49 protein-coding genes (1 of these 49 cut by a window edge) are annotated in these 57,671 nt (G+C 63.7%); 22 read left to right on the top strand and 27 right to left on the bottom strand.

Going from position 1 to position 57,671, the window contains the following annotated elements:
* The 5 genes in view from ACNJX8_RS02860 to ACNJX8_RS02840 are tightly spaced (at most 35 nt apart) and all read left to right on the top strand, a layout consistent with a single transcriptional unit that may run on beyond the window.
* A protein-coding gene (locus ACNJX8_RS02860) for an ABC transporter substrate-binding protein (RefSeq protein WP_439359522.1) crosses the window boundary here: on the top strand, positions 1-33 show its final stretch. Its footprint begins 1,566 nt before the window's first position; 33 of the gene's 1,599 nt are visible here — the last part of the coding sequence; the start codon falls outside the window, past its left edge; the stop codon is at positions 31-33.
* Between the two features lie 35 nt (positions 34-68).
* Positions 69-1,016 (top strand): ABC transporter permease, encoded by a 948-nt coding sequence (locus ACNJX8_RS02855; protein WP_128930820.1) that lies wholly within the window; start codon positions 69-71, stop codon positions 1,014-1,016.
* A 9-nt stretch (positions 1,017-1,025) separates the two neighbouring features.
* Positions 1,026-1,919 carry an ABC transporter permease gene (locus ACNJX8_RS02850; RefSeq protein ID WP_091887158.1) on the top strand — a complete coding sequence of 298 codons (894 nt, stop codon included), beginning with the start codon at positions 1,026-1,028 and terminating at the stop codon, positions 1,917-1,919.
* Positions 1,919-2,926 (top strand): ABC transporter ATP-binding protein, encoded by a 1,008-nt coding sequence (locus ACNJX8_RS02845; RefSeq protein ID WP_128943373.1) that lies wholly within the window; start codon positions 1,919-1,921, stop codon positions 2,924-2,926. Before ACNJX8_RS02850 ends, ACNJX8_RS02845 begins: the two co-directional genes overlap by 1 nt.
* A complete protein-coding gene (locus tag ACNJX8_RS02840; RefSeq protein WP_091887154.1) occupies positions 2,923-3,909 on the top strand; it encodes an ABC transporter ATP-binding protein in 987 nt (328 codons plus the stop codon). Before ACNJX8_RS02845 ends, ACNJX8_RS02840 begins: the two co-directional genes overlap by 4 nt.
* Before the next feature lie 129 nt (positions 3,910-4,038).
* On the opposite strand, the gene ACNJX8_RS02835 is transcribed toward ACNJX8_RS02840, so the two are convergent.
* The 7 genes from ACNJX8_RS02835 to ACNJX8_RS02805 all read right to left on the bottom strand — a co-directional run bounded on the left by ACNJX8_RS02835 (position 4,039) and on the right by ACNJX8_RS02805 (position 12,992).
* A complete protein-coding gene (locus tag ACNJX8_RS02835; protein WP_439359519.1) occupies positions 4,039-6,015 on the bottom strand; it encodes an acetyl/propionyl/methylcrotonyl-CoA carboxylase subunit alpha in 1,977 nt (658 codons plus the stop codon).
* Positions 6,012-7,628, bottom strand: a complete 1,617-nt coding sequence (locus tag ACNJX8_RS02830; protein ID WP_128930815.1) for an acyl-CoA carboxylase subunit beta — start codon at positions 7,626-7,628, stop codon at positions 6,012-6,014. Before ACNJX8_RS02830 ends, ACNJX8_RS02835 begins: the two co-directional genes overlap by 4 nt.
* A gap of 113 nt (positions 7,629-7,741) precedes the next feature.
* Positions 7,742-8,608 (bottom strand): 3-keto-5-aminohexanoate cleavage protein, encoded by an 867-nt coding sequence (locus ACNJX8_RS02825; protein ID WP_249759167.1) that lies wholly within the window; start codon positions 8,606-8,608, stop codon positions 7,742-7,744.
* A 223-nt stretch (positions 8,609-8,831) separates the two neighbouring features.
* Positions 8,832-9,632, bottom strand: a complete 801-nt coding sequence (locus ACNJX8_RS02820) for a helix-turn-helix domain-containing protein (protein WP_128930813.1) — start codon at positions 9,630-9,632, stop codon at positions 8,832-8,834.
* A 267-nt stretch (positions 9,633-9,899) separates the two neighbouring features.
* Entirely contained in the window at positions 9,900-10,556 is a 657-nt protein-coding gene (locus ACNJX8_RS02815; protein ID WP_128930812.1) for a glutathione S-transferase family protein, read from the bottom strand.
* Positions 10,556-11,722, bottom strand: a complete 1,167-nt coding sequence (locus tag ACNJX8_RS02810; RefSeq protein WP_439359517.1) for an acyl-CoA dehydrogenase family protein — start codon at positions 11,720-11,722, stop codon at positions 10,556-10,558. Before ACNJX8_RS02810 ends, ACNJX8_RS02815 begins: the two co-directional genes overlap by 1 nt.
* 133 nt (positions 11,723-11,855) lie before the next feature.
* Positions 11,856-12,992 carry an acyl-CoA dehydrogenase family protein gene (locus tag ACNJX8_RS02805; RefSeq protein WP_439359515.1) on the bottom strand — a complete coding sequence of 379 codons (1,137 nt, stop codon included), beginning with the start codon at positions 12,990-12,992 and terminating at the stop codon, positions 11,856-11,858.
* 265 nt (positions 12,993-13,257) lie between these two features.
* On the opposite strand from ACNJX8_RS02805, the gene ACNJX8_RS02800 reads away from it, so the two are divergent.
* Both ACNJX8_RS02800 and ACNJX8_RS02795 read left to right on the top strand, forming a co-directional pair.
* Positions 13,258-14,808, top strand: a complete 1,551-nt coding sequence (locus tag ACNJX8_RS02800; protein WP_439359513.1) for an acyl-CoA synthetase — start codon at positions 13,258-13,260, stop codon at positions 14,806-14,808.
* Between the two features lie 76 nt (positions 14,809-14,884).
* Positions 14,885-16,108 carry an ABC transporter substrate-binding protein gene (locus ACNJX8_RS02795; protein WP_439359512.1) on the top strand — a complete coding sequence of 408 codons (1,224 nt, stop codon included), beginning with the start codon at positions 14,885-14,887 and terminating at the stop codon, positions 16,106-16,108.
* Between the two features lie 82 nt (positions 16,109-16,190).
* On the opposite strand, the gene ACNJX8_RS02790 is transcribed toward ACNJX8_RS02795, so the two are convergent.
* Positions 16,191-16,961: a helix-turn-helix transcriptional regulator gene (locus tag ACNJX8_RS02790; protein ID WP_439359510.1), complete on the bottom strand. Its 771-nt coding sequence runs from the start codon at positions 16,959-16,961 to the stop codon at positions 16,191-16,193.
* A gap of 187 nt (positions 16,962-17,148) precedes the next feature.
* On the opposite strand from ACNJX8_RS02790, the gene ACNJX8_RS02785 reads away from it, so the two are divergent.
* The 4 genes from ACNJX8_RS02785 (at position 17,149) to ACNJX8_RS02770 (ending at position 23,500) form a co-directional block, all read left to right on the top strand.
* Complete coding sequence (locus ACNJX8_RS02785) at positions 17,149-19,410, top strand: marine proteobacterial sortase target protein (protein WP_439359508.1); 2,262 nt, start codon at positions 17,149-17,151, stop codon at positions 19,408-19,410.
* 215 nt (positions 19,411-19,625) lie between these two features.
* Positions 19,626-20,195 carry a class GN sortase gene (locus ACNJX8_RS02780; RefSeq protein WP_439359506.1) on the top strand — a complete coding sequence of 190 codons (570 nt, stop codon included), beginning with the start codon at positions 19,626-19,628 and terminating at the stop codon, positions 20,193-20,195.
* Between the two features lie 114 nt (positions 20,196-20,309).
* Positions 20,310-22,529 (top strand): acetate--CoA ligase family protein, encoded by a 2,220-nt coding sequence (locus ACNJX8_RS02775; RefSeq protein ID WP_439359504.1) that lies wholly within the window; start codon positions 20,310-20,312, stop codon positions 22,527-22,529.
* 152 nt (positions 22,530-22,681) lie between these two features.
* On the top strand, positions 22,682-23,500 hold the full coding sequence (locus ACNJX8_RS02770; RefSeq protein WP_439359502.1) for an MlaD family protein: 819 nt from the start codon (positions 22,682-22,684) through the stop codon (positions 23,498-23,500).
* Positions 23,501-23,682: 182 nt separating this feature from the next.
* On the opposite strand, the gene ACNJX8_RS02765 is transcribed toward ACNJX8_RS02770, so the two are convergent.
* The 9 genes from ACNJX8_RS02765 to urtA all read right to left on the bottom strand — a co-directional run bounded on the left by ACNJX8_RS02765 (position 23,683) and on the right by urtA (position 32,176).
* Positions 23,683-23,910, bottom strand: coding sequence for a hypothetical protein (locus tag ACNJX8_RS02765; protein ID WP_439359501.1), 228 nt, complete (start codon positions 23,908-23,910; stop codon positions 23,683-23,685).
* A gap of 198 nt (positions 23,911-24,108) precedes the next feature.
* The gene (locus tag ACNJX8_RS02760) at positions 24,109-25,149 is read right to left on the bottom strand and encodes an aliphatic amidase (RefSeq protein WP_439359499.1); all 1,041 of its coding nucleotides are present in this window, start codon (positions 25,147-25,149) and stop codon (positions 24,109-24,111) included.
* Between the two features lie 40 nt (positions 25,150-25,189).
* On the bottom strand, positions 25,190-25,552 hold the full coding sequence (locus tag ACNJX8_RS02755; RefSeq protein ID WP_439359497.1) for an FmdB family zinc ribbon protein: 363 nt from the start codon (positions 25,550-25,552) through the stop codon (positions 25,190-25,192).
* Between the two features lie 108 nt (positions 25,553-25,660).
* Entirely contained in the window at positions 25,661-26,890 is a 1,230-nt protein-coding gene (fmdA, locus tag ACNJX8_RS02750) for a formamidase (RefSeq protein ID WP_439359495.1), read from the bottom strand.
* A 27-nt stretch (positions 26,891-26,917) separates the two neighbouring features.
* Entirely contained in the window at positions 26,918-27,607 is a 690-nt protein-coding gene (gene urtE / locus ACNJX8_RS02745) for an urea ABC transporter ATP-binding subunit UrtE (RefSeq protein WP_128940917.1), read from the bottom strand.
* A gap of 272 nt (positions 27,608-27,879) precedes the next feature.
* Positions 27,880-28,635, bottom strand: a complete 756-nt coding sequence (gene urtD, locus ACNJX8_RS02740; protein WP_128940918.1) for an urea ABC transporter ATP-binding protein UrtD — start codon at positions 28,633-28,635, stop codon at positions 27,880-27,882.
* A gap of 64 nt (positions 28,636-28,699) precedes the next feature.
* Entirely contained in the window at positions 28,700-29,842 is a 1,143-nt protein-coding gene (gene urtC / locus ACNJX8_RS02735) for an urea ABC transporter permease subunit UrtC (RefSeq protein ID WP_164939130.1), read from the bottom strand.
* A 17-nt stretch (positions 29,843-29,859) separates the two neighbouring features.
* Positions 29,860-30,786, bottom strand: coding sequence for an urea ABC transporter permease subunit UrtB (gene urtB / locus ACNJX8_RS02730; protein WP_128943392.1), 927 nt, complete (start codon positions 30,784-30,786; stop codon positions 29,860-29,862).
* 130 nt (positions 30,787-30,916) lie between these two features.
* Positions 30,917-32,176 (bottom strand): urea ABC transporter substrate-binding protein, encoded by a 1,260-nt coding sequence (gene urtA / locus ACNJX8_RS02725; RefSeq protein WP_128930796.1) that lies wholly within the window; start codon positions 32,174-32,176, stop codon positions 30,917-30,919.
* Positions 32,177-32,346: 170 nt separating this feature from the next.
* Here urtA and ACNJX8_RS02720 point away from each other — a divergent pair, with 170 nt between their 5' ends.
* Both ACNJX8_RS02720 and ACNJX8_RS02715 read left to right on the top strand, forming a co-directional pair.
* The gene (locus ACNJX8_RS02720; protein WP_439359491.1) at positions 32,347-35,718 is read left to right on the top strand and encodes a hybrid sensor histidine kinase/response regulator; all 3,372 of its coding nucleotides are present in this window, start codon (positions 32,347-32,349) and stop codon (positions 35,716-35,718) included.
* A complete protein-coding gene (locus ACNJX8_RS02715; RefSeq protein ID WP_439359490.1) occupies positions 35,702-36,628 on the top strand; it encodes a response regulator in 927 nt (308 codons plus the stop codon). Before ACNJX8_RS02720 ends, ACNJX8_RS02715 begins: the two co-directional genes overlap by 17 nt.
* A 214-nt stretch (positions 36,629-36,842) precedes the next feature.
* Here ACNJX8_RS02715 and ACNJX8_RS02710 read toward each other — a convergent pair whose 3' ends face one another.
* Positions 36,843-38,345, bottom strand: coding sequence for a flavin-containing monooxygenase (locus ACNJX8_RS02710; protein WP_439359488.1), 1,503 nt, complete (start codon positions 38,343-38,345; stop codon positions 36,843-36,845).
* Positions 38,346-38,470: 125 nt separating this feature from the next.
* The gene (locus ACNJX8_RS02705) at positions 38,471-39,229 is read right to left on the bottom strand and encodes a S1 family peptidase (protein WP_439359486.1); all 759 of its coding nucleotides are present in this window, start codon (positions 39,227-39,229) and stop codon (positions 38,471-38,473) included.
* Positions 39,230-39,348: 119 nt separating this feature from the next.
* On the opposite strand from ACNJX8_RS02705, the gene ACNJX8_RS02700 reads away from it, so the two are divergent.
* A complete protein-coding gene (locus ACNJX8_RS02700) occupies positions 39,349-39,984 on the top strand; it encodes an HAD-IA family hydrolase (protein ID WP_249759149.1) in 636 nt (211 codons plus the stop codon).
* Positions 39,985-40,077: 93 nt separating this feature from the next.
* On the opposite strand, the gene ACNJX8_RS02695 is transcribed toward ACNJX8_RS02700, so the two are convergent.
* From ACNJX8_RS02695 to ACNJX8_RS02680, 4 genes are all read right to left on the bottom strand, one after another.
* Positions 40,078-41,252 (bottom strand): IS3 family transposase gene (locus tag ACNJX8_RS02695; protein WP_439357590.1). Its coding sequence is split into 2 segments (ribosomal slippage): positions 40,078-40,958 and positions 40,958-41,252, totalling 1,176 coding nucleotides; the frame shifts between segments, so codons are not numbered across the junction.
* Between the two features lie 139 nt (positions 41,253-41,391).
* Positions 41,392-42,498 carry an S-methyl-5-thioribose-1-phosphate isomerase gene (mtnA, locus tag ACNJX8_RS02690; RefSeq protein ID WP_439359485.1) on the bottom strand — a complete coding sequence of 369 codons (1,107 nt, stop codon included), beginning with the start codon at positions 42,496-42,498 and terminating at the stop codon, positions 41,392-41,394.
* Between the two features lie 18 nt (positions 42,499-42,516).
* Positions 42,517-43,392, bottom strand: coding sequence for an S-methyl-5'-thioadenosine phosphorylase (locus ACNJX8_RS02685; protein ID WP_439359483.1), 876 nt, complete (start codon positions 43,390-43,392; stop codon positions 42,517-42,519).
* Positions 43,393-43,660: 268 nt separating this feature from the next.
* Positions 43,661-43,933, bottom strand: a complete 273-nt coding sequence (locus ACNJX8_RS02680) for a phosphopantetheine-binding protein (RefSeq protein ID WP_128930790.1) — start codon at positions 43,931-43,933, stop codon at positions 43,661-43,663.
* 357 nt (positions 43,934-44,290) lie between these two features.
* Between ACNJX8_RS02680 and ACNJX8_RS02675 the strand changes: the two genes are divergently transcribed.
* The 7 genes from ACNJX8_RS02675 to ACNJX8_RS02645 all read left to right on the top strand — a co-directional run bounded on the left by ACNJX8_RS02675 (position 44,291) and on the right by ACNJX8_RS02645 (position 53,472).
* The gene (locus ACNJX8_RS02675) at positions 44,291-45,508 is read left to right on the top strand and encodes an acyl-CoA dehydrogenase family protein (protein WP_439359481.1); all 1,218 of its coding nucleotides are present in this window, start codon (positions 44,291-44,293) and stop codon (positions 45,506-45,508) included.
* Positions 45,509-45,547: 39 nt separating this feature from the next.
* A complete protein-coding gene (locus ACNJX8_RS02670; RefSeq protein ID WP_439359479.1) occupies positions 45,548-46,528 on the top strand; it encodes an amino acid--[acyl-carrier-protein] ligase in 981 nt (326 codons plus the stop codon).
* A 41-nt stretch (positions 46,529-46,569) separates the two neighbouring features.
* The gene (locus ACNJX8_RS02665) at positions 46,570-47,445 is read left to right on the top strand and encodes an acyl-CoA acyltransferase (protein WP_128940928.1); all 876 of its coding nucleotides are present in this window, start codon (positions 46,570-46,572) and stop codon (positions 47,443-47,445) included.
* A 203-nt stretch (positions 47,446-47,648) separates the two neighbouring features.
* A complete protein-coding gene (locus tag ACNJX8_RS02660; protein WP_439359478.1) occupies positions 47,649-50,135 on the top strand; it encodes a PAS-domain containing protein in 2,487 nt (828 codons plus the stop codon).
* Between the two features lie 204 nt (positions 50,136-50,339).
* The gene (locus tag ACNJX8_RS02655) at positions 50,340-51,317 is read left to right on the top strand and encodes a tripartite tricarboxylate transporter substrate binding protein (protein WP_128930785.1); all 978 of its coding nucleotides are present in this window, start codon (positions 50,340-50,342) and stop codon (positions 51,315-51,317) included.
* Positions 51,318-51,473: 156 nt separating this feature from the next.
* A complete protein-coding gene (locus tag ACNJX8_RS02650) occupies positions 51,474-51,959 on the top strand; it encodes a tripartite tricarboxylate transporter TctB family protein (protein WP_439359476.1) in 486 nt (161 codons plus the stop codon).
* Between the two features lie 4 nt (positions 51,960-51,963).
* Positions 51,964-53,472: a tripartite tricarboxylate transporter permease gene (locus ACNJX8_RS02645; protein WP_439359474.1), complete on the top strand. Its 1,509-nt coding sequence runs from the start codon at positions 51,964-51,966 to the stop codon at positions 53,470-53,472.
* Between the two features lie 105 nt (positions 53,473-53,577).
* On the opposite strand, the gene ACNJX8_RS02640 is transcribed toward ACNJX8_RS02645, so the two are convergent.
* Positions 53,578-55,272, bottom strand: coding sequence for an EAL domain-containing protein (locus ACNJX8_RS02640; RefSeq protein WP_439359472.1), 1,695 nt, complete (start codon positions 55,270-55,272; stop codon positions 53,578-53,580).
* Between the two features lie 221 nt (positions 55,273-55,493).
* Here ACNJX8_RS02640 and ACNJX8_RS02635 point away from each other — a divergent pair, with 221 nt between their 5' ends.
* Positions 55,494-55,754 carry a hypothetical protein gene (locus ACNJX8_RS02635; RefSeq protein ID WP_164934874.1) on the top strand — a complete coding sequence of 87 codons (261 nt, stop codon included), beginning with the start codon at positions 55,494-55,496 and terminating at the stop codon, positions 55,752-55,754.
* Here ACNJX8_RS02635 and ACNJX8_RS02630 read toward each other — a convergent pair whose 3' ends face one another.
* From ACNJX8_RS02630 to mtgA, 3 genes are all read right to left on the bottom strand, one after another.
* Positions 55,755-56,405, bottom strand: coding sequence for a hypothetical protein (locus ACNJX8_RS02630; RefSeq protein ID WP_439359470.1), 651 nt, complete (start codon positions 56,403-56,405; stop codon positions 55,755-55,757).
* A gap of 142 nt (positions 56,406-56,547) precedes the next feature.
* A complete protein-coding gene (rpmF, locus tag ACNJX8_RS02625; RefSeq protein ID WP_007598106.1) occupies positions 56,548-56,730 on the bottom strand; it encodes a 50S ribosomal protein L32 in 183 nt (60 codons plus the stop codon).
* A gap of 169 nt (positions 56,731-56,899) precedes the next feature.
* Positions 56,900-57,574, bottom strand: a complete 675-nt coding sequence (mtgA, locus tag ACNJX8_RS02620) for a monofunctional biosynthetic peptidoglycan transglycosylase (protein WP_439359467.1) — start codon at positions 57,572-57,574, stop codon at positions 56,900-56,902.
* Positions 57,575-57,671: the final 97 nt, after the last annotated feature.

The following is a 57,671-nucleotide window of genomic DNA, read 5'->3' as shown; positions in this document are numbered from 1 at the left end:
TTTCGCTATGAGGACGTCTGGCTCGACAAGTAACGCGGGCGGCTGAGGCGTTCGACAGGAGGCGGTGCATGTTTGCCTATCTGGTGCGACGCCTGTTCCTGATGCTCGTGACCCTGTTCGGGATCTCGATCGTCATCTTCTTCCTGCTGCGCGTCGTCCCCGGCAACATCGTCGACATCCTGTTCGCCGCGGCCGGCTATGTCGATCCCGCCGACAAGGCCAATCTGGAGAAGGAGCTCGGCATCGATGAGCCGCTGATCGTGCAATATTGGCACTGGATCAGCGGTCTTCTGCGCGGCGACTTTGGTTATTCCTACGTCTCGGAGAAGCCGGCGCTTCAGGAGATCCTGCCGCGGATTCCGATCACGGCGCGGCTTGCTGGCCTCGCGCTATTGTTCTCAGCGTCCATCGGCATCCCGCTCGGCGTCATCAGCGCCGTGAAGCAAGGCACCCGGCTCGACTATGCGCTGCGTGTCGTCAGCCTCAGCGGATTGTCCCTGCCCTCGTTCTGGCTCGGCCTTTTGATCCTCACCGCGTCGGTGGCGATGTTCGGCCAGATGCCGATCTTCAATCCCAATCCGCAAACCTGGCTCGAGGCATTTGCCACCTATGCCGTGCCGGCGGCTGCCGTCGGCTTCCGCAGCGCCGCGCTGACCATGCGCATCACCCGCTCCTCGATGCTCGAGGTGCTGCGGCAGGATTATATCCGCACCGCCCGCGCCAAGGGCGCATCCGACGCCGCCGTGAACTATCACCACGCGCTGAAGAATGCGATCCTGCCCGTCATCACCGTGATCGGCATCGAGGCGGCATTCCTGATCGGCGGTCTGATCGTGACCGAGACCGTGTTCAACATCCCCGGCGTCGCCCGCTTCCTGGTCGAGGCAATCCGCTGGCGCGACTATCCGATCGTGCAGAACCTCGTGATGTTCATCGCGGTCGTGGTCGTGTTCGCGAATTTCACCGTCGACATGCTCTACGCGGTGTTCGACCCGCGCATCAGGTACACGGATTAGGAGATCAGCTTGGCTGCGATCGACTTCGACGTTGAACTGAGACGGGCCGGGGCGCATGCGACCGGTGGCTGGCGGCGCGTGCTGTTCATGGCCCAGCGGCACGTGCTTGGCGCGGCCGGGCTCGTCATCATGACGGTGTTCGTGCTCACCGCAATCTTCGCCGACTTCATCGCGCGCTACGATCCGCTGACGGTCGACTCCGCCCGCGCGCTGGCGCGCCCGAGCCTGGCGCACTGGATGGGCACCGATTCCTTCGGCCGCGACGTGTTTAGCCGTATCATCCACGGTGCACGGATCTCGCTCGCGGTCGGGCTTGGCTCCACGGCGCTCGGCGGCTCGATCGGCGTGATCGTCGGCCTCACCTCCGGTTATCTCTCGGGCTGGGTCGATCTCGTGTTCCAGCGCGTCTCCGACGTTCTCCAGGCGCTGCCGCTCTTGGTGCTGGCGCTGGTGATGACAGCGGCGCTCGGCCCATCACTGCCGAACGTGATCATCGCGATCGCCATTCCGCTGATCCCGACCGTCGCGCGCGTCATCCGCGCCAACACGCTGGCACTGCGCGAACAGCCCTTCGTGGAGGCGGCAAAATCGATCGGTATGAGCGAGATGCGGATAGCGCTGCGCCACGTGCTGCCGAACACGCTGGCGCCGCTGATCGTGCTGGCGACCGCCCAGCTCGGCTCGACCATCCTGACCGAGGCCTCGCTGTCCTTCCTCGGCCTCGGCATTCCCGAACCTTATCCGTCGTGGGGGCGTATGCTCTCGGAATCCGCCGCCGAATATGTCCGCACCGCGCCGTGGCTGGTGATCTTCCCGGGCATCGCCATCAGCCTCGCCGTGTTCGGTGCCAATCTGTTCGGCGACGCCCTGCGTGATATCCTCGATCCCCGGCAGCGCGGCTGATGGCTGACAAATCCGACCTCGTGCTCGACGTGAAGAACCTGAAGACGGTGTTCTTCACCAATTCGGGACTCTTCAAGGCGGTTGACGACGTTTCATTCACCGTGAAGCGCGGCGAGACGCTGGCGATCGTCGGCGAATCCGGGTGCGGCAAGAGCGTCACGGCGCTATCGCTGATGCGGCTAGTGCCTGATCCGCCGGGCCGCATTGTCGGCGGCTCCGTCACGCTCGAAGGCACCGATCTGCTGGCGCTGGATGAAGCGAAGATGCGTGCTGTCAGGGGCAACCGCATCTCCATGATCTTTCAGGAACCGATGACCTCGCTCAATCCGGTGATGCGGATCGGCGACCAGATCGTCGAGGCGGTGCGGCTGCACCGGAACTTGTCGGCCAAGGAGGCCGCGGATATCGCAGTCGAGATGCTGCGGCTGGTGCGCATCCCCGAGCCGGCGCGGCGCGCACGGGAATATCCGCACCAGCTCTCCGGCGGCATGCGCCAGCGCGCGATGATCGCGATGGCGCTGGCGTGCCGTCCGGCGCTGCTGATCGCGGACGAGCCGACCACTGCGCTCGACGTCACGATCCAGGCGCAGATCTTGGCGCTGATCCTCGACCTTCAGAAGGAGCTCGGCACTGGGCTCGTGCTGATCACGCACGATCTCGGCGTCGTCGCGCAGACCGCGCAGCGCGTGATCGTGATGTATGCGGGCCGCAAGGTCGAGGAAGCCAGCGTCGAAGCGCTGTTTGCATCGCCAAAGCATCCCTATACGCGGGGGCTGATGGCTTCGATTCCGGCCGTGCCGGCGTCCGGCGTCGCCGCGCCGCCGCGGCTGAACGAAATTCCGGGCACGGTGCCGTCGCTGGTGCGGCTGCCGAAAGGCTGCGCCTTCGCGCCGCGCTGCCCACTCGCGATCAAGCGCTGCCAGGACGAATATCCGCCGCTCGCCGATTGGGGCGGCGGCCATCTCGCCGCCTGCTGGCGCGCGGAGGAAGTGGCGGAGGTGGCATGAGCGAGGCGCTGCTCGAGGTCACGGACTTGATCAAGCACTATCCCGTGCGTGCGGGCGTGCTGCGCCGGCAGGTCGGCACCGTGCACGCGGTCGATGGCGTCTCGTTCGCGCTTGGTGTTGGCGAAACGCTTGGCCTCGTCGGCGAATCCGGCTGCGGCAAGTCGACCGTGGCGCGCAGCGTGCTGCGGCTCGTCGAGCCGACCTCGGGCCAGATCCGCCTGGAAGGCGAGGACATCACCCATCTCTCGAAGACGGCGCTGCGGCCGCACCGCCGCTCGATGCAGATCGTGTTCCAGGATCCGTTCGCTTCGCTCAATCCGCGCATGACCGCGGGCGACATCGTCGGCGAGCCGCTGGCCGTGCATGGGCTCGCCACCGGCAAGGCGCTGGAGGCGCGTGTCGCGAGACTGTTCGAGCAGGTGGGCCTAAGACCCGATCAGATGCGCAACTTCCCGCATCAATTCTCCGGCGGCCAGCGTCAGCGCATCTGCATCGCGCGAGCGCTGGCACTGGAGCCGCGGTTGATCGTCTGCGACGAGCCGGTCTCCGCGCTCGACGTCTCGATCCAGGCGCAAGTGATCAATCTCTTGATCGACCTGCAACGCCGGCACGGCTTCTCCTATCTCTTCATCGCGCACGATCTCGCCGTGGTCGCGCATATCAGCCACCGCGTCGCGGTGATGTATCTCGGGCGGATCGTCGAGATCGCCGACAAGGACGAGCTGTTCCGCAACCCGCGACATCCTTACACGCAGGCGCTGCTCGCCTCGGTGCCGGTCGCCAATCCGCTCGCGAAAAAACTTGCGCCCCTGGTCGATGGCGACGTACCGAGCCCGGTCAATCCGCCCTCGGGGTGCGCGTTTCATACCCGCTGCCGGTTTGCGATGGAACGGTGCAAGACGGAACGGCCGGCCCTGGTGGAGGCGGCTGGCGGACATCGGGTGGCGTGTTTGCTCAATGAGGGGACGGGGCGGCCTCTCTAATGTCGTCCCGGCGAAGATCCGTAGGGCGGGCAAAGCGATGCATGCCCACCATCCCAGACGCAACCGCCGCACGACGGTGGGCACGGCGCTATGCGCCTTAGCCCACCCTACGGTACTGCGCTCGCCGCCCTAACCCGCCCCGATCTCCACCACGATCCTGCCCGTGGTCACCTGCTCGCCCTCGGCAACGTCGATCGCCTCCACCACGCCGTCAATGCCGGCCTTGTGGACGTGCTCCATCTTCATCGCTTCCAACGTCATCACCGGTTGACCGGCAGTGACGCGATCGCCCGGCTTGACCAGGACGGCGACGACGCGGCCGTTCAGGGCAGCGCGGACCTTGCCGTCACCGCCGTTGGTCGCGGCAGCCTTCGGCGCGGCTAGCGTGAGATCATTCACCGCGAGCGGGATACCGCGATGCTGGAGGTAGAGCCGGTCGCCATCGCGCAGGAATCTTGCGCTGTCCATTACGCCGTCATGGCGGAAGCGGATGGCATCGGCATCGAGCTGGTCGATCTCGAACCTGTCCTGACGGTCGTCGGCAGCGACGGTGTAGCTGCCATCGCGCTCGCGCGTGACTTCGAGCTCATGCGCGTGGCCTGCGATCTCGACTTTCGCCGGCAGCGGGAACGTTGCCGCAAGGCTCCGTCCACTTCGCCATGACGGCGCTTGCGGGCTGGTGACGTAAAGCAGAAGGCCCGCGAGCGCGACGCTGAATGCACTGTTCGCACGCGGCGCCAACAAATCGTCGCGGTGCGCACCGATGAACGCCGTCGTCGCCTCGCCCTTGGCAAAGCCGGAATGACGCAGGCACGACATCAGGAACGCCTGGTTTGTGGTCACGCCAAAAGCCGTGAGCTGCTCCAGGCCGACGATCAACCGCCCCCTCGCCTCCTCGCGCGTGGCGCCATGGCTGATCACCTTGGCGATCATGGAATCGTAGAACGGCGGGATCTCCGCATCCGACTGCAGCGCATGCTCGATGCGGATACCGTCCGGCACCTGCCAGCGCGCCATGCGGCCGGACTGCGGCATGAAATCATGTGCGGCATCTTCCGAGCAGAGTCGCACCTCGATGGCGTGGCCTTCGAAGCGGATATCCTGCTGCTTCACCGGCAATTGCTCACCGCGCGCCACGCGCAGCTGCAGCTCGACGAGGTCGAGCCCGGTGATCGCCTCGGTCACGGGATGCTCGACCTGAAGCCGCGTGTTCATCTCCATGAAGTAGAAGTCGCCGCTCGCATCGAGCAAAAATTCCAGCGTGCCGGCGCCCTCATAGCGCAGCGCCTTCACGGCCGCGACGGCCACCTCGCCCATTTTCGCGCGCAGCTCCGGCGTCACCGCGGGCGACGGCGCCTCCTCGATCAGCTTCTGGTGCCGCCGCTGCACCGAGCAATCACGCTCGCCGAGATGGATCGCGTTGCCGTGGCTGTCGCCGAACACCTGGATCTCGATATGGCGCGGGTTCAGGATGGCCCGCTCGAGGATGACCGTGGGATCGCCGAACGCGGCCTTCGCCTCCGACCGCGCGCTGCGCAGGGCATCGGGAAAAGAGGCCGCGTCGGCGACGAGCCGCATGCCTCGTCCGCCGCCGCCGGCCACCGCCTTGATCATCACGGGGAAGCCGATCTTTTTGGCTTCGGCGAGCATGACCTCGTCGCCCTGGTCAGTGCCCTGATAGCCTGGCACGATGGGCACGCCGGCCTTCTTCATGATCTCCTTGGCGCCGGCCTTGTTGCCCATAGCTTCGATCGCCTGCGGCGATGGGCCGATGAAGACGAGACCGGCATCCTTGCAAGCTCTCGCGAACTCCTCATTCTCGGCAAGGAAGCCATAGCCGGGATGAACTGCATCCGCGCCGCTTGTCCTGGCTGCGGCGATGATCGCGGGGATGTTGAGATAGGAGTGCGCCGGCAGCGCTTCGCCGATGCGCACGGCCTGATCCGCCTGCCGCACGTGGAGCGCATCGCGATCGGCATCCGAATAGACCGCGACGACGCCGAGGCCGAGTTGCCGCGCGCTGCGCATCACGCGGAGCGCGATCTCGCCGCGATTGGCAATCAGGACCTTGAAGAACGGCCGGTGCTGCACTGATCCGTTCCTCATGGGCGGGCCACCGAGAACTGCATGCGCTGGGGTGTGCGTGCATCGCCCTCGCGGCAGATTGCCAGCACCTCGGACAGCACCGCGCGGGTGTCGCGCGGATCGATCACGCCGTCGTCAAGCACGCGCGCGCTGGTCGAGAACACGTCCATCTGGCCGTCGAACACGCCAATGATCTGCGCCTTCATGGCCTCGAGCTTGTCCTTCTCGACCGGTTTGCCGCGGCGCGCGGCGGCGGCCTCGGTCACGATCGCCATGGTTTCTGCAGCCTGCTCGCCGCCCATCACGGCGGTCTTGGCGTTCGGCCAGGAGAAGCAGAAACGCGGATGGAAGCCGCGGCCGCACATGCCGTAATTGCCGGCGCCGAACGAGGCGCCGCAATAGATGGTGATCTGCGGCACCGTCGCCGAGGTCACCGCCTGGATCATCTTCGAGCCGTGCTTGATCATGCCGGCTTCTTCATAGGCCTTGCCGACCATGTAGCCGGTGGTGTTGTTCAGATAGAGCAACGGCGTGCGGGTCTGGCAGCAGGCCTGGATGAAATGCGTCGCCTTGTTGGCACCGGCGGGATCGAGCGGACCGTTATTGGTGATGATGCCGATCGCCTGGCCCTCGATGCGGGCATGGCCGCAGACGGTGGCGGGGCCGTAGTTCGGCGCCATCTCGGTGAAGTCGGAATCGTCGACGATGCGCGCAATCACCTGTTTCATGTCCACCGGGCGCTTGTGGTCCATCGGCATGATGCCGAGCAGCTCGTCCTGGTCGTAGCGCGGCGGCTTGAACTGCGCAGCTACCCTGCCCGGCCGCTCCCATTGCAGCGCCGCCATGATATCGCGCGCGATGCGAAGTGCGTCGCGATCGTCCTCGGCGAGATAGTCGCCGAGACCGGACACCTGCGTATGCATCTCGGCGCCGCCGAGCTCTTCCTCGGTCGCGATCTCACCGGTCGCGGCTTTCAAAAGCGGCGGCCCGGCAAGGAAAGCGCGGGTGCGGCCGCGGACCATGACGATGTAGTCGGAGAGACCCGTCTGGTAGGCACCGCCGGCGGTGGACGAGCCATGCGTCACGGTGACGACGGGCAATCCCGCGGCCGAGAGCCGCGCGAGATTGCGAAAGATGTTGCCGCCGCGGACAAAATCCTCGACGCGGTAACGCAACAGATTGGCGCCGGCGCTTTCGACGAGCTGGACGTAAGGCAGCTTGTTCTCCAGCGCGAGCTCTTGCACCCGCAGCGTCTTGTCGAGGCCGTAGGGCTGCAGCGCACCGGCATCGATGCCGGCATCGCTGGCGCTAACCATGCAGCGCACGCCCGAGACAAAGCCGATGCCGGCAATGACGCCGCCGCCGGGCACGCTCTTGTTCGGATCCGGAACGTCGAACATGTAGCCGGCGAGCGTCGACAGCTCAATGAAGGGCGCGCCGGGATCAAGCACCAGCGCGACGCGCTCGCGCGGCAGCAGCTGGCCGCGCTTGTGGAAGCGGTCCTTTGCTGCGGCGGACGCTGCCCGCGTGCGCTCTTCCAGCGCGCGCATGCGGTCGATCAGCGCAAGCATGCCGTCGCGGTTGGCGTGGTAGCTGGTGCTGCCGGGCGAGATAGTGTTTTCGAGAATGGACATAAATCTATCCTACCCGTCATTGCGAGGAGCGAAGCGACGAAGCAATCCAGTCTGTTTCCGCGGATGCACTCTGGATTGCTTCGCTTCGCTCGCAATGACGGCTGGGGCTACGTTCAGCGATTCGTCCCAAAGATCTTCCGCGCCTCGGCGGGGCTTGCGATCTCGCGGCCGGCGCGGCGGGCGCAGGCGGCGACGGCTTCGATCAGCTGGCCGTTCGACGTCACCTTCTTGCCGTCGGCAAGATAGAAGGTGTCTTCGAGGCCGGTGCGCAGATGACCGCCGAGCTCGGCGCAGCGCTGGTGCAGCGGCCAGATCTCTTCGCGGCCGATCGCGGTGACCTGAAAATGCGCTTCGGGCCGCTTCAGCTTGATCAGGATCGGCAGCAGCTCGGGATCAGCAGGCATGCCCGAGGCGACGCCCATCACGAAGTTATATTCGAGCGGGCCCTTGTACATGCCGACCTGGTGATACATGCCGACGCAGCGGACGATGCCGACGTCGAAGCATTCGAACTCGGGGATGGTGCCGACAGCGTTCATGACGTCGAGATAGTCCTTCACCTTCTCGACCGCGTTGTCGAACATCATCGGCGGCCAGGCCCAGGTGTTGTCGGCCTTGACCTTCAGATAGTTCAGCGAGCCGGCATTGCAGGCCGCGATCTCCGGCTTCGTCTCACGGATGCAGTCGAGCGCGCCTGAGTAGTTCGGCCCTGACACGCCCGAGGTGTGGTTGATGATGACGCCCGGACAGGCCTCGCGGATCGCCTGCTGGATCTCCTTGCTGACGCTGACCTCCCAGGACGGCAGATGCCCCTTGTTCGGCGCCTGCTGGCGCAGATGGATGTGCATGATGGACGCGCCGGCATCGAACGCAGCCTTGGCCTCGCGCGCCATCTCTTCGGGCGTCACAGGCACGTTGTGCTGCTTCGGATCGGTGAGCACGCCGTTCAGCGCGCAGGTGATGACGGCCTTGTCGCTCATGCCTTGACGCTCATGACTTGGATGTCTCGCATGTTGGGAATTCAACACTTGCGATCATGTGATGGGCGGCATGCGGCTTCTTGCGCGGAGAAGCTGGAAAAGAGCGAGAAACCGTAAGGATGGGCAAAGGCGCTTTGCGCCGTGCCCACCACATCTCGGTGCTTGGTGACGATGGTGGGCACGCTTCGCTTTGCCCACCCTACGAGAGCGGCGCTAACCCACCCTACGAAGCCTCCGCCAGCCGTACTGTCTCGGTGCTGCGATAGATCGCAAGATCGCGCGAGCCGACGAAGATCGCCCGCGGCTTCAGGCCGTAGAAGCGGCGGATCGAGTGGCTGAAGTGAGTGGAATCGGGATAGCCGATGTCCTGCGCCAAATGGGCGAGATTGAGGTCCTGGTTAGCGAAGTGCAGCAAATGCCGCGCGCGCTTCCAGGCACGGAAGGAGCGGAAGGAGATGCCGGTCTCCTCCTTGAACAAATGCAGGAAGCGCGAGGCGGACAATCCCGCTTCGGCTGCACAGGTATCGGCCGTGACCGGCTCGCCGGAGAAGCGCTCGATGCGGGCGACCGCGCGCGTCACCCGCGGGTCGAGCACGCGGCGCGGCAGCGCCTCGCCAAAACACATCTCGTCGAACTCGGCGGTGGTGATGTCACCGTAGCGGCGCTGGCGCAGCAGCGCGTAGGCGGCGAGGATCTTGCGGGCGTAAACGGCACTGTCCGGTCCGGTCAGCCGCTGGGCCAAGGCCTCCAGCACGCCGTCCGGCATGCTCTCGGGTTCGAGCGTCACGCTGATTGCGGTGCGGTAGTCGCTGGCGATGGAATGCCGCTGGTTCGGCAGGGTGACGAACAGCTCGCCGGTGGCGAAGACATCGTCGATCGTCAGATGCAGATTGCCCTTCACCGCCACATAGACGTGGCAGCAGCCGGGGGTCCGTTTGCGGGGGCGGCCGAGCAGGCCCGCATAGAACACCCGCTCCGGCGTGATCAGCATCAAATGGTCGGATTCGCGACCTTTATCTTCCATGGGGATCCTCCTCGCGCGGCTCTCTGGCCGCTGCGGACGGAGGTCACCTTAGCGGAAATTTGGGCGCTGTCACGGTGGGATAGCGCTGTCATGAGGCGCAAAAGACAGGCGCTACGGAAGGGCAAAGAAAAACCCGGAACTCTTCGTCGTCCCGGCGGAGGCCGGGACCCATATCGGGAAGTCTATCGATGTGGGCGATATCAATCCCGAGCGACCAATCTTCGCAAAACATGTTTCGGGGAGTATGGGCCTTCGCCGGGACGACAACTACGCCCGCACCCTTGGAGCGACTTTCTGCTCGATCCCGGCCTTTTGCTCCGCAGCAACGGCGCGCTTGAAGCCGTCGCGCTGCTGCAAGCGCGCCCAATATGCTGCGACATTTGGCCCAAAATCCTTGGCCAGCCCAATGTTGTCGGCGAGGCGGAGCGCATAACCGATGACAATGTCAGCGGCTGTGAAGCGGCCGGCGCACAAGGTTTCGGCATTTGCGGTGGCTGCCTCGACGGCGCGCAAGCGTCCCAAGAACCATTTCGCATAGTCGCCGGCGACTTGCGGATTGCGGCGCTCCTCCGGCTCGAGCTGGGTGTATCTGAGCACCAGCGTCTGTGGGAAGGTTAACGTGGCGTCGCTGAAATACATCCAGTTCAGGAACGCGCCATAGGCAGGATCCTCAGGTCCCACCATCAGCGGGGTCGGACCATATTTGATGCCGAGATAGTGGCAGATGCCGGAGGACTCCGTCATCCGCGTCTCGCCATCAATCAAAAAGGGGATAGTGCCGAGCGGATTGATCCCGAGATAATCCTTGGCGAACACCCGCGGCGGGAACGGCAGCATCTTCAATTCGTACGGCAGCCCCATCTCCTCCAGCATCCAGAGCGGACGGAATGAGCGCGCGGCGTCGCAGTGGTAGAGCGTGATCATCAAGCGTTTCCTTTGGCGCTGCCGGGCAGCGTGCCCATCATCTTGCACAGGACCATCAGCATGACCTCGTCGGCGCCGCCGCCGATCGAGGTCAGGCGGCTGTCGCGATAGGCGCGGCTGACCGGCGTTTCGTTGGTAAAGCCCATTCCACCCCAATATTGCAAGCAGGCGTCGGTGAGCTCACGGCCGAGTCGCCCGGCCTTCAGCTTGGCCATGGTCGCAAGCCGCGTCACGTCCTCGCCGGCGACCAGCTGCTCCGCGGCCCGATAGATCAGCGCGCGCAAGAGCTCGACCTCGGTCTGCATTTCCGCGAGCTTGAAGTGCACGACCTGATTGTCGAGGATTGACTTCCCGAATGCCTTTCGGTTGCGGGTGTATTCGATGGTCTGATCGATGATGTATTCATGCGCCTTCAGGCAGGCGGCCGCGCCCCAGAGCCGCTCCTCCTGGAACTGGATCATCTGGTAGGTAAAGCCTTTGCCCTCCTCGCCGATCCGGTTGCGCTTGGGCACGCGGACATTGTCGAAGAAGATCTGCGCCGTGTCGGACGAACGCATGCCCATCTTGTCGAGTTTGCGCGCGACGGTGACACCCTTGCTCTTCATGGGCACGCAGATCAGCGACTTGTTGCGGTGGACGGGCCCCTCGCCCGTGTTGGCGAGCAGGCAGATCCAGTCGGCCTGGGTGCCGTTGGTGATCCACATCTTGCCGCCATTGATGACGTAATCGTCGCCGTCGGAACGCGCATTGGTCTTGATCGAGGCGACGTCAGAGCCCGCGCCGGGTTCGGAGACGCCGATGCAGGCGACATAGTCGCCGGCGATCGACGGCGCCAGAAACTCGCGCCGCACTTCGTCCGAGCCGAACCGCGCCAGCGCCGGCGTCGCCATGTCGGTCTGCACGCCGATCGCCATCGGAACGCCGCCGCAGGTGATGGCGCCGAGCTCCTCCGCCATCATCAGCGCATAGGAATAATCGAGGCCGGAGCCGCCGAACTCCACGGGCTTGTTCAGGCCGAGGAAGCCGAGGCTGCCCATCTTGTTGAACAGCTCGTGCGCCGGGAAGATGTCGGCCTTCTCCCATTCATCGACATGAGGATTGATCTCATTGGCGATGAATTTTTGTAAGGACCGGCGGATGTCGTCGTGGTCGGCGGTGAAAAGCATCTTTGTCAGCTCAGCTCTCGATATCTCTGATGTGCTCGTCATGGCCGGGCTTGTCCCAGCCATCCACGCCTTCGTCACCCGGCAGCAGGAACGTGGATGCCCGGGACAAGCCCGGGCATGACGGAGGAGACTTTCACAACCCCATCTGCCTCGAGGCCAGATCCTTCATGATCTCCTCGGTGCCGCCGCCGATGGCGTTGACCTTGACCTCGCGGTAGATGCGCTCGGCCTTGATGCCGCGCATGAAGCCGGCGCCGCCGAAGATTTGCACGGCTTCCGAGGCGCAGAACGCCATGGTCTGCGTCGCCTGATTCTTCATCATGCAGATTTCAGCGACCGGGCTTTCGCCCTGCTCCAGCCGCCAGGCCAGCATCTCCAGCATCGCTTGCGAAGCCGCGACCTTCTGCGCCATGTCGACGATCTTGTGGCGGATCACCTGATGCTGGGCCAGCGGCTTGCCGAACGTCTTGCGCTCCTTGGCGTAGGCGATCGCCTCATCGAGACAGACGCGGGCGAAGGCGGTGCAGCTCGCGGCCATGCCCATGCGCTCGCTGTTGAAGTTCTGCATGATGATCTTGAAGCCCTGACCTTCCTCGCCGATCAAATTCTCGGCGGGCACGCGGCACGCGTCGAAATGTAGCGTCGCGGTATCAGAGGCCCACCAGCCCATCTTCTTCAGCTTGGTGCGCGACAGGCCGGGCGTGTTGCCTTCGATCAGGAGCAGGCTGACACCACCGGCGCCCTCGCCGCCGGTACGCACCGCAACGGTCAGATAATCGGCTCGCACGCCAGAGGTGATGAAGGTCTTCTCGCCGCTCACGACGTAGTGATCGCCGTCGCGCCGCGCCCGGGTGCGCAGGTTCGCGACATCGGAGCCGCCGCCCGGCTCGGTGATCGCGAGGGCGGAGATTTTTTCGCCTGATAGCACCTGCGGCAGCACGCATGCCCTCACCTCGGGGCGAGCCGCCCGGGCGATCGGCGGCGAGCCGATGGTGTGGCTCATCAGGCTGGCGCTGACACCGCCGGCGCCGGCCTGTGCGAGCTCCTGGCTCGCCACGATCTTCATGAACTGGTCGGCGGCGATGCCACCATATTCCTCGGGGAATCCCAGCCCCAACAGGCCGATAGCGGCCGCCTTGCGATAGAGCGCGCGCGGGAATTCACCGGCCTCGTCCCACTCATGAGCGAAGGGCGTGATCTCCTTCTCGACGAAGCGGCGCATCATTTCGCGGAAGGCATCGTGCTCGGCGGTATAGAACGGGCTCTTCATAGCACTCTCGCCTCGTACGGATTCGTCTCGGCCACCATGGACGGAACTTTGTTGGTTTCACTTGCGCCAAGTGGCTGGCCGGATGGGTCAGTTCGCGTGAAGCCGCAGGGCCAGCAACTGAACGCAAGACGATTTTCGCTCCTCGCAGGCCAACTCCGGATCAAAAAGATGGTGCACAAAACTCCGGCTGGCCCACCAAGGCCACGCCGGCCTGGTGCATGGCAATAAATAATACAGCGGCGCAAGACCGCCGAGGGAGGGATTTTTGGCCGTTCGTTACTACGACTGGATCGCTCATCATGGCCGGCGCACGCCTGGCAAGGTTGCGGTCATCGACCTCGCCAGCGAGCGCCGCTTCACCTATTCGCAGCTCGATGCCCGCGTCTCGCGCCTCGCCTCATTCTTGCGCCACACGCTGAACGTCTCGCGCGGCGACCGCGTCGCGGTGCTGGCGCTGAACACCACCGATACGCTGGAGGTGCAGTTCGCCTGCGGGCGGTTAGGTGCCATCTTCGTGCCGCTGAACACCCGCCTCACCGTTCCCGAGCTCCAGTTCATCACCGGCGACTGCGCGCCGAAGGTAATGATCCACGATGCCGACCTGGCCGGGACGGCGCTGAGCGTGGCGAAGCTTTGCGTGGTCGCGAGCAGCCTGCTGCTCGGACCCGGCGGGTCCTATGAGGCCGGCATCGCCGCCGCCAAACCGCTCGACCGCGCCGAAGAAGTCACGCTCGATGACGTCTCGACCATCATGTACACGTCGGGCACGACGGGACATCCCAAGGGCGCGACCATCACCCATGGCATGACGTTCTGGAATTGCGTCAATCTCGGCGGCCCCGCCTGCATCGGGCCGTCCTCGGTGCTGCTCACCGTGCTGCCGCTGTTCCACACCGGCGGGCTGAATTGCTACACCAATCCGGTGCTGCATGCCGGTGGCACCGTGATAATCATGCGCGCCTTCGATCCCGGCACGGCGCTCGGCCTGATCAACGACCCCGCGCAGGGCATCAACGTGTTCTTCGGTGTGCCCGCGATCTACCAGTTCATGGCGCAGCATCCAGCCTTCGCAACCACCGATCTCAGCCGGCTGATCGTCGGCGGTGTCGGCGGCGCGCCGATGCCGGTGCCGTTGCTGAAAGTCTGGGAAGCGCGCGGCGTCGCGCTTCAGCAGGGCTATGGCATGACCGAGACCTCACCGGCCGTGCTGGTGCTCGACCGCGAGGACGCTGCGCGCAAGGCTGGCTCCGCCGGCAAGCCGGTGCTGCATACGGAGGTGCGCATCGTGCGGCCCGACGGCAGCGATGCCGATGTCGGCGAGCTCGGCGAGCTCTGGGTCAAGGGGCCGAACATCACGCCGGGCTACTGGAACAGGCCCGAGGCCAACAAGACCTCATTCACCGACGGCTGGCTGCATACGGGCGATGCTACGCGCGTCGACGAAGAAGGTTTTTACTACATCGTCGACCGTTGGAAGGACATGTACATTTCCGGCGGCGAGAACGTCTATCCGGCCGAGGTTGAGAACGTCCTGCATCAACTCAACGCCATCGCGGAAGCTGCCGTGATCGGCATTCCCGATCCGCAATGGGGCGAGGTGGGCCTTGCCATCGTCGCGGTCAAGCCGGGCCAAAAGCTGACCGAGGCCGATGTCGTTGCGCATTGCGCGGCCAACCTTGCGCGCTTCAAATGCCCGCGCCAAATCCGCTTCGTCGATGCGCTGCCGCGCAACGCCACCGGCAAGATCCACAAGCCGACCTTGCGCAGGGAGTTCTCGGTGGCTTCCGAAGTCGACAACAAAGTCGCCAGTGCCTGACCGAGGCGCCCCTCGCGGGCGCTTTTTCTTTTCGAAGTGCCTGCTCCAACCCAGAAGAAACCCCAAGGAAATTGCCATGAAGAACAAGAAACTCGCCCTGCTCGCCGCGGCAACGGCGCTGACATTGCTCTCAGTACAAGGCGCCTACGCGCAAAAGAAGTACGACACGGGCGCCAGCGACACCGCGATCAAGATCGGCAATGTCGAGGCCTATTCCGGGCCGGCTTCCGCCTACGGCATCATCGGCAAGACCGAGGAAGCCTATTTCAAGATGATCAACGACCAGGGCGGCATCAACGGCCGCAAGATCAACTGGATCTCCTATGATGACGGCTATTCGCCGCCCAAGACCGTCGAGCAGGTCCGCAAGCTGATCGAGAGCGATGAGGTGTTCCTGGTGTTCAACGCGCTGGGCACGCCGACCCAGACCGCCGTGCAGAAATATCACAACGCCAAGAAGGTGCCGCAGCTCTTCCTCGCCACGGGCGCCAGCAAATGGAACGACCCCAAGGGTTTTCCCTGGACCATGGGCTTTCAGCCGAGCTACCGCGTCGAGGCGCGGATCTTCGCCAAGTATATCTTGCAGGCGAAGCCCGATGCCAAGGTCGCGATCTTCTACGCCAATGACGATTTCGGCAAAGACTACGTCGCCGGCATCAAGGAGATTTTTGGCGACAAGGCGTCCTCGCTGATCGTCGCGGAGGAGAGCTACGAGACCACCGAGCCGTCGATCGATTCCCACATCGTCAAGCTGAAGGGCACCGGCGCCAACGTCCTCGTCAACATCTCGACGCCGAAATTCGCGGCGCAGGCGATCAAGAAGATCGCCGAGCTCGAATGGAAACCGATGCATGTGATGACCGATGTGTCGATCTCGATCGGCGCGGTGATGAAGCCCGCCGGGCTCGATGCTTCGGAAGGCGTGCTGTCGGCAACCTATCTGAAGGACGCGTCCGACCCGCAATGGAAGGACGACGAGGGCATGAAGAAGTTTTTGGCCTTCATCGACAAGTACATGCCCGGCGCCAACATCTCCGACACCAACCTCGTCTACGGCTACGCCGCCGCACAGACCCTGGTCCAGGCGCTGAAGCAGTGCGGGGACGTGCTGACGCGGGAGAACGTGATGAAGCAGGCTGCCAGCCTGAAGGACTTTGCGCCGGATACGCTGATCCCCGGCATCAAGATCAACACCGGCGCCAACGATTTCGCACCGATCGAGCAACTCAAGATGATCCGCTTCAAGGCCGGTCAGTGGGAACTGTTCGGCGACATCATCAGCGCGGAAACGGGCGGCTAGCCCGCATCAGCTGAACACGCCCAAGCAAGATAGCGGCTGAAAAGGCCGCTATCTTATTTGCTTGAACGAGGTCAAAGCGCGGCTATCCGGGCAGGAAGAGCGCGAAGGGCTCCTCCACCGTTCGGCGCAGATGCTTTCGATACAAAGCATGGCTGGCGTCATCGGGCCCGACCCGCCCCAAAGACGGCTTCGGAACGTTTTTGAGCGGCACGTAGGCGATTGGCGCCGCAATCGGCGTGAGCTGCGAGCCAGGGCCGGCGCGGAGCGTCGAGATGATGCCGTACATCTCACCGGCGACGGTCGGCCGCGACACCGTGATCACGCGGTGCTGGCCGTGCTTGATGATGACGAGGTAGATGAAGCCGGACTGATGGGGAACGGCGACCTCGCCGGTATGTTCATAGGCGGCATCGGTGCGATCGCCCTCACGGAAGACCAGCGAAGAGACTTTCGGCTCCCAGACGATCTCGGTGCGGTAGGCGAAGATCGCGTCCTTGTCGCCGAACGACGGCCGCAGGGTGACGTAGACGTCCTCGAGCCAGGTCACCGCACGATGCGCATAAGAGCCGAGGCTGTCGGGCGCGACATCGTTTGTGGCCGGCGGCGTCACCACGACGGCACTTCTGCGCAAGGAGACGCCCAGTGCCTGCTCCAGCCGGACCGTCGTCGCCAGCGTGAACGGCCGCCGGCCGCCGAGCACCTTCTCCAGCGTCGACAGGCTGAGCTTGGCCAGTTCGGCCAGCGCCTGGCGGGAGATCCGGCGTCTGGCGAGCTCCTCGCGAATTGTCTCCGCGATCTCGCGGCTCTGCTCGTCCGAAAGCTGCTTGTCGGTGAATTTATCCTGCGTCTGCATCGTCGACCCTGCCTTGGAAGTGCCATTCTAGCAGGGCGGACAAACCAGCACAAAACCGCACATGACCGTCCCGGCGGCGGTGAGCCCGGGCCGGTCGCGGCGGAACATTGCCGATCATTCTGCTCGCGAAATCAGGCCGTCCCGGCGGATGCTGAGAGCCAGCAAACGTCCTTCGGGAGCAGGCCAAATGGACACCTACGGCACAGCCGACCACGACGATCACCCCATGTTGAACCGGCTGATCAAGCTCGGATTGCTTCTTCTCGCGCAGGGCATCGCGGTGATGCTGATGGCTTTCGTGGCCCTGCTCGTCAGCTTCGGGACGAGTTGGTCGGCAACGACAGAGCAAGCAAGCCTGCTCCAGCCCGGCGATGCCAGGTCCGGCACTCTGCTCCTGAAGCAGGACGGCGCCTACACCGAAGCAATCCGCCTCGGCATCGACATCGACGTCACAGTGTCCGGCCCGACGCTGCGCGCCCGGGTCACTCAGGTCTTCCGCAACCCGACCAAGGACTGGGTCGAGGCGACCTATGTCTATCCGCTCGCGACCGACGGCGCCGTGGATACGCTGAAGATGGTGGTCGGCGACCGCGTCATCGTCGGCGACATCAAGGAGCGGCAGCAGGCCCGCGTGATCTACGAACAGGCGCGCCGCGCCGGGCAGAAGGCCGCGCTCACCGAGCAGGAGCGGCCGAACATCTTCACCAACTCGGTTGCCAACATCGGTCCCGGCGAAACCGTGCTGGTGCAGATCGAATACCAGGAGCCGGTGCATCAATCCGGCAACGAATATTCGCTGCGCCTGCCGCTGGTGGTGGCACCGCGCTACAGTCCGGCGCCGATCGTGCAGAGTGTCGACTTCCGCAACGACGGCTCGGGTTGGGGCGCGACTCATTCGGACCCGGTTCCGGACCGTGACCGTATCTCGCCTCCCGTGCTGGATCCCGCCAAGAATGCGCCGGTCAATCCGACCAGCATCACGGTGCGCCTGAAGTCCGGCTTTGCGCTCGGCGAGGTCAAGAGCCACCACCACAACGTCAAGGTCGAGAGCCCGGACAACACAACGCGCGTCGTCACGCTCACCGAGGGCGCCGTACCGGCCGATCGCGATTTCGAGTTGACCTGGAAGCCGGCCGCAGCGAAGGCGCCATCGGTCGGCCTGTTCCGCGAGCATGTCGGCGATGCCGATTACCTGCTCGCCTTCGTCACCCCGCCGACCGCCGAACAGGCGATGCAGAAACCGCTGCCACGCGAGGTCGTGTTCGTGATCGACAATTCGGGATCGATGGGCGGCACGTCGATCGTTCAGGCCAAGGCCAGCCTGACTTATGCGCTCTCTCGTCTTCAGCCGAACGACCGATTCAACGTGATCCGCTTCGACGACACCATGGACGTGCTGTTTGCGGCTTCCGTGCCGGCGGATGCCGCGCATGTCGGTGAAGCCACCTCCTTCGTCAGCGCCTTGCAGGCGCGCGGCGGCACCGAGATGGTTCCGGCGATGCGCGCGGCGCTGACCGACACGCTCGGCGACACCAGCATGGTTCGCCAGGTCGTGTTCCTGACCGATGGCGCGATCGGCAACGAACAGCAATTGTTCGATGCGATCACGACGATGCGCGGCCGCTCGCGCGTGTTCATGGTCGGCATCGGGTCGGCGCCCAACACCTATCTGATGACCCGTGCCGCCGAGCTTGGCCGCGGTGCCTTCACCCATATCGGCTCCGTCGAGCAGGTGGAGGAGCGCATGCGCGGCCTGTTCGCCAAGCTGGAAAATCCGGCCGTGACCGGTCTCAGCGCAAAATTCTCCGACACGAAAGCCGACATCACCCCGGCGATCATTCCCGACGTCTACCGCGACGAGCCCTTGGTGCTGGCGGCAAAACTCGACAAGCTCGCGGGCTCGCTCGAGATCAAGGGCCGCGTCGGCGATCGCCCGTGGTCGGTGACGCTGCCACTACAAAATGCCGCCGAAGGCAAGGGCCTGTCAAAACTCTGGGCCAGGCGCAAGATCGGCGATGCTGAAGTGGCGCGCACCCTGCGCGAGATGACGCCAGAAGAATCCGACAAGGCGATCCTGGCGCTGGCGCTCGACCATCAGATCGTCACGCGGCTGACCAGCCTGGTCGCGGTCGACAAGACGCCGAGCCGCCCCGAAGGCGAGCCGCTCAAGCTCAGCGAATTGCCGATCAACCTGCCGGCCGGCTGGGATTTCGAGAAGGTGTTTGGCGAACGACAGCAATTGCCGGCACAGCTGCATGAGCGCCATGCCGACGCGCGCAATCAGTCGGCGGCGAGGCGGCCGACACCTGCTGCACCTGATGCGATCCGTCTGCCCAAGACCGCAACCTCGGCCGAGCTGAAGATGATCGCGGGCCTGACCCTGATCGTGCTCGCCCTGATCCTGTTCGTGTTCAACCGGCGTCAGCCCTTGCTCACTGATGCCGCTTGAGAGAGGAGCCACCCCGAACTCCTCTGTTAGCGCGCGCGGCTGCCCGTCCCATACCAACGGCCGCGCGCGCCTTTTTGGATCGTCATTGCGAGGAAGAAGCGACGAAGCAATCCAGACTGCCGCTCCGAAGACGGTCTGGATTGCTTCGCGGAGCCTGTCATCGGGCCGCGCTTCGCGCGAACCCGGTGGCTCGCAATGACGGGAAATGAAACACAATGCCCCGCTTCATCTCTCCCTTGGTCCTGGCGCTGATCGGCCTCATCCTGTTTGGAGACGGTGCCTATATCCACGCCAAGGCCTGGCTCGCCCAGGTGCTGCTGGAGCGTGCATTCGACCGAAGCGTGGCGACGGGAGAGCTGATCAAGCCATGGTCTTGGGCCGACACCTGGCCGGTCGCACGGATCGAGGTGAAACGGATCGGCGCCAGCGCGATCGTGCTGGACGGCACGAGCGGCCAAGCGCTCGCTTTCGGACCCGGCCATATCGAGCGGACGGTCGATGCCGGTGAACGCGGCGTTGCCGTCTATGCCGCCCATCGCGATACACATTTCCGCTTCTTGCGGAATATTGCCATCGGAGACGTGATCGAAATCACCCGCCGCGACGGCAAGCATTTCCGCTATCGCGCGGATTCTTCGGCCGTCGTCCGTTTCGACGCATCGGGCATCGATCCCGCGACAGAGGATTTCGAGCTGGTGCTCGCGACCTGCTGGCCGTTCGACGCTGTCACGTCCGGTCCCGAGCGTTATGTCCTGCATGGCGTCCTGATTGGAGCTGATGAATGACGGCGATGCATCGCTCATTCCATCACGCGGCATACCATGTGGTTGCTACTGCGAAGAACTCGCCATAGAACAGAGTGACGCGCCACCAAGAAGAACAACAGGTGAGGTCACGCCATGGAAGCTCGCGTATCTGCTGCATCCCTCTCTCCGCGCCCATGGTCTCCGTCACATGACGCCAGCGACGTGGTCAAGGGCATCCATGCCATGCTGCACCCGCGCAACATCGTGCTGGTGGGCGCGACCGACAAGCCCGGCAATTATGCCGAGCGCATCTGGAACAATCTGATCAAGTACGGCTACGAGGGCGGACTCTATCCCGTCAACGCCAGGCGCGACACCATCTGGGGCGTCCCCTGCCACAAGGACTTTGCCAGCCTCCCCGAAAGGCCCGATCACGTCCTGGTGCTGGTGCCGGCACGCTCTGCGGTGCAGGTGATCCGCGATGCCGCTGCGGCCGGCGCACGTTCGGCCACCATCGTCACCTCGGGCTTCAGCGAATTGCAGGATGAGGAGAGCCAGAAGCTCGCCGCCGAATTGCAGGCCGCCGTGCGCGAGACGGGGCTTGCGGTCACGGGGCCGAACTGTCTCGGCAATTTGAGCGCCGGCGAAAAACTCTTCACCAACATCGACGACCGTGTCGTCACCATGGAGCAGGGGACGGTGGCGATTGCCGGACAATCCGGCGCCATCGTGATGGCGATTCGCCAGGCGCTGGAAGATCGGGGCGTCGGCGTCGGCTACATGGTGACGACCGGCAACGAAGCCGGGCTGGAGACGCCGGATCTGATGCGCTATTTCGCCGAGGACCCGAGCATCAAGGTGATCGTCGTCTATCTCGAAGGCGTGCGCAACACCAAAGCCTTCCGCGATGCCTGCAAGGCGGCGCGCGCCGCGAGCAAGCCCGTAATCGCGCTCAAGCTCGGCTCGTCCGAGGGCGGCCGCGCTGCGGCGATGGCGCATACCGGCGCGCTCGCCGGATCGATCGAGACGTTCGACGCCGTTGCAACGCGCGAAGGCGTCATTCGGGTCGGTGGGCTTGACGAGCTGATCGAGACCACCGAGTGCTTCGTCCACGCCGTGGCCCCCAGAGGCGACCGGCTCGCCGCAGTTACGCTCTCCGGCGGCAAACGCGGCATGCTGATCGACGCTTTCTATGCCGCGGGCCTGAACTTCGCACCGCTGAGCCCGCATGTCAGCTCGGAGCTGGCAAAGATGCTCGGCCCCGGATCGATCGTCGGAAATCCGCTCGACGCAGGCTTTGCCGCCGTGGTGGATCCCTCGGTCTATATGAAGTCGATCAAGCTGATGATCGACGATCCCGATATCGACGTCGTCATCATCGACGCCGAGCTGCCGAAGGCGCCGCATGAGCTGCGCGAGCGCAATTTGCGCATCGTCAACGAGATGGCGAGCAGGGCCGCAAAGCCCGTGATCTATATCAGCGCGATGTCGATCGGCTTCACCGAATTCACCAAGGCCCTGCGCAAGTCGCTGCCGCATCTGGCAGTCATGCAGGGTATGGACCGCGCGGTGACCGCGATCAAGTCGCTGCTCGACTATGCGAAGCTGCGCAAGGAAGTGCCGGACATCGCCTCACGCTCGAAGCCGGCCGCGCGTGCCGTGCTGGAGAAGACGCTGAAATCGGCGAACGGCGCGGCGCTCGACGAGGTTGCCTCCAAGAAACTCCTGAAGGCATACGGCATCCCGATCTCGAAGGAAGCAATTGCGCAGACGGCGGCGGAAGCCGCGAAGATCGCCAAGCAGATCGGTTTCCCGGTTGTCGCCAAAGTCGTCAGCGCCGAGATCCTGCACAAATCCGACATCGGCGGCGTGGTGCTGAACCTCAACAATGCCGCCGAGGTGAAGAAGGCGTTCGCCGACATCACCGCGCGGGTGGCGAAGCTGAAGGGCAAGCCGAAGCTCGACGGCATCCTGATCGCGCAACAGGTCAAGGCCGAGCTCGAGCTCGTGGTCGGCGCCTCGCTCGATGCCGAGATGGGACCTGTCGTGCTGTTCGGCACCGGCGGCATCGATATCGAGCTGATGAAGGACGTCGCACTCGCCGGCGCGCCGCTTGATGAGGCCGAGGCGCGGCTGCTGATCAGCCGCACCAAGGCCGGGATCAAGGTGCGTGGCTATCGCGGCAAGCCGGCACTGCACGAGACCTCCGCAGTGAAGGCGCTCGTCGGCCTCTCCAGCCTGATCGCAGATGCCGGCGACCGGATCGCCTCGATCGACATCAACCCGTTTCTGATCAACACCAAGACAGGCGTGGCCGTCGACGCCCTCATTGTCCTGAATAATGCTGCGGCAAAGCGCGCGGCCGGGCATTGAGATGAGGCAAATGCGTAAGTGGCGGGTTATGCTTCCGCTTCGCACTTTCGTGCCACGGCAGACAAGTCGTTAACCCGCCTGTCCTAGTATAGCGGCCAAGGCCCATCCCGGCTTCTTCCAACTTCCCCGCTTTGGCCGTAAAATCGCCCTGCATGGCACGCGCGAGCAATCTTGTGATCGGAACGGCGACGCTGGCGGTGATCGCCGTGGCATTCGGCGGCCTGCTGGGCGTGCAGAAATGGCGCACCATCCAAAGCCGCAGCCAGTTGCGCGTGGTGTTCGAGGGCGGCTCCGCCAGCGGTCTGCGTCGCGGCGGGCCGGTCAATTTCGACGGCGTGCCTGCGGGCCAGATCCTGTCGATCAAGCTGGACAGTCCCCGCAGGATCGTGGCGCTCGTGATGCTCGACAACACCGCACCGATCCGCAAGGACACCGTCGCTGGCATCGAGTTCCAGGGTCTGACTGGCGTTGCCGCGATCTCGCTGATCGGGGGCGCCCCCTCCGCGCCGCCGGTGCCGCTGGACTCGGACGGCATTCCCATACTGACCGCCGATCTCAGCGACGCCGAGTCCATCGTGGAGACCCTGCACAGCGTCGACCGTACGATCGTGAGCAACGCCCCTGCGATCAAGGAGGGCCTGCGCACATTCGAGAACCATACTGCCGATCTCAGGAGCAAGGGCGGCGAAATCGACTCGGTCATGGCCAAGGTCGACAGCGCCTTCGCGGGCTTCGACAGGGCGGTCACGAAGATCGAGGGTGTGGTGCCCGGCTTCGTCAATGGCAAGGCCGACGAGCTGTTCGAGAAGATACAGGGGCTGCACGAGCTCGCCGACACCATGAAGAAGAAATCGGCGGGGTACCTCGAGGACATCCGCCGCTCGCTGCTCGATATCAGCGAGACCGCCAACAAGATGGCGGGAACGCCCGTGGCGCCGCGACCGCCGCGCAGGCCAGAGCAGCAGCGGTGATGCTTACCCTCTCCTGGAGGGGGAGGGCCGATCGCGCGCAGCGCGAGCGGGGTGGGGTGATCTCTCCACACGGGCAGTGAAAAATACGGAGAGACTGTCACCCCACCTCGGTTCGCATTGCGCTCCGCTACATGCGAACCGATCCTCCCCCTCCAGGGGAGGATGGCAGTCCCACCGTGGCCCTATAGGCAGCGCCTACCACGCGTAACGGACGACGCCCTTGCCGGCGTCGAGGGACCGCCGCTGCCGAACACGGTGCCAGACGATGACGACGGATCGTAAGCGGTGCTGATCGAACCGGACGAGTCCGTCCAATTGGTGGTGGTTGCGTCCCAGACGCCGCCGCCATTGACGGCACCGTTCGGCGTGGTCTGCGATCCGTTGAAGAATTGCTGGGCGCTACGGGGCATCGAGAATCCGCCAACGGGACCGCAATCTGGGCCGATTCAACGGTCCATGTGGCAACCGCGCCACGGTTTTGCCGGGCGCTGTTCCCATTCCGCGCATGCGCAGACATGTCAGAACGTCGACGCCTATGGATCGCCATTCACATCGATGGCTGGTCATCCCGGCATCAAGCTCCGCTCAACCTGTTCTGCCGCCAATGGCTAGTAGTTGGACGCCGCAGCTTCATTCGGGATGCCGTCGATCGGGCACTCCTCGGTCCCCGGCGTCGAGCGTGTCATCGCCTCGACCATGTCGCGCGTGCCTTCGGGATCGGCGATCCAGTTCTTGTAAAAATCATAAGGACAGGCCGCAACGCCGCGCGGGCTCTCGCCGGAATTGATCATGCCGGTGTAGCCGCGGTGGACCAACTTGTAGAGATGGTTCTGCGACTGAGCGTTGCGGCGCGCATCGCGGATCAGATGTTTCGAGAGCTGGGCATACTGGATGCCGTATTCCTCCTCGCCGCACTCGCCGAGTGTACGTCCGTCGAAGCCGATGATCGCGGAATGACCGAAATAGGAATAGACACCGTCGAAGCCGGCCGCGTTGGCGACCGCGACATAGACATTGTTGGCCCAGGCCATCGCCTTGGAGATCATGACCTGCTGCTCCTTGGCCGGATACATGTAGCCCTGGCAACGCACGATCAGTTCGGCGCCCTTCATGGCGCAGTCGCGCCAGATCTCCGGATAGTTGCCGTCATCGCAGATGATCAGGCTGACCTTCAGGCCCTTCGGGCCGTCGGAGACATAGGTGCAATTGCCGGGATACCAGCCCTCGATCGGCACCCACGGCATGATCTTGCGATATTTCTGCACGATCTCGCCCTTGTCGTTCATCAGGATCAAGGTGTTGTAGGGCGCCTTGTGCGGATGCTCCTCGTGGCGCTCGCCAGTGAGCGAGAATACGCCCCACACTTTCGCCTTGCGGCAGGCCTCGGCGAAGATCGCGGTTTCCTCGCCCGGCACCACGGACGCGGTCTCGTACATCTCCTTGGAGTCGTACATGATGCCCTGCGTGGAGTATTCGGGGAAGATCACCAGGTCCATGCCGGGCAAACCGAGCTTCATGCCGACGATCATGTCGGCGATCTTGCGGGCGTTGTCGAGCACCTCGGCCTTGGTGTGCAGGCGGGGCATCTTGTAGTTGACCACTGCGACGCCGACGGTGTCGTTGCTGCTGGAAATGTCACCGTGAAGCATTTGAATTGGTCCTCTGCTCTGTTGGAGATTGGCGCGTGAGTTAGTGGCTGATCATCCAGGGCCGTGCGGTGGGAAAGCCCTTGGCGCCGCTCCTGGTCTTGGTCATCAGACGCGCGGGCTTTTTCTTGCCTGACGTGGTCTTGCCTGTGGAGCAGCAGCCGCAGCCGGGACCATGCGCAGCCTTGTATTGCGCCAGCGTCTGCGGCGCGTGCCTGCTGCGCTCGTTGACGGCATGTGCCTTGCGCTTCTCCGCCGGCATGCAGAAGAAATTCGGTGCGGTCAGGATCACGCGCGGCGCCGGCGTCTCGCAATGCGGACAGTTTTGCGGATCGTCGCATTCCGCCATCGGCTTAAGGTCCTTGAACGGACCGCAGTCGTCACAGAGATATTCGTAGACCGGCATCGCATCATCCCCAATGCGTGTTCAACACAGCTCACTGCTACCGCTCATGCGGAGACAGCCCCTCACCCCGACCCTCTCCCCGTAAGAACGGGGAGAGGGAGCGCGGTGTCATTTGTCCGGCGAGATCGGCATCTGGATATCGCCTGTGATATACTTGATGGGACCTGCCGCCGACGGCATCACGTCGAAGTCGAAGATCTCCGTCGGCAGCCACAGCGTGGCGCAGGCATTGGGCACGTCGACCACGCCGGAGATGTGGCCCTGGCACGGCGCGGTGCCGAGGATCGAATAGGCCTGGGCGCCGGAATAACCGAACTTCTTCAGGTACTCGATGGCGTTGAGGCAGGCCTGGCGGTAGGCGATGTGGACGTCGAGATAGTGCTGCTTGCCGGCTTCATCGACCGAGATGCCTTCGAAAATGAGATAGTCCTTGTAGTTCGGCGTGATCGGCGACGGCTTGAAGATTGGATTCTTGATGCCGTATTTGGCCATGCCGTCCTTGATCACCTCGACCTTCAAATGCAGCCAGCCGGCCATCTCGATGGCGCCGCAGAAGGTGATCTCGCCGTCGCCCTGGCTGAAATGCAGATCACCCATCGAGAGACCGGCCCCGGGCACATAGACCGGGAAGTAGATCTTCGAGCCGCGCGACAGATCCTTGATGTCGCAATTGCCGCCGTGCTCGCGCGGCGGCACGGTGCGCGCGCCTTCGGCACCGATCTTGGCCTTCACGTCGCCCTTGGCGCGGCCGCCGTGGGCGGTGGGTGCGAACGGCGGATTGGCAAGGCCGGGCACACGGGTCGGGTTGGTCGAGATCAGCTCGGCCTCGCGCTTGTTCCACATATCCAGCATCTTCGGATCGGGCAGACAGCCGATCAGGCCGGGATGAATCAGGCCGGCGAAGTTCACGCCGGGCACGTGGCGCGACGAGGTGTAGAGGCCCTTGATGTCCCAGATCGACTTCTGCGCCAGCGGGAAGTGGTCGGTGAGGAAGCCGCCGCCATTCTGCTTGGAGAAGAAGCCGTTGAAGCCCCACATGCTCTCCTTGAGGGGACCGACATCGAGCAGATCGACGACGAGGAGATCGCCAGGCTCGGCGCGCTTGACGCCGATCGGACCGGAGAGGAAGTGCACGATCGACAGATCGATGTCGCGCACGTCGTCGGCGGAATCGTTGTTCTTGATGAAGCCGCCGGTCCAGTCATAGGTCTCGATGATGAAATCGTCGCCGGGATTGACCCAGGCCACGATCGGGATATCGGGGTGCCAGCGGTTGTGCACCATGTCGTTTTCGTAGGCCGACTTGGTGAGATCGACCTTGATCAGTGTCTCTGGCATCGAGATGCTCCCCTTTTACACAGTTGGTTAGACGGACAGATATTTCGAGACCTGCGCGGCATCGACGGCATCGCGCGGGTCGTCGCGAACGATCTCGCCGTTCTCGATCACCAGCACGCGATCGGCGATATCGAGCGCGAAGCTCAGGACCTGCTCGGACACGACGATCGAGAGCCCCTTCTCGTCGCGGATCCGCTTGAGGGTGCGCGCCATGTCCTTGATGATCGACGGCTGGATGCCTTCGGTGGGCTCATCCAGCAGCAGCACCTTCGGCTTGGTCGCGAGCGCGCGGGCGATCGCGAGCTGCTGCTGCTGGCCGCCGGAGAGATTGCCGCCGCGGCGGCCTTTCATCTCCAGCAGCACCGGGAATAGTTCGTAGATGTCGCCGGGCACCTCCGCCCCGCCGGAGACGACGAGCCCGGTCTCGATGTTCTCCTTCACCGTCATGGTGGAGAAGATCATGCGGCCCTGCGGCACATAGGCGAGGCCCTTGGCGACGCGCTCGTAGCTCTTGAGGCCACCGAGCTCGGCACCGTCCATGGTCACTGAGCCGCTTTTCGCTGGCAGGATGCCCATCAGCGACTTCATCAGCGTGGTCTTGCCCATGCCGTTGCGGCCCATGATCGCCACGATCTCGTTGGGCGCGACCTTGACGTTGAGCCCGTGCAGCACCTCGCTCTGGCCGTAGGCGACGTGAAGGTCTGAAATTGCCAGCATCGTTGGCTCCTAAGCTCGGTATGCCTTCCTTCTCCCCTTGTGGGAGAAGGTGGCGCGGGCGAAGCCCGCGACGGATGAGGGGTATGCATCAGCGGATTCGAGGGGCAGTTTGATGCGCGGAGAGATACCCCTCACCCGGATCGCTTGCGCGACAGAGGCGAAGCTCCGCTTCGCCGCTCTTAAGAATGGCCGCCGAAGGCGGCCTACGCCTCTCCCACAAGGGGAGAGGTGCACCGCCAATGCCGCTGCGGACTCGCTGGTTTTCGCCATCGTCAGTGCCCCAGATAGACTTCGACGACCCTAGGATCGTTCTTCACCTTCTCCATGGTGCCCTCCGAGAGGATCTGGCCCTGGTGCAGCACGGTGACCTTGTGCGCGATGTCCTCGACGAACTTCATGTCGTGCTCGATCACCAGAACCGAGCGGTTCTTGATGATGCGGTTGAGCAGCTCGGCAGTCTTGGCGCGTTCGGACACACTCATGCCGGCGACGGGCTCGTCGAGCATCAGGAGGTCCGGGTCCTGGATCAGCAGCATGCCGATCTCGAGCCATTGCTTCTGGCCGTGGCTGAGCTCGTCGGCATAGGTGTTGAGCTTGTCCTTGAGGAAGATCATCTCCGCGACCTCCTCGACCCGGTCCTTGACCGGCTGGTCGCGCTGAAAAGTCAGCGAGCCGAACACGGTGCGACCGCGCGGAAACGAGATCTCGAGGTTCTCAAAAACGGTGAGATCCTCGAACACCGACGGCGTCTGAAATTTGCGACCGACGCCGGTCTGCACGATCTCGTTTTCCTTCATTTTCGTGAGCTCCTTGCCACGAAACTGAATCGAGCCCGAGGTCGCCTTGGTCTTGCCGCAGATCAGGTCGAGCACCGTGGTCTTGCCGGCACCGTTGGGACCGATGATGACGCGGATCTCGTTCTCCTCGACGTAGAAGGAGAGATCATTGACCGCCTTGAACCCGTCGAACGAGACGGTCAATCCGGAGACCGCGAGCAGGAATTCCTTAGGCTGATGACCGATGAGCATGATCTATCTCCTCACTGCCAGCGTGGCATCGGCATCGTGATGACCGATGAGCATGATGGCCTCCTCACTCTGCCGGTGCGCCGTCGGCGACCGAGTTGTCGTTCCAGCCCGACTTCGACTTGCGCGAGGCGAACAGACGATCAATGCGCGGCTGCACGTAATCGGCCCAGAGCCCGGATAGACCGTTCGGAAAGGCGAGCACGACGGCGATGAACAACGCACCGAGACCGAACAGCCAGAGTTGCGGGAAGGATTCCGACAGGCTGGTCTTGGCGAAATTCACCAGGATCGCGCCCCATATCGCGCCGAAGATCGACATCCGCCCGCCGACCGCGGTGTAGATCACCATCTCGATCGACGGCACGATGCCGACGAAAGATGGCGACATGAAACCGACATTGAGCGCGAACATGGCGCCGCCGATCGCGGCGAAGACCGCGGCCATGCAGAAGGCAAAGATCTTGAAGTTGGCGACGCTGTAGCCGGAGAAGCGGACGCGGTCCTCCTGCTCGCGCATCGCCACCAGGATGCGGCCGAGCTTGGTCAGGCGGATGAACTGCGCGATGCCGATGCAGGCGAACAGCAGCACCACCTCGACGAAGTAGAGAATGACCTTGGCGTGGTCGGGCCGGATGTCCCAGCCCTTGAGTGTGCGCAGGTCGGTCATGCCGTTGATGCCACCGGTATAGCCCTGCTGCCCGACGATCAGGATGGTCAGGATGGCGGCGACGGCCTGGGTGATGATCGCGAAATAGGTGCCGCCGACGCGGCGCTTGAACATGGCGGTGCCGATGATCAGAGCGAAGAGACCGGGGACCAGGATGATGGCGAGGATGGTGAAGGTGAGGCTGTGAAATGGCTGCCAGAACAGCGGCAGTGACGTGATCTGATTCCAGTCCATGAAGTCAGGGATGCCGGGCGTCGACTGGATTTTCGTGTTCTCGACGCTGGACGCCTCGAGCTTGAGGAACATCGCCATGCAATAGCCGCCGAGGCCGAAGAACACGCCCTGACCCAGGCTCAAGATGCCGCCATAGCCCCAGCACAGCACGAGACCGAGCGCGACGAAAGCGTAGGTCAGGTATTTCGCGACCAGATTGAGGCGGAATGCATCCAGCGAGAGCGGCAGGATCACGAACAGCATTGCGGCCAGAACAATGAAGCCCATGAGTTCGGATCGATTGAAGAAGCGTGAGTTGATGATCATGACTTGCCTGCTTCTCGTTACTTGCGGACTTTGAGGGCGAAGAGACCCTGCGGTCGCAGCATCAGGATGCCGACGACAGCAAGCAGCGTGAGCACCTTGGCCATCGATCCCGACATGAAGAATTCGAGCGTCGATTGCGTCTGCGAGATCGAGAAAGCCGAGGCGATGGTGCCAAGCAAGCTGGCGGCGCCGCCGAATACGACGACGAGGAATGTGTCCACGATGTAGAGCTGGCCCGACGTCGGCCCGGTCGAGCCGATCATTGTGAAGGCGCTGCCAGCGACACCGGCAATGCCGCAACCGAGACCGAACGTGAAGCGATCGACCTTCTCGGTGTTAATGCCGACCGCGCCGGCCATGATGCGATTCTGCACGACGGCGCGCACCTGCCGGCCCCACCGCGACATATAGAGAACGTAGGCGACGGAGATGGTGATCAGCACGGTGAGACACATCACGAAGACGCCGTTGATCGGCACCTCGATGCTGTCAGTCACGTGCAACGACCCGAGCATCCATTGCGGTAGCTCGACGCCGACCTCGCGGGCACCGAACACGGAGCGATAGGCCTGCTGCAGCATCAGGCTGAGGCCCCAGGTCGCGAGCAATGTGTCGAGCGGACGCTTGTAGAGATGCCGGATCAGAACCCATTCCACCAGCATGCCCAGCGCGCCGGATGCGACAAAAGCCAGGATCATCGCGAGGAAGAAGTAGCCACTGAACAGGCTTGGTAAATAGGCCTGGAAGAAGCTTGAGGTCATCCAGGTGACGTAAGCCCCCAAGATCATGAACTCGCCATGGGCCATGTTGATGACGCCCATCTGGCCGAAGATGATCGCCAGTCCCAACGCCATCAGGACGTAGACCGAAAACAGGATCAGTCCCGCAAAGCCCTGCATGACGAAGATGGAGCCAAGGTCACCAAGCGAGTAGTCGCCGAACATCGATGTCCTCCGTCGGGGAAAGGGTCCCGCGTCGCGAGCAGATTCGCGACGCGGGGTCTTGGGCATGGACTTGCGATCCACGCCAGGGAGCGGCTTGGTCTAGAGGGGAACGCGAGCGACGCCGCGGTCCTTACTGGTAGCCCTTCGGGAACGGATCCGGCTCGACGAGATCGGCGGTCTCGTAGATCAGCTCGAACTGGCCATCGAGCTTGGCACGTCCCACTCGGGTCTTCGACCAGAGGTGATGGTTTTCGTGGATGCGCACGTAGCCTTCCGGCGCGCCCTTGAACTCGACGCCCGGCGAGGCCGCGGCGATCTTGTCGACGTCGAAGGAGCCAGCCTTCTCGACCGTCAACTTCCACAGCCACGGGCCGAGATAGGCAGCCTGGGTGACGTCTCCGATCACGGTCTTCTCGCCCCACGCCTTCTTGAACGCCGGCACGAACGCCTTGTTGTTCGGATTGTCGAGCGACTGGAAGTACTTCATGCAGGCGTAGGCGCCCGCAATGTTCTCGCCGCCGATGCCGTCGATCTCGTCCTCGGTCACCGAGATCGTGAGAAGCGGCTGCTTGGCGAGATCGATGCCGGCGGCCTTGAGCTGCTTGTAGAAGGCGACGTTCGAGCCGCCGACGACGTCAGTGAAGATCACGTCGGGCTTGGTCAGCTTGATCTTGTTGATGACCGAGTTGAACTGGGTGCTGCCGAGCGCATAGTACTCTTCGCCGACCACCTTGCCCTTCAGCACGTTCTCGACATGCTTGCGCGCGATCTTGTTCGAGGTGCGCGGCCAGATGTAGTCGGAGCCGATGAAGAAGAACGACTTCGCGCCCTTCTCCTTGGCGATCCAGTTCAGGCCGGCGAGAATCTGCTGGGTCGCCTCCTGGCCGGTGTAGATGACGTTCTTGGACTGCTCGAGGCCCTCGTAGAAGGTCGGATAATAGAGCATGCCGTTGTATTGCTCGACGACCGGCAGCACCGCCTTGCGCGAGGCCGAGGTCCAGCAGCCCATGATCGCCGCGACCTTGTCGTTGACGAGCAGCTTCTTGGCCTTTTCGGCGAAGGTCGGCCAGTCCGAGGCGCCGTCCTCCTGGATGAACTTGATCTTGCGCCCGAGCACGCCGCCGGCGGCATTGATCTGCTCGATGGCGAGCTTCTCGGCTTCGATCGAGCCGGTCTCGGAGATGGCCATGGTGCCGGTCGCCGAGTGCAGGATGCCGACCGTCACCTCGGTGTCGGTGACCGCGAGGCCTGTGGTGTTGACTGCCGACGTCGCCGGGGCCTGCGCAAAAGATGCCCGTGGCAGCATCGTGATAACAGGCACGGCCGCCATTCCCATCAACAGTTTACGCCGGAGCGGCGACAACAGCCCCTTGTTTGCTTCGTCTGACATGAGCACCCCACTTTTGTTCGAGGACACGCGTTGGTGCCGTGAGGATGGCTCGAATTTGTGCAGCTCAAGCATACGCAAGATCGCGTATACTGCACCGCAAAATGCCGACGTAGGCTTTTGGTACGGAAATTGCGAGGGGCTCCGGGTCCGTATCTGGAGTGGGGTAAAGCGTGGCAGGGCGGCAGCGAATAGACCGCGTCAGGCGCCAGTACAACCAATGGGTCGCCAACCAGACGCTGGAAGACTACGCGCTGCGCTTCACGGCGAAGAGCGCCCGCCGTTGGTCCGCCGCTCGCGTCGCCAACACGGCGCTCGGCGCGATCTCCTTTCTGGCGCTGGAAGCGATCGGCGGTACTATCACGCTGAACTACGGCGTCACCAACGCCAGCGCCGCGATCCTCGTCGTCTCCGCCATCATCTTCTTCTGCGGCGTGCCGATTGCCTATCACGCGGCCAAATGCGGCATCGACATTGACCTGCTCACACGCGGCGCCGGCTTCGGCTATATCGGCTCGACCGTCACCTCGCTGATCTACGCCTCTTTCACCTTCATCTTCTTCGCCATCGAAGCGGTGATTCTGGCCACCGCGCTCGAGATGTGCTTCGGCATTCCGCGCCCGATCGGCTACCTCATCAGCGCGGTCGCGATCATCCCGCTCGTCACCTATGGCATCACCCTGATCAGCCGTTTCCAGCTCTGGACGCAGCCGATCTGGGTTATCCTGCATATTCTGCCCTTTGCCGCGATTGCCTGGGCCAATCCCTATTCGTTCACGGAGTGGCGCAAGTTCGCCGGCGAGCACGGCGACGCGAACGGACATTTCGACCTGTTGCTGTTCGGTGTCGCGTCCTCCGTGGTGTTTTCATTGGTGGCGCAAATTGGCGAGCAGGTCGACTTCCTCCGGTTTCTGCCGCGCGACCGCCGCACGTCGCGCACGTCATGGTGGATCGCCCTGCTGATCGCGGGGCCCGGTTGGATCATCTTCGGCGCGCTGAAATTGCTGCTGGGCTCGTTTCTCGCCTTCTTTGCGCTGAGCCACGGCCTCTCCAGCGAGCTGGCAGCCGAGCCAGCGCACATGTATCTCGAAGCATTCCGATACGTGCTGTCGCAGCCGGATATGGCGCTGGCGCTCACCGGCATGTTCGTGATCCTGTCGCAGATCAAGATCAACGTCACCAATGCCTATGCCGGCTCGATTGCCTGGTCGAACTTCTTCTCGCGATTGACGCACAGTCATCCCGGTCGCGTAGTGTGGCTGGTGTTCAACGTCATGGTGGCGCTGCTCTTGATGGAGATCGGCGTCTACAAGACGCTGGAGCAGACGCTGGCGCTCTACTCGAACGTCGCCATCGCCTGGGTCGGCGCGTTGGTCGCCGATCTCGTCATCAACAAGCCGCTCGGCCTGCGCCCGCCGCAGATGGAGTTCAAGCGCGCCCATCTCTACGACATCAACCCGGTCGGCGTCGGCGCCATGACGATCGCGACCATCGTCTCGATCGCGGCATTCTATGACATGTTCGGCCCGGTCATGAAGGCGCTCGCGGCGTTCGTCGCATTGGCCGTCGCCTTCGTCACCGCGCCTGTCATCGCCTGGCTTACCGACGGAAAATACTACATCGCGCGCAAGCCCAAAAAGAGCTGGGCCAATATCGAGGCGATCCAGTGCTGTATCTGCGAGCACAGTTTCGAGCCGGAAGACACCACCTCCTGCCCGGCCTATGCCGGCCCGATCTGCTCGCTATGCTGCTCGCTCGATGCCCGCTGCCACGATCTCTGCAAGCCGCACGCGCGCGCTCAGGTGCAGTTCTCCGACGCGCTCAGCAGGATTTTGCCGCAGCCGATCTATCAGCGGATCAATTCGCAGTTCGGCCATTACATCGGAGTGTTCGTGGTCTCCGCGGGTCTTGTCGCGCTGGTGCTGGGACTGATCTATCTCCAGACCTCGGCGAGCGTATATGGCGAGAACATGCTCGTTTCCAACGTGCTCTGGAAGGTGTTCTTCTCGCTTAGCATCATCATCGGCGTCGTGGCCTGGCTGTTCGTGCTGGCACAGCAGAGCCGCCGGGCCGCGGAAGCTGAAACGAAACGGCAGACTGCGCTGCTGATCCAGGAGATTGACGCGCACAAGCGCACGGACGCCGAGCTCCAGCGCGCCAAGGAGGTCGCCGAATCCGCCAATCTCGCCAAGAGCCGCTATGTCGTCGGCCTGAGCCACGAGCTGCGCTCGCCGCTGAACGCCATCAGCGGTTACGCTCAGCTCCTGGAGCAGGACGCAACACTCGCCACCAAGCCGCGCGACCAGGTCCGCGTCGTCCGCCGCAGTGCCGATCACCTCTCCGGCCTGATCGACGGCATCCTGGATATCTCCAAGATCGAGGCGGGGCGGCTGTATTTGTCACGCGACGAGGTGCGCCTCAGCGAATTCCTCGACCAGCTCGTCGGCATGTTCCGCCTTCAAGCCGCCGCCAAAGGCGTCGACTTCGTGTTCAGGAGGCCCACCTCGCTGCCGCTCGTCGTCTATGCCGACGAGAAGCGGCTACGCCAGGTGCTGATCAATTTGCTCTCCAACGCGATCAAGTTCACCCAGGCCGGCAGCGTGCAGTTTGTCGTGCACTATCGCAGCCCCGTCGCCGAGTTCGAGGTGATCGATACTGGTCCCGGCATCCAAAGCGACGATCTCGAGCGCATCTTCGCGCCCTTCGAGCGCGGTGCGCTCGGTGTCTCGCAGCCACAGACCGGAACTGGCCTAGGCCTCACCATCAGCCGGCTGCTCGCCGGCGTCATGGGCGGCGACATCAAGGTCATGAGCACGGTCGGCGCCGGCAGTACGTTCAAGGTCAAGATCCTGCTGTCGGAGGTGACCAATCCTCAGCGTATCGCGCCGGTGGAGGCGCCGGTCTCCGGCTATCAGGGCGCGCGCAAGACGATCCTCATCACCGACGACGACCCCGTGCATCGCGACCTCCTGCGCGAGGTGCTGACACCGCTCGGTTTCATCCTGCTCAGTGCCCCCGACGGCCCGGGGTGCCTCGCGCTGGCGCAGCATTGCCGGCCCGATCTGTTCCTGCTCGACATCTCCATGCCGGCCATGGACGGCTGGGCCGTGGCCGAGGCCTTGCGTGCGAGCGGCCATCACCAAGCGCGTATCCTGATGGTGTCGGCGAGTGCGTTGGAGGCCCACGGCACGCCGCTGGCGCAGCCCTTCCACGACGGCTATCTGATGAAGCCGATCGACATCCCGCGGCTGCTGGAGACGATTCGTCAGCTCCTCAAGATTGAATGGCAATACGGCTCGGATGAGATCACGGCACCGTTCTGGCGGCCCGAGAGTGGATCAAAACCGCCGGTCCGGCACATCGAGGCGCTGATCGGGCTCGGCCAGATCGGCTACGTCAAGGGCATCCAGCTGAAGCTGGACGAGATCGGCAGCGAGCATCCCGAGCATGCCGATTTCGTCGCGGAAATGCGGTTGCTGGTCGACCGCTTCGACCTCGACCAGTACATGACCACATTGAAGGCGTTGCATGCGCATGAGCATTGAGTCGAGGAAGCGCGATGTCGCGCTTGTTGTCGATGACTCCCCGGAGACGCTGCGGCTGCTCACCGATGCGCTCGATAGCGCCGGGATGACGGTGATGGTGGCGCTCGACGGCGCGGCCGCGATGCGTATCGTCGACCAGCTCACGCCCGACATCGTTCTGCTCGACGCCGTGATGCCCGGCATCGACGGATTCGAGACCTGCCGCCGCCTGAAGCGCGACGCCGGCCTTGCCAATGTTCCCGTGATCTTCATGACGGGGCTCGCCGAAACCGAGCACATCGTGCGCGGGCTGGAAGCCGGCGGCGTCGATTACGTGACAAAGCCGATCGTGATCGAGGAGATGCTGGCGCGCATCCGCGTACATCTCGGCAACGCCCGCCTGACCCAGAGCGCGCGCGCCGCACTCGACGTCTCCGGGCGCTTCCTGTTCGCGGTCAACCGACAGGGCAACGTGCTCTGGGCAACGCCGCAGGCGCAAAGGCTGCTGTCCGACCACCGCGGCCCGCGGGCCGACGACTTCGTCCTGCCGCCATCACTGCTGCAATGGTTGGATCAGGCCAGGGGCAAGGGCAGCTCGAAATCTCAGGCGGCCTCTTTGCCCGACAATCCGCAACTCCGGTTCTACTATATGGGCGAAACCACGCCGAACGAGTTCCTGCTGCGGCTGTCCAAGGAGTCCGGCACCGTGCCGCCGACCGAATTCACCAGCGAGCTCGGCCTCACCGCCCGCGAAAGCGAGGTGCTGGCCTGGCTCAGCAAGGGCAAGACCAACCGCGACATCGCGCAGATTTTGGGACTGAGTCCGCGCACGGTCGACAAGCATCTGGAGCAGATCTACGCCAAGCTCGGCGTGGAGAACCGGACGGCTGCGGCGGCGATTGCGACCAATGCGACGCGGCGGAATTCGTGAGCGTATCGCGCGAGTGAGTTGAGGCGCCGCTTGCATAATAAATGGTGTCGTCCTGGACAAGCGCAGCAAAGCGGAGCGCTGATCCAGGACCCATAACCACAGGGAGAAGCTTGACGAAGACTCGTAGTTACCTGCTTGTGCCACGACACCTCCCTAATGGGTCCTGGCCTTCGCCAGGACGACTGCGGAAAGTGTGACGCCAGGCTAAGAAATTTCACCCATACACAAAAGCCGCATCGTCCAGATCCGTCTTCGGTATCTCGTCCTTCTCCACCCAGTAGTCCTGGCTGTGCTGCCATTCCGGCTTGTCGCCGCGCTTCGGCAGCAGGTCCATGTTGCGCATCATGTAGCCGGGGTTGAAGTTTTCCGGATCGATCCAGGGCAGGATCGGCATGTTGTGATCTTCCGGGCGCAAGCTCACTTCGACCTTCTTGGCGCCCTTGGCCTTCATATGACCGAGCAGCCGGCAGACGAAGTCGGCGACGAGGTCGACACGCAGGGTCCAGCTCGCGCGGAAATAGCCGAACACCCAGACCATGTTCGGCACGCCCGTGAACATCATGCCGCGATAGGTGACGGTGTCGCCGAAGGCGAGCGGCTTGCCGTCGATCTCGAAGGCGATGTCGCCGAGGGCGGCAAGATTGAAGCCGGTCGCGGTGATGATGATATCGGCCTCCAGCAGCTTGCCCGATTTGAGCTGGAGGCCGTTCTCGACGAAGCATTCGATCTCGTCGGTCACGACCGAGGCCTTGCCGCTGGCGATGCCCTTGAACAGGTCGGCATCCGGTACGAAGGCGATGCGCTGCCGCCACGGCCGGTATCTTGGCGTGAAGTGGGTCTCGACGTCGTAGTCGGGACCGAGGACTGCGCTGATCTGGCCGATCAGCTCCTTCTTGACCTGCTCAGGCTTGGACACGCAGAGTTTCGTGAACGCATCCTGCTCGAACAATATCTTCCGCCGCACGATCTCATGGATCCAGGCTTCGTCAACCTGAAGCCGGCGCAGCTCTTCCGCGATCTCGATGGCGTTGCGGCCGAGCCGGAAATAGGTCGGCGAGCGCTGCAGCATGGTGACGTGCGCGCATGTGTCCGCGATGTTCGGCACCAGCGTCGCCGCCGTCGCGCCCGAGCCGATCACAACCCCCTTCTTGCCCGCGAGATCGATATCATCCGGCCAGGTCTGCGGATGGACGATGCGACCCTTGAAGCGGTCCATTCCCTTCCATTCCGGCGTATAGCCCTCCGAATGGCGGTAATAGCCCTGGCACATCCAGAGGAAGTTTGCGGTAAAGGTCTTTGCCTCGCCCGTATCGGTGGTCGTCGCCTCGATGGTCCAGAGATTCTGCTCGCTCGACCAGCTCGCGGAATTGATCTTGTGCTTGTAGCGGATGTGGCGGGCGATATCGTTGTCGTCGATCACCTCTTTCATGTAGGAGAGAATCTCCTCGGCGGTCGCGATGGGCGGGCCGACCCAGGGTTTGAAGCTGTAGCCGAAGGTGTGGAGGTCGCTGTCCGAGCGGATGCCGGGATAGCGATGCGTGTTCCAGGTGCCGCCGAACGTCGCCTGCGTTTCGAGGATGACGTAGCTCGTACCCGGCAGCTGCTTTTCGATATGATAGGCGCTGCCAATGCCGGAGATGCCGGCGCCGACGATCAGTACGTCGAAATGTTCGGAAGCTTGCTTGGTGGCGGTGTGACCGCGAACAGCGACATTCATTGTTACTTATTGCCTTGCTTTGTTTTTGTGGCCGGCCTTGATCGGACGGCGCGTTTCCTCCGCGACAGGCAGTGTCGCCCATCGCGCTTCCGCTTCAAGATGACATAGATCAGGTCGCGGTCAAATCACAGTGCCGCACCCCAGCTCCGTGCGGTCTGCAAGATCCAGTCCCGGTAGAGCGTGAGCGGCGTGACGCCGGTCAACCCGCCGCAACCGTCGGCGCCGTTTGGCCCTGTCGACCAGCTGACGACGCCGACGAGCACGGCGCCATTCGGCTTGTCCTCGAACACAGGACCGCCGGAATCACCGGTACAAGCGCCGATTCCGTCGCGAACACCGTTGGTTACGGGATCGACCAGCCGGATCTGGAGCGTCCCAGGCTGGCCGGTGGCGATAAGCGCGGCGACACGCGTGATGCCGCCGCTCTTGCCATCGCCGCGAACTGTGACGCCGATGCCGGCGATGGTAAAACGGCTGCCGACGCGGATTGGAATATTCGGTGCACCGACTGGCACCGTCGATTTTCCCTTGAGTGGAATTTCCAGTTGCAACAGTGCCACGTCGGCGGTCGCCCGATGCGCCTGCATCACCTGCATGTTGAAGTTCGGATGGATCGCGACAGAACGGACGTTCAGCAATTGCGGCTGGCCGTCGGCGCCGCGATCGACGATCTTGTAGTCCGCACCGGGCTGCACGCAGTGAGCGACGGTGAGCACAAGTTTTGGTGCGATCAGGGTCCCGGTGCAGAAATTGCCGCGTGAGCCGACAATAGTGACAATGGCGCGCGCGACACCATCCGCCTGCGGCGTGCCGCCGCCGACGATGGCGTGGGCAGGCGTGGCGAGCAGCAGAGCGGCCGTGATCAATGTCGCAATTGTTTTCATGGGAACGTCTTGCAGTCGGTTCGGTCAGGGGCGGAGTTTGCTTCGGGCTGGCCCTTGCCGATAGCGCGTGCTAGCCGTCTTGTCAGCTATCTTGGCACTGAATTGACGAGGGCGGGATCTTGACGATCGAAGCTGTGATCTTTGATTTTGGCGGCGTGTTGACGAGCTCACCGTTCGAGGCGTTCGCCCGGTTCGAGACCGAACGTGGCCTGCCCATCGACATCATCCGGCGCACCAACGCCGCCAACCATCTGGAAAATGCCTGGGCCAAGTTCGAGCGCGCCGAGGTGGATATCGACGCATTCGATCATTTGTTCGCCGAGGAATCACGTGCGCTTGGCGCCGAGGTGCGCGGCCGCGACGTGCTGCCGCTGCTCCAGGGCAATCTGCGTCCCGAGATGGTCGAGGCGTTGAAGCGCATCGCGGCGCAATTCAAGACCGGCTGCATCACCAACAACCTTCCGGCCAACGCCATCGGCAGCCTCACGGGGCGCACGCTTTACGTGGCCGAGGTGATGGCGCTGTTCGATCATGTCATCGAATCCGCCAAGATCGGCCTGCGCAAGCCCGATCCGCGTATCTACCGGCTGATGGTCGAGACGCTGAAAGTTGACCCAAACAATTGTGTTTATCTCGACGATCTCGGCGTCAACCTGAAACCGGCGCGCGAGATGGGCATGACCACGATCAAGGTGACGAGCGGAGCCCAGGCCATCGCCGAGCTCGAGGCCGCGACGGGGCTGAAGCTGAGTTAAGCTGCCCATAACAGGGACGCGCCGCCTCAACAAACTCGTCATTGCGAGCGCAGCGAAGCAATCCTGATCTTCCCCCAAAAAAGTGGACAGCGTTCAAGCCGATTTTAGCTCCATCTCGACTGGGCTGATATAGCCGATGGCCGAGTGTCTGCGGTGTTGATTGTAGAAGCCCTCGACGTAGGCGAAGATGTCGCGCTCAGCTTCATCGCGGGTCGGATATTGACGGTGATGGATCAGTTCGGACTTGAGCGTGTGGAAGAAGCTTTCCATCGGGGCGTTGTCGTAGCAGTCGGCTCTGCGGCTCATCGAAGGCCGGACGCCGGCGGCTTGCAGCGCTTGGCGGTACTCGGTTGAAGCATATTGGATGCCGCGATCGGAGTGATGGATCAGGCCGGCGCCGGGCTTTTGCCCCTTGATCGCCATCCTTAATGCGGCGAGCGGCAATTCGGCGCGCAGATGGTCGTCCATCGCCCAGCCCACGATACGGCGACTGTACAGATCCATGATGGCGGCCAGGTACAACCATCCTTGGCCGGTCCAGACATAGGTGATGTCGGCGAGCCAGACCTGATTGCGCATGGCGGCCGAGAAGTTCCGGCCGAGCAAGTTGGGCGCGATCGGGAAGCCATGCCCGCTATCGGTGGTGCGGCATCGTCGCGGCCCGGCCGAGATGGCTCGAACGCCATGGCAGCGCATCTGCCGCTCGATTCGGCCACGGCTTGCATGGTGTCCCTGGGCCTTGAGTTCGACATGAATGCGCGGGCTGCCATAGCGACCATGACTGTCGCGATGAACCCGCTTGATGTCCTGCAGCAACTCTCGATTGGCAGCGGCCCGGGGGCTTTCCGGGCGCGACCGCCAAGCATAGTAGCCCGCAGGCGAGACGCCGAGGACACGGCACATGATCTTAACCGGATAGTCGGCGCGGCGATCTTCGATGAAGCGGAACTTCATGTCCTGGGTCCAGCAAAGATCGCGATCGACTTTTTTAAAATGTCGCGCTCCATACGCAACTGTTCGTTTTCCCGCTGCAACCGGGCGATCACGTCAGCTTGGGCCGCCGACGGCACCGCCGCTTGCGACGTGGGCGCCGCGGCGCTGCCGCCGGCTGCTACCGTGCTCCGCTCCTTCACCCATCGGCTGAGCACGGAGCCGTCCAGCCCGAGCTCCTTCGATACCGACTTCGCCGAACGGCCGCTCGACAAAACCAGATCAACTGCCTGCCGCTTGTACTCGTCCGAATACGAGCGTCGCTGCCGTTTCGCCATCTGACACCTCTCGCTGCCTAAGCTATAGGTGTCCACCGATTTAGGGGAGGCTCAATCCAGACTGCCTCCGCAGAGGGATTCTGGATTGCTTCGCTTCGCTCGCAATGACGGTGTTGAACGAGCCCGACCGGCGAACTGACTATTCCGCCGCGGCGGCGATCCGCTCGGGAAAGGCGTCCGCGAGCGAGGCGCGGTCGGGCTTCAGCAAGCCACGCTCGGTGATGAGGCCGGTGACGAGACGCGCCGGCGTCACGTCGAACGCATAGTTCGCGACGGGCGATCCCTCCGGCACGATGCGAACCGTCTCGAACCTGCCGTCGGCGGTGCGGCCGGTCATGTCAGTGACCTCCACGCCACTGCGCTGCTCGATCGGGATGTCGCGGATGCCATCATGAACGGCGAAGTCGATCGTCGGCGACGGCAGCGCAACGTAGAACGGCACACCATTATCATGCGCGGCGAGCGCCTTCAGATAGGTGCCGATCTTGTTGCAGACATCGCCATTGGCGGCGACGCGGTCGGTGCCGACGATGGCGAGATCGACCATGCCGCGCTGCATCAGATGGCCGCCAGTATTGTCCGGGATCACCGTGTGCGGCACGCCGTGATGGCCCAGCTCCCAGGCCGTGAGCGAGGCGCCCTGGTTGCGCGGACGGGTCTCGTCGACCCAGACATGGACCTTGATACCGCGCTCATGCGCGAGATAGATCGGCGCCGTCGCCGTGCCCCAGTCGACCGTCGCAAGCCAGCCGGCGTTGCAATGAGTCAGGACATTGACCACCTCGCCCGGCTTCTTCGCCGCAATCGCCTCGATCAGCTTCAGGCCATTGCCGGCGATGCCGCGGTTGATCTCGACGTCCTGTTCGACGATCTCGTCGGCACGCGCGTAGGCCGCCTCCGCCCGTTCGACCGGATCGATCGGCGCCAGCGCCGCGCGCATCTCGTCCAGCGCCCATTTCAGATTGATCGCGGTCGGCCGCGCCACGACGAGCGTCTCATAGGCACGCTTCAGGCCGGCGTCGGAGGCGTCCTCGCGCATCGCGAGCGCCATGCCGTAAGCCGCGGTGGCGCCGATCAGCGGCGCGCCGCGCACCAGCATGTCGCGGATGGCGACTGCCGCGTCTTCGCATGACGTCAGCTTCGCAATGACGAACTCGTGGGGCAGCCTGCGCTGGTCGATCGCGCCGACCGACCAGCCGTCACGCTCACGCCAGATGCTGCGAAAATGCTTGCCGTCGACCTTCATGGCATTCTGCCTTTCGTCTCAACCACGCAGGATGCGCCCTGCCACTGCATCGAGCTTCTTCAAAAGCTCAGGATCACGCGCCTCGGGCGCCGTGATCAGCGCGGTGTCGAGCGCACGATCCGAGCCGATCGGACACGGCTCATGCTCGCGCGGAAAATCCTTCGCCAGCCGCGCCACCAGCGCTTTCGCCTTGTCGGCATTCGAGTTCAGCACGCGGATGATGTCCTGCACGGTGACCGCATCATGGTCGGGATGCCAGCAATCGAAATCCGTCACCATCGCGACGGTGGCGTAACAGAGCTCCGCCTCACGCGCGAGCTTCGCCTCGGGCATGTTGGTCATGCCGATCACCGAGTAGCCCAGCGTCTTGTACGTCATGCTTTCCGCATAGGTAGAGAATTGCGGCCCTTCCATGCAGACATAGGTACCGGTCCGCGCGATTGCGATGCCCTCGGCCTCGGCGGCTGCGGCCAGGTGAATGCGCAGCCGCGGCGAAACCGGATGCGCCATCGACACGTGCGCGACGCAGCCTCGGCCGAAGAACGAGCTCTCGCGCTTGTGGGTGCGATCGACGAACTGATCGATGAGAACGAAGGTGCCGGGCGGCAGTTCCTCCCTAAAGGAACCGCAGGCCGATAGCGAGATCAGGTCGGTGACGCCGGCCCGCTTCAGAACGTCGATATTGGCGCGGTAGTTGATGTCGGAGGGCGACAGCCGATGGCCCTTGTCGTGCCGCGGCAGGAACACGACCGGCAGGCCCGCCATAGTGCCGCGCCGCACGGGCGCGGACGGCTCGCCCCAGGGGCTCTTGATCAGCTCTTCGCGCGCACCCTCCAGGCCCGGCAGATCATAGATGCCGGAGCCGCCGATGATGCCCAATACCGCCTGCGTCATGTCTGCTCCATCCCGTCCGCGCTGTGCGACATGGTTAAGCTATGCCAGTTTTGCAGCGGTTTTGGAACGGGGGTGGGGGCAATGCCGGTGCGGTGAGAAGCACAAGCAAGCGCCTTACTCTCGATGTCGTCCCGAAGGCCGGGATCCATAGCCACAGGATAGAGTTTGGCGGAGACTCGTGGTTGCCAGCTTTGCGCCACAACCACTCCGGGGGGTTATGGGTCCCGGCCTGCGCCGGGACGACGCCGGATAAGCAGTTGTGCCGGAGCTAAGCCGCCGTTGCCGGCTGCAGCTGCGTCGCGACCATCCGCTCCAGCGTTTCGACGGACTGGAAGTTCTCCGGCGTGATCTCGGCTTGCGGGATGGTGAAGTCGAACTCGGCCTCGACGCCGAGCATCAGATTGACCATGTCCATCGAAGTCAGGCCAACGTCCACGAGCTTCGCCGACGGCGTGATGTCCGCCGTGAGCGAGTTCTGTTCGAGGATGCCCTTCACCAGCTTGATGATGCGACTGCGCATGTCGGTATCGAAGGCCTGCATCGGCAAATTCCCATCTGTCTATTCGGAGGCGGACCGGACTGCCGGCTACGATGGGCACGGCCAGTCGATCCCGCAATGGGCGCGAGGGTTACTTCGCTTTTCTTAGTAAACGATGACTCAGATTGACTAAAATTCAGACCTCTTCCAGATCACTAATGCGACCGCGGAAATTCCGGTGATGCAAACAACCGGACCTTAACTGTTCGTTCGGAATTGGGATTTGTTTACCCTCTATTTCATCGACGAATTTGAATTAAATCCGTAGCCTCGTCTCACAAGCAAAGATGGTCGGAGGATCGCTGGCGGCATCGCGAATGATGGCGGCGATCTCGAACGGCAAACCGGAGGCGGACGAGCATGAACGTGCGTGAAGCAGTCCTCACTGTCGACGAAACGCAGACGAACTTTCTCGAGCAGGGTCCTTCCCTGATCGAGCGTGCCGCCCGGACCGCCGCTGCCGCAGCGGCCGATGCAGACGGGGTCGATCGCGACGCCCGCTTCCCCCACAAGGCTTTCGAGATCGCGCGTGAGCAAAAACTGCTTGGCGTCATGATCCCGGTCGAGTTCGGCGGCTTCGGCGCTTCGATCTATGACGTCACCGATATCTGCTACACGCTCGGGCGTGCCTGCGCTTCCACCGCGATGATCTACGCGATGCACCAGACCAAGGTCGCCTGCGTCGTCAGGCACGGCCACGGCATTCCCTGGATGGAAACCATGATGCGCCGGGTCGCCCGCGACCAGTGGCTGCTCGCCTCCTCCACCACCGAAGGACAGAACGGCGGCAACATCCGCGCCAGCGCAGCCGCCGTCGATCACGCCGGCGATACAGTATCGCTGGTCCGCGACGCCACCGTCATCTCCTACGGCGCCGAGGCCGACGGCCTCGTCACCATCGCCCGCCGCGCCACCGACGCTGCCGCTTCCGACCAAGTGCTGCTGGCACTCGCCAAGGACGATTATTCGCTGAAGCGGACGCTGGGCTGGGAAACGCTCGGCATGCGCGGCACTTGCTCGACCGGTTTCGAGCTGAAGGTCGATTGCCCCGCCGACCGCGTCTTCCCGGAATCCTACGACAAGATCCACGCCCAGACCATGACGCCATTCGCGCATCTGTGCTGGTCGTCGGCTTGGGCCGGCATTGCCGCCGCCGCGGTGACCCGTGCGCAGGCCTTCATCCGCAAGGCGGCCCGCAGCTCCGGCGGACAAATGCCGCCGGCCGCGGCGCATTTCACCGCCGCCAAGATGTCGCTCGCCAAGCTGCGCGCGCTGATCGCTGCCAACATCGACGCTTTCGACCGCGCTGAGCATGACGAGCGCGCGCTCGGCTCGCTCGACTTCCAGTCCTCGATCACGCTTTTGAAGGTGCAGGCCTCCGAGCTCGCGGTCGAGACGGTGATGCATGCGATGCGCACCGCGGGTCTTTCCGGCTACCGCAACGACGGCGAATTCACGATGGGCCGTCACCTGCGCGACGTGCTGTCGTCGCCGATCATGATCAACAACGACCGTATTCTCGCCAACGCCGCGACAGCGACGCTGATGAGCGGCGTGCCAATGAGCCTTCGTGACTGAATCAACAAGAACAATTTTGAGATAGCAGGATATCGACCCATGAATATTGCCGTCCTCCCCAATTCGCCCGACACCGCACCGCAGATCATCGATCCGCTCGATCATCTCGCCGACAAGCTGTTCCACCGCATGGGCTCGGACGGGGTCTACGCCCGCACCGCGCTCTATGAGGGCATCGTCGAGAAGCTCGCCACGCTGATCACTGGCCATCGCGAGGCCGGAACCGAGGTGATGCGCTTTCCGCCGGTGATGAGCCGGGCTCAGCTGGAGAAATCCGGCTACCTCAAGAGCTTTCCGAACCTGCTCGGCTGCGTCTGCGGCCTGCACGGCACCGAACGCGAGATCAATGCGGCGGTGAGCCGCTTCGATGCCGGCGGCGACTGGACCTCATCGCTCTCGCCGGCCGACCTCGTGCTGTCGCCGGCCGCCTGCTATCCCGTCTACCCGATCGCGGCGAGCCGCGGCCAATTGCCGAAGGGCGGTCTGCGCTTCGACGTCGCCGCCGACTGCTTCCGCCGCGAGCCGTCCAAGCATCTCGACCGGCTGCAATCGTTCCGGATGCGCGAGTACGTCTGCATCGGCACGCCCGACGACGTCGCCGATTTCCGCGAGCGCTGGATGGTGCGCGCGCAGGCGATCGCCAGCGACCTCGGCCTCACCTTCCGCGTCGACTATGCCAGCGACCCGTTCTTCGGCCGGGTCGGACAGATGAAGGCGGTGAGCCAGAAGCAGCAACAGCTCAAGTTCGAACTCCTCATTCCGCTGCGCTCGGAGGAACAGCCGACTGCCTGCATGAGCTTCAACTATCACCGCGAGCATTTCGGTACGACCTGGGGAATCGAGGACGCCAATGGCGAGCCGGCCCATACCGGCTGCGTTGCCTTCGGCATGGACCGCCTGGCCGTTGCCATGTTCCACACCCACGGCACCGATCTTTCCGCCTGGCCCGCCAAGGTACGGGACGTCCTGGGCCTGCAGCCGCATGTTGCGGCAGGTGCCCACGGTGAAGGCTGGCGCTAACGCAACTCACGAGGCCGACCATTTCTACGGGCAAGACGAGCGTGATCCATACCAAGGTTCGATGCCGCGAAATCACCGAGTCCGATGTCGAAGCCATCGCGGACCTGCTGACGCGCGGCTTCGTCGGCCGCTCGCGTGACTATTGGATCCAGGGCCTGCGCAGGCAGGCTTTCCGGACCGTGCCGGAGGGCTATCCGCGCTTCGGCTACATGCTCGAGGATGACGGCACACCGGTCGGCGTGCTGCTGCTGATCTACACGGCGCGCAAGAACGGCGAAGAGACCGCCATCCAGTGCAATTTGTCGAGCTGGTATGTCGATCCGGCCTATCGCAACTACGCGCCGCTGCTGACCAAGATTGCGCAGCGGCACAAGGACGTCACTTACCTCAACATCAGCCCGGCGCCGTGGACCTGGCCCATCATCGAGACGCAGGGCTTTCGTGATTACTGCCGCGGCATCTTCTTCTCGGTGCCCGCGCTGGCGCGTGCCCCGCGCTGGAGCAAGATCGAGGTGATCTCGCAGCACGCCAAGGCGATCGAAGGGCTTTCCGACACAGAGACCGAGCTCTTGACGCGTCATGCACGCTACAATTGCCTCAGCCTGGTCTGCCGCACGCCGCAGGGAACGTTCCCCTTCATCCTGCAACCGGTGCGCATCCGCCGCGGCTTCATCGCGCCGCCCGCGATGAAACTAATCTACTGCCGCAACATCGCCGAATATGCCGCCTGCGCCGGCCGGATCGGCCGGCTGCTGCTGCGGTTCGGCAAAATCTCGGTGGCCGTCGATTGCAACAGCCCGCTTTCCGGCCTCATCGGCCTCTACACAGAGCGGCGCGGCCGCAAATATTTCAAGGGCCCGCATCGGCCACAGCTTGCCGATCTCACCGATACGGAGCTCGTGCTGTACGGGCCGTAGCGCTAATCTGTCCCCATTTGGTGTCGTCCCGGCTAGCGCTGGCTTGCGCGCACCTCCGCATTCGCGCCGTCACGCGCATCTCTGCATCGCCAGTCACCCTCCGTAAACTACTGCGCTTAAGGGAATTTTCCGGCCTCTTCGCTACCCTCGGCGGCTGAATTACGTTGCGTTAAGTCTATTGCCCGCCGAGATCCACGACTCCCATGACGTCGACCTGCGACAATGAGCATGGTGCACACCGCGAACAGGCCCCCGCGGCCCTGATCGCGCTCGGCCAGCTTGCGCTCGACCACATGGAGCAGGGCGTCTGCGTCTACGATGCCGACAACCGGATCGTGCTGGTCAATCAGCGCTACCTCACGCTGTTCGACATGTCGGCCGATATCGTGCGGGTGGGCACGAGCTATCGCGAGGTGCTTGCCCACAGCGCGACACGCGGGAACTTCCCCCAGGACGAGCTCGATGCGCTGTATTCGGCGCGGATTGCGCAAATCGCAGCGGGCAAACCATTCCGCACCGAACAGCGGCTTGCAAGCGGCCTCGTCATGGCGCTCGAGTTGAAGCCCCTCCCCGGCGGCGGCTGGATGACGATCTGCGACGACGTCAGTCGTCTCGCCCGGCTCGAGGCGGAATTGCGCGTGCAGACCGAGCGCAGCCAGCACGCGCTCGCGAACATGTCGCACGGACTCGCCTTCTACGACAGCGACATGCGGCTCCGCGTCTGCAATACAAACTACCGCAAGATCTACCGGCTGTCGCCCGAAGAGACCCGGCCCGGCACGCATCTTTCCGAGCTGATCGAGCGTTCGATGGCGAACGGCGCATTCGCTTCCGAATACAGCCCGCAACAGCTCCTGGAAGCCGCCAGCGCAAGGATTGCGAACCGCGATTCCTCGTCGATGCGACGGCGCATGTCCAATGGCTCCGTGATCTCGGTGCGTTACTGCGCGCAGCCAGACGGCGGCTTCGTCGCCACCTACGAGGACATCACCGAACGCGAACGCGCGATTGAGGAGCTGAGCGAGCAGTATCGACGTTTCGACGCCGCACTGAACAACATGAGCCAGGGCCTGTGCATGCTCGATTCGAGCCTGCGCATCATCGTCTGCAACCGCCGCTATATCGAGATGTACGGGCTGTCGCCCGAGATCGTGAAACCGGGCGTCTCGATGCGCGAGATCATGGAGCATAGCTGCGAACTGGGCATTGATCCGAACACCACAGGCGCGCGGCTCTATGCCGACTATGTCGAGAGGCTGCGCGAGGGCGAGCACACGCTGCACCGCCATTTGAACGACGGCCGCATCATCAAGCTCAATCACAAGCGGATGGAGCTTGGCGGCTGGGTCGTCACCTATGAGGACGTCACCGAGCGCCACAAGGCCCAAGCCCGCGTCGCGCACATGGCGCGCCACGATTCGTTGACCGACCTGCCCAACCGCACGCTGTTCCGCGAGAAGATGGGCGAAGGGCTGAACCATGTCGCGATCGCCGGCGGCGCAATGGCCGTGCTGTATTTCGACCTCGACAATTTCAAGACTGTCAACGACCGCCTCGGCCACGCCGCAGGCGACCGCCTGCTGCGCTGGGTTGCGGCGCGACTAAAGGAGAATGTCGGCGAGCATGATACCGTCGCGCGGCTCGGCGGCGACGAATTTGCCGTACTCCAGCGCGGACCGCAGCCGCAATCGGCTGAAAAGCTCGCCCGTCGCCTGGTCGAGATCATCGGCCATCCGCCGCCGCTGGAAAGCCAGTCGATCCATGTCGGCGTCTCCGTCGGCATCGCGATCGCGCCCGATCACGGGCTTGATGCCGACGAGCTGATGAAATGCGCCGACCTCGCCCTCTACCAGGCCAAAGCCAAGGGACGCGGCGCTTATCAGCTGTTCGAGCCCGAGATGGAAGAGGAGGCGCGCAGCCGGCACGCGCTGGAGCAGGATCTGCGCGGCGCGTTGGAATCATGTGAATTCCACCTCGTGTTCCAGCCGCAGGTACGGCTCGACAACTCCGAGCTCACCGGCTTCGAAGCGCTGTTGCGCTGGAAACATCCCTCGCGCGGCTTCGTCTCGCCGGCCGATTTCATTCCGATCGCGGAGGAGACCGGGCTGATCGTCCCGATCGGCGAATGGGTGCTGCGCACCGCCTGTGCGACCGCCGTCTCCTGGCCCGGGGTCACCGTCGCGGTAAACCTGTCGCCGGTGCAGTTCCGCTCGCGCGGCCTGGTGGCGATGGTCACGAGCGCACTTGCGGAAGCCGGCCTGCCGCCACAACGTCTCGAGCTCGAGGTCACCGAGACGGCGCTGCTCGACGACAGCGAGGCGACGATCGAGATCCTGCACCAGCTCCGCGCACTTGGCGTGCGGGTCAGCCTCGACGATTTCGGCGTCGGCTATTCCTCGCTGAGCTATTTGCGCAAATTTCCGTTCGACCGCATCAAGATCGACCGCTCTTTCGTCGGCACGCTCGGCGAAAGCCCGGAAAGCGTTGCCATCGTCCGCACCATCGCCAGCCTCGGCTCCGTGCTCGGCGTCGAGACTACGGCGGAGGGTGTGGAGACCGCCGAGCAACTCGACTTCGTGCGCGAATGCGGCTGCACCGCCGTGCAGGGCTATTATTTCGGCAAGCCGTGCCCGGCGGCCGAGGTCGGCGGCACCATCGAGACGCTGAGCGCAGTCCGCCGCGTGGCGTAGCGGCTTTCCCCACGCAAATTCCGTATCTCGGCACGCCTCCAAACGACCAATTGTCGCATGGATGGTTTCCGGCGGAATTGGCGTCTCGCCCTTGCCTGGCACACGCGCAATGGCGCTTTTCTTCTCTCGTGATTTCGGAAACAATCGCCCCACAAGAACGAGAGATGGCGGCCCGAGCGAGGCCGCTGCGAGGGAGGCGTTTCGATGTCGCGATACGGGCTGAAGACGATTGCCTTTGCCGCCATGCATGCGGTCATGGGCGCAGTGCTCTCCACTGCCGCCAGCGCGCAGGACTATCCGACCAAACCGATCACGCTGATCGTGCCATGGCCGGCCGGCGGTTCGACCGACATCTCGATGCGCGCGATCGCCGACAGCGCTTCGAAGGTCCTGGGACAGCCCATCGTGATCGACAACAAGGCCGGCGGCGGCGGCACGGTGGGACCTGCGACAATGGCCGCGGGCGCGAAGCCGGACGGCTACACCATCTCGCAGATCCCGATCACCGTCTTCCGCCTGCCTCTGATGCAGGAGGTGTCGTGGGATCCGGCCAAGGATTTCACCTACATCATCCATCTCACCGGCTATACCTTCGGCGTCACCACCAACGCGGAATCCCAGTTCAAGAGCTGGAAGGACGTGGTGGAGTTCGCCAAGGCGAACCCGGGCAAGGTGACCTACGCGACGCCGGGCACCGGGACCTCGCTGCATATCGGCATGGAGCAGATCGCGGCGATGTCCGGCATCAAGCTAACCCAGGTCCCCTTTAAGGGCGGCGCGGAAACCAACGCCGCGGTCCTGGGGCAGCATACGATGCTTCAGGCTGATTCCACGGGATGGCGGCCGCTGGTCGATGCCGGCAAGCTGCGGTTATTGATGGTGTGGACCGGTGCCCGCTCGCCGAATTACCCCGATGTGCCGACGCTGAAGGAGCTCGGCTATCCCATGGTCTATGATTCCCCGTTTGGCATCGCCGGCCCGAAGGGAATGGATCCCAAAATCGTCGCCAAGCTGCACGATGCCTTCAAGAAGGCAGTCGAGGACCCCGCCGTCGTGGCAACGCTCGCCAAATACGACATGGTGCCGAACTACAAGAACACCGAGGACTACAAGAAGTTCGTCGTCGAGGTCACGGAGTCTGAGCGCAAAGTGATCGACACGCTCGGGCTTGCGAAGAAGTAGAACTGAGCCACCTCCGTGTCCCGGACGCGGTGCAGCGCCTCTTCAGCGGTGCACCGCAGAGCCGGGACCCACTCTTGCCACGCATCCATGGACCCCGGATCTGCAGCGCACCGCTTCGCGCTGCGCAGCGTCTGGGGAACGGCCGAGAGGGCGTCGATGACCAACCAAACCAACGTCAAACTCCGCCTCAGCAATTCTGAACTTTGGGGCGGCTTGATCGGGCTCGCGCTCGGCGGCTTCGTGATCTGGTCGGGGCTGAAGCTCAAGCTCGGCACCATCAACGATCCCGGCTCCGGTTACGTGCTGTTCTACACGGGCATCCTGATCTGCGTGTTCGCAACCTCCATCATCATCTCGGCCATCACCGAGGGCGGGCCAACGCTGGCCTCCCGCTGGGAAAATGTGCGCTGGAGCAAGCCTCTTCTCGTCATCGCCTGCCTCACTGCATTCTCATTCGCGTTGGAGCCGCTGGGATTCCTGTTGTCGTCGATCCCGTTAATGCTGCTGCTGTTGCGCCTGATCGATCCCGTGCGCTGGACGCTGGCGATTCCGATCGCGATGCTGGTGCCATCAGGCATGTGGTGGGTGCTCAAGCGGCTGCTTTTGATCCAGCTGCCCTCGGGCCTGTTCGGGATCGGCTGATCGCATGGATACGCTTGCCAATGTCGCCCATGGGTTCGGCGTCGCGCTGACAGGGATCAACCTGCTCTATTGCTTCATCGGTGTCTTCATCGGCACGCTGGTCGGCGTGCTGCCGGGCATCGGCCCAGTCTCGGCGATGTCGCTGCTGCTGCCCGTGACACTCTCGGGCACGCCGGAATCCGGCATCATCATGATGGCCGGCATCTATTACGGCTCGATGTATGGCGGCTCGACCACCTCGATCCTGGTCAACATCCCCGGCGAAGCGGCCTCCGTCGTCACCTGCATCGACGGCCACCAGATGGCGAAGCAGGGCCGCGCCGGCCCCGCGCTCGGCATCTCCGCGTTCGGCTCCTTCATCGCCGGCACCTTTGCGCTGGTCGCGCTGATGCTGGTGGCGCCCAGGCTTGCCAGCATCGCCATCGCGTTCGGCCCGGCCGAGTATTTCAGCCTGATGGTGCTCGGCCTCGTCGTGCTCACCTTCCTCACCCAGGGCTCGATGCCGAAGGCGCTGCTGATGGCCTGCATCGGCGTCGTGCTCGGCCTGATCGGCCTCGACAGCATCACGGCGCAGCCGCGGCTCACCTTCGGCCGCATGGAGCTGATCGACGGCATCGGCCTCGTGCCGGTCGTGATGGGCCTGTTCGGCGTTGCCGAGGTGCTGCTCAACACCGAGCAGGCGATCAAGCGCGACATCATCAACGCCAAGATCACACAACTCTTGCCCAACAAGGCGGATTGGCAGGCGAGTGCCGGCCCGGTGGCGCGCGGCACCCTGCTCGGCTTTCTGCTCGGCATCCTGCCGGGCGGCGGTGCCGTGGTGGCCTCGTTCGCGTCCTATGCGCTGGAGAAGCGGCTGTCGAAAACGCCGGAGCGGTACGGCCACGGCGCGATCGAGGGCGTCGCGGGCCCCGAATCCGCCAACAACGCGGCGGCCGGCGGCGCGTTCATTCCGCTGATGACGCTGGGCATCCCGCCGAACGTGGTGATGGCGCTGCTGCTCGGGGCCTTCGTCATTCATGGCCTGCAGCCGGGACCGCTGCTGATCACGCAAAACCCCGGCCTGTTCTGGGGCATCGTCGCCAGCATGTATATCGGCAATGTCATGCTGCTGATCCTCAATCTGCCGATGATCGGCATGTGGGTGCAGCTCTTGAAGCTGCCCTACAACATCCTGTTCCCGCTGATCATCCTGTTCACGATCCTCGGCGTCTACTGCTCGAGCAACAATGTGTTCGACGTCTACGTCATGATCGCGTTCGGGATCATCGGCTATTTCATGCGCAAGCTCGGCTACGAGCCGGCGCCGCTCGTGCTCGCCTTCGTGCTCGGCCCGATGTTGGAGAACAATCTGCGCAAGTCGCTGATCCTGTCGCAGGGCGATCTCTGGACCTTCGTGCAGCGGCCGATCTCGGCGGCCTGCCTTGCACTCGCAACGGTGCTGCTGATCGCGCCGCTATTGCCCGCGCTGCGCAAGAAGCGCGAGTTGGTGGCATTGGATGAGGGAGCTTGAGAGATTTCGTAGGGTGGGCAAAGGCGCGCTTGCGCCGTGCCCACCATCTTTCCAACGACACAGCACGATGGTGGGCACGCTTCGCTTTGCCCACCCTACGGCTTCTCAGCTTGCAGCAGGCAGCGCACTATCCGTTGAAGCCGCCCACGGGCGCTCGGCAGACGCCAGTCCAATCAAACGGCCCTGGATGTAGTCGCAACCCCAGTCGCGCAGCATGCTTGCGGTCTCTTCGTCCTGCACCCATTCGGCGACCGTCTTGATATCGAGGCGTCGGGCGAGGTCGATCAGGGTGTGCACGAAGGCGCGGTCGTCGGCGGACCGGGTGACGTTCTGGACGAAGGCGCCGTCGATCTTGACGATGTCGACGCCGAGCTTGCGCAGGTTCCTGAAGGACGTGTAGCCGGCGCCGAAATCGTCGATGGCAATGCGGCTGCCGAAATTCTTCAGCCGCGTGACAAAGCCGCGGACGTCGTCGATGTCCTGGATCGCGACCGTTTCGGTGATCTCGACGATCAGCCGCTCGGCGACGCCGGGATGGGCCAGCATCAACGACTCGATCCCCGCCCACCAGTCCGGATCCATGGTGGTATCAGGCGAGATGTTGAGGCTGAGGCAGATGTCGGGCGCGGCCGCAAGCTCGGCGACCACGAGCTCGAGCACGCGATGATCGACCAGGCGAATCAGGCCGAGCCGTTCGGCGACCGGCACGATGTCGGGTGCGAGCAGCACCTGGCCATCGCCCTGATCCATCCGCACCAGGCACTCGTGGAAGGCGCGTTCGCGCGAGGCGGCGGAGACCACCGGCTCATAGGCGAGCTTGATGCGGCGCTCGTTCAGCGCGGTGACGATCTCGTCGGTGACGCGGATATTGACGCGGCGCTGCGCGTCGCGCGCGGCATCCGGGCGCCATGTCGCGAACGAGCCGACGCGGCGGCGCTTGGCGGCATCCAGCGTCTCATGGGCGCGGTTGACCGCCTCGTCGGTGTTGCGGGCATAGCGCGGCACGCTGACCGCCCCGATCGATGCGGTGACTGAGACCGGGCCTGATTTCGTCGGCACCACCTCGTCGCGGATGCCGGCGAGGAAGCGCTCGGCGGCAACGTTCATGTCGTCGACGGTGCAGTTCTTCAGGATCAGGCCGAACTTGTTGCCGGAGAAGCGGCCGAGGACGTCGCCGCCGCGCAGGCGCGCACGAATGCGCTTGGCGACGTCGAGGATCACCGCGTCGGCGACGTCGAAGCCGAAGGCATCGTTGACGCGTGCGAGATGATCGATGCCGACCAGCATGAAGGCTGCGGTCGAGCGGAAGCGGGTCGTCTCCTCGATCGCCTCGGCCAGCGACGCAATCAGATGGGAGCGGTTGAGCTCGCCGGTCAAGGGATCGAGCCGGGCCAGCTTCCTCAATTCCTCGTCGCGGGCGTGACGCTCATTGTTGATGCGGACGGAGCCGATCGCGCGCGTGGGGCGGCCGTCGGGACCGGCAAACCAGCGGCCGGTCTCCTCGATCCAGACGACGGGATCGGATGCGCTCATGCGCACGCCGTACTCGACCCGGTAAGGTGTGCCGTCGGCACCGTGCACGGCGGAGGTCTGCGCCAGCGCAGAGGTCCGCAGCGATTGCGCCGGCTCGATCAGCTTGGCGAATTCGGCCCCGGTGGCGAGCCGCTCGGCGGGAATGCCCGGGAAGACGGCGCTGACCTGCTCACCCCAGACGATGACGTCGCTGGCGATGTCCCAGGCGAACACGGCCTGGCCGAGCGCGGCCAGGATGTCGGAGGCTTGCGGCAATGCTGGAGTCAAAATCGCCTCGTTTCGGGACAGTGGGAAAGTCCTGAGCCGGCACAGAATAAAGCCAGATTCGCCCTCGACCCTAGGCAAAGTTGATAAACAATTTGGAAACCACGTTTGCCGACCTCGGGGAACCAATCGGGCCCGGCCGGCATAGGGCTTGCGAGTACATGACACGCACCGGCGCCAGCGTCCCGAAATGCGACAATCCGGCCGGATCAACGGTGATTGCGATGTTGAGTACTGATCGATCGGACGCGGCGGACAACGGCACAGGCACGGGCCTCGTGCCGCTGATGCCGACGTTGCAGTGGGTCCACAAGGCGCCGCTGCCGCGCCCCGATCCCAGCTTCGTCACCCAATTGATCGCCAATGCCGAGCACATGCCCCAGACGAGCCGGCTTCGCCGCGCCTCGTCCGAAGACGCGCTGATGGCCTATGGCAGCAAGCGCCCGCTGCAAAGCGTCAGCGCGCGGACACGGCAGGTGGCTTGATCAGCGCGGCGGTGTATCCGGAGAGGACGGCGTGCCGTTGCCCGGCTGAAGCTGCGGCGAGGGGATTTCCGGCGAGGGCGCGCCCTGCACCGGCTTGGGCGCCGGATGATCCATCAGCACGGATTCGGCGACGGATTGCGCCGACGGTGCGGGCGGTACCGCCGGTGCCGGCTGCGGCGCAATCACCGGCTCGAACTTACGCTCGGACGCCACATCCTCCTCCGGCGCTTCCTGGCGCTTGGCCTTGCGTGGCGCCGCCACCGTCGTCTCGGCGACATAGGTGACGCGACGGCGCGTGCGCTGGGCGATGCCGCCGAGGAAGTCGGCCATCGCGAGCAGCACCAGCAGGAAATAGGTGGAGTTGCCGAATTTGGGCCACATCACGAATTCGGCGGCGGCCGCGCCGAACACAATCAGCGACAGCAGGTGATCCATCAGGAATTTCGAGCCGGGCCGCGCGCCCTTGACCACCTCGAGCAGCAGCAGCACCACGCCGAGCGCGAGCAGCAGGTCGGCGAGCGTAACCGGCCAGGTCTCACCGGACACCATCGGCACCTTGAACAGCACGTCCGTAAAGGACACCGTCGGCATCAGGAAGGCGATGATGTTGTAGACCGCGAGCGGAATCAGAAGCAGCGGGAAACCGACCATCGGCAAAATGCCTTCTCGATCAAGATATCCGGACAGGACAATGCGGCGGCGAAGCATTTGCTCCGCCGCCGTCACCGTCTATCTCATGGGTTGGCCGAAATCAGGCGGGCCCAATCCTCCCGCCTGAAGAAAGATCCTGCCTTCAGGACTCTTTCTTCTTCAGGACCTGGCGGCCCTTGTACATGCCGGTCTTGAGGTCGAGATGGTGCGGACGACGGAGCTCGCCGGAGTCCTTGTCCTCCACATAGGTCGGCTTCTTGATGGCGTCTGCCGAGCGGCGCATGCCACGGCGCGACGGCGAGGTTTTTCTTCTCGGAACGGCCATTTCAATATCCTCTAGGGATTGGTGTCATCAGGGCATCCTCCGCGAAGGGACGGCTCAGCACCCGCAATACGAGGCGAGCTGAATGCCGATCAAGGCCGCGCTTATAGAGGAAGGCTGGCCGTAAAGCTAGGCTCTTGGGCCGGAAAATACGCCCGGAACGGGCCCGAAATCAGCGATTTTCGCGCCAGCAGGTCGCAAGCGAGCTCGCCTGGCCCCGCGCCATATAGGTCGCCGCCAGCCGCCTGACACCGGGCCCCGGGGTCCGGGCACTGCGTTTGACCGGATTGGGCAGGGTCGAGGCCAGAAGGGCGGCTTCCCGGGGGGAGAGGTTGGCGGCCGACTTACCGAAGGCATAAAGGCTGGCCGCCTCGACGCCAAACTGCCCCTGTGGACCGAGCTCTGCGATGTTGAGGTAAATCTCCAGGATCCGCGGTTTGGGCAGGACGAGGTCGATCCACAGCGCCAGCGGGAATTCCAGCGCCTTGCGGACGAAGTCCCGCCCCTGCCATAGGAACAGGTTTTTTGCGACCTGCTGGGTGATGGTGGAGGCGCCCCGGAACGGCGTACCGTCCTCCTGGGCGTCATCGATCGCCTCACGCAGCGCACCCCAGTCGATGCCATGATGCTTGCAGAAATGGGCGTCCTCGGCTGCCACCACCGACCGCGGCAGATTGGGCGACATCGCCGCCAGATCGATCCATTGCCGCTGCATCGGCGCGCCCCGAAGCGAACGCCAGGCCATCAGCGTCGAAACCGGATGGCCGGTCCGGTAAAACGGCGCGATCACATAGGGCGCGAGAGCCACGACCGCGAGCACGACCAGCAGGATCTTGACGATGCGCAAATCGACCTTTCCGGCGCAAAATGAAACGCGGCCACGGGCTGGGCCATTAAGTCTGTGATAATTCGGGCCTTTTCCAGCACTTTTTAGGCCTTCCAAA

It is taken from the genome of Bradyrhizobium sp. SPXBL-04 (assembly GCF_051853035.1).
GTDB classification, from domain to species: Bacteria; Pseudomonadota; Alphaproteobacteria; order Rhizobiales; family Xanthobacteraceae; genus Bradyrhizobium; species Bradyrhizobium zhanjiangense.
This window is presented reverse-complemented; position numbering and strand designations above follow the sequence as displayed.

Excerpts from the sequence above, each read along its gene's own strand:
- ACNJX8_RS02855 (WP_128930820.1), top strand. The coding sequence starts at position 69 with ATGTTTGCCTATCTGGTGCGACGCCTGTTCCTGATGCTCGTGACCCTG.
- ACNJX8_RS02845 (WP_128943373.1), top strand. The coding sequence starts at position 1,919 with ATGGCTGACAAATCCGACCTCGTGCTCGACGTGAAGAACCTGAAGACG.
- ACNJX8_RS02840 (WP_091887154.1), top strand. The coding sequence starts at position 2,923 with ATGAGCGAGGCGCTGCTCGAGGTCACGGACTTGATCAAGCACTATCCC.
- ACNJX8_RS02835 (WP_439359519.1), bottom strand. The coding sequence starts at position 6,015 with ATGAGGAACGGATCAGTGCAGCACCGGCCGTTCTTCAAGGTCCTGATT.
- ACNJX8_RS02830 (WP_128930815.1), bottom strand. The coding sequence starts at position 7,628 with ATGTCCATTCTCGAAAACACTATCTCGCCCGGCAGCACCAGCTACCAC.
- ACNJX8_RS02825 (WP_249759167.1), bottom strand. The coding sequence starts at position 8,608 with ATGAGCGACAAGGCCGTCATCACCTGCGCGCTGAACGGCGTGCTCACC.
- ACNJX8_RS02820 (WP_128930813.1), bottom strand. The coding sequence starts at position 9,632 with ATGGAAGATAAAGGTCGCGAATCCGACCATTTGATGCTGATCACGCCG.
- ACNJX8_RS02815 (WP_128930812.1), bottom strand. The coding sequence starts at position 10,556 with ATGATCACGCTCTACCACTGCGACGCCGCGCGCTCATTCCGTCCGCTC.
- ACNJX8_RS02810 (WP_439359517.1), bottom strand. The coding sequence starts at position 11,722 with ATGCTTTTCACCGCCGACCACGACGACATCCGCCGGTCCTTACAAAAA.
- ACNJX8_RS02805 (WP_439359515.1), bottom strand. The coding sequence starts at position 12,992 with ATGAAGAGCCCGTTCTATACCGCCGAGCACGATGCCTTCCGCGAAATG.
- ACNJX8_RS02795 (WP_439359512.1), top strand. The coding sequence starts at position 14,885 with ATGAAGAACAAGAAACTCGCCCTGCTCGCCGCGGCAACGGCGCTGACA.
- ACNJX8_RS02790 (WP_439359510.1), bottom strand. The coding sequence starts at position 16,961 with ATGCAGACGCAGGATAAATTCACCGACAAGCAGCTTTCGGACGAGCAG.
- ACNJX8_RS02785 (WP_439359508.1), top strand. The coding sequence starts at position 17,149 with ATGGACACCTACGGCACAGCCGACCACGACGATCACCCCATGTTGAAC.
- ACNJX8_RS02780 (WP_439359506.1), top strand. The coding sequence starts at position 19,626 with ATGCCCCGCTTCATCTCTCCCTTGGTCCTGGCGCTGATCGGCCTCATC.
- ACNJX8_RS02775 (WP_439359504.1), top strand. The coding sequence starts at position 20,310 with ATGGAAGCTCGCGTATCTGCTGCATCCCTCTCTCCGCGCCCATGGTCT.
- ACNJX8_RS02770 (WP_439359502.1), top strand. The coding sequence starts at position 22,682 with ATGGCACGCGCGAGCAATCTTGTGATCGGAACGGCGACGCTGGCGGTG.
- ACNJX8_RS02765 (WP_439359501.1), bottom strand. The coding sequence starts at position 23,910 with ATGCCCCGTAGCGCCCAGCAATTCTTCAACGGATCGCAGACCACGCCG.
- ACNJX8_RS02760 (WP_439359499.1), bottom strand. The coding sequence starts at position 25,149 with ATGCTTCACGGTGACATTTCCAGCAGCAACGACACCGTCGGCGTCGCA.
- ACNJX8_RS02755 (WP_439359497.1), bottom strand. The coding sequence starts at position 25,552 with ATGCCGGTCTACGAATATCTCTGTGACGACTGCGGTCCGTTCAAGGAC.
- fmdA (WP_439359495.1), bottom strand. The coding sequence starts at position 26,890 with ATGCCAGAGACACTGATCAAGGTCGATCTCACCAAGTCGGCCTACGAA.
- urtE (WP_128940917.1), bottom strand. The coding sequence starts at position 27,607 with ATGCTGGCAATTTCAGACCTTCACGTCGCCTACGGCCAGAGCGAGGTG.
- urtD (WP_128940918.1), bottom strand. The coding sequence starts at position 28,635 with ATGCTCATCGGTCATCAGCCTAAGGAATTCCTGCTCGCGGTCTCCGGA.
- urtC (WP_164939130.1), bottom strand. The coding sequence starts at position 29,842 with ATGATCATCAACTCACGCTTCTTCAATCGATCCGAACTCATGGGCTTC.
- urtB (WP_128943392.1), bottom strand. The coding sequence starts at position 30,786 with ATGTTCGGCGACTACTCGCTTGGTGACCTTGGCTCCATCTTCGTCATG.
- urtA (WP_128930796.1), bottom strand. The coding sequence starts at position 32,176 with ATGTCAGACGAAGCAAACAAGGGGCTGTTGTCGCCGCTCCGGCGTAAA.
- ACNJX8_RS02715 (WP_439359490.1), top strand. The coding sequence starts at position 35,702 with ATGCGCATGAGCATTGAGTCGAGGAAGCGCGATGTCGCGCTTGTTGTC.
- ACNJX8_RS02710 (WP_439359488.1), bottom strand. The coding sequence starts at position 38,345 with ATGAATGTCGCTGTTCGCGGTCACACCGCCACCAAGCAAGCTTCCGAA.
- ACNJX8_RS02705 (WP_439359486.1), bottom strand. The coding sequence starts at position 39,229 with ATGAAAACAATTGCGACATTGATCACGGCCGCTCTGCTGCTCGCCACG.
- mtnA (WP_439359485.1), bottom strand. The coding sequence starts at position 42,498 with ATGAAGGTCGACGGCAAGCATTTTCGCAGCATCTGGCGTGAGCGTGAC.
- ACNJX8_RS02685 (WP_439359483.1), bottom strand. The coding sequence starts at position 43,392 with ATGACGCAGGCGGTATTGGGCATCATCGGCGGCTCCGGCATCTATGAT.
- ACNJX8_RS02680 (WP_128930790.1), bottom strand. The coding sequence starts at position 43,933 with ATGCAGGCCTTCGATACCGACATGCGCAGTCGCATCATCAAGCTGGTG.
- ACNJX8_RS02675 (WP_439359481.1), top strand. The coding sequence starts at position 44,291 with ATGAACGTGCGTGAAGCAGTCCTCACTGTCGACGAAACGCAGACGAAC.
- ACNJX8_RS02670 (WP_439359479.1), top strand. The coding sequence starts at position 45,548 with ATGAATATTGCCGTCCTCCCCAATTCGCCCGACACCGCACCGCAGATC.
- ACNJX8_RS02660 (WP_439359478.1), top strand. The coding sequence starts at position 47,649 with ATGACGTCGACCTGCGACAATGAGCATGGTGCACACCGCGAACAGGCC.
- ACNJX8_RS02655 (WP_128930785.1), top strand. The coding sequence starts at position 50,340 with ATGTCGCGATACGGGCTGAAGACGATTGCCTTTGCCGCCATGCATGCG.
- ACNJX8_RS02650 (WP_439359476.1), top strand. The coding sequence starts at position 51,474 with ATGACCAACCAAACCAACGTCAAACTCCGCCTCAGCAATTCTGAACTT.
- ACNJX8_RS02645 (WP_439359474.1), top strand. The coding sequence starts at position 51,964 with ATGGATACGCTTGCCAATGTCGCCCATGGGTTCGGCGTCGCGCTGACA.
- ACNJX8_RS02635 (WP_164934874.1), top strand. The coding sequence starts at position 55,494 with ATGTTGAGTACTGATCGATCGGACGCGGCGGACAACGGCACAGGCACG.
- ACNJX8_RS02630 (WP_439359470.1), bottom strand. The coding sequence starts at position 56,405 with ATGGTCGGTTTCCCGCTGCTTCTGATTCCGCTCGCGGTCTACAACATC.
- rpmF (WP_007598106.1), bottom strand. The coding sequence starts at position 56,730 with ATGGCCGTTCCGAGAAGAAAAACCTCGCCGTCGCGCCGTGGCATGCGC.